Annotated in this window: 43 protein-coding genes and 4 pseudogenes (1 of these 47 cut by a window edge); 17 read left to right on the top strand and 30 right to left on the bottom strand. The window is 36.7% G+C overall.

The window, feature by feature from the left end; translation table 11 throughout:
- The coding region (locus CY0110_RS04515; protein ID WP_008274120.1) for a CHASE2 domain-containing protein at positions 1-970 on the top strand (970 nt) is incomplete at its 5' end.
- Between the two features lie 53 nt (positions 971-1,023).
- Positions 1,024-1,332, top strand: a complete 309-nt coding sequence (locus CY0110_RS04510) for a hypothetical protein (RefSeq protein WP_008274119.1) — start codon at positions 1,024-1,026, stop codon at positions 1,330-1,332.
- Positions 1,333-1,338: 6 nt separating this feature from the next.
- Here CY0110_RS04510 and CY0110_RS04505 read toward each other — a convergent pair whose 3' ends face one another.
- From CY0110_RS04505 to CY0110_RS04480, 6 genes are all read right to left on the bottom strand, one after another.
- Positions 1,339-2,094, bottom strand: a complete 756-nt coding sequence (locus CY0110_RS04505) for a DUF928 domain-containing protein (protein WP_008274118.1) — start codon at positions 2,092-2,094, stop codon at positions 1,339-1,341.
- An 85-nt stretch (positions 2,095-2,179) separates the two neighbouring features.
- A complete protein-coding gene (locus CY0110_RS04500; protein ID WP_008274117.1) occupies positions 2,180-5,053 on the bottom strand; it encodes a CHAT domain-containing protein in 2,874 nt (957 codons plus the stop codon).
- A 49-nt stretch (positions 5,054-5,102) separates the two neighbouring features.
- Positions 5,103-7,787, bottom strand: coding sequence for a filamentous hemagglutinin N-terminal domain-containing protein (locus CY0110_RS04495; RefSeq protein ID WP_008274116.1), 2,685 nt, complete (start codon positions 7,785-7,787; stop codon positions 5,103-5,105).
- Between the two features lie 15 nt (positions 7,788-7,802).
- The gene (locus CY0110_RS04490) at positions 7,803-8,219 is read right to left on the bottom strand and encodes a putative quinol monooxygenase (RefSeq protein ID WP_008274115.1); all 417 of its coding nucleotides are present in this window, start codon (positions 8,217-8,219) and stop codon (positions 7,803-7,805) included.
- Positions 8,185-10,560, bottom strand: a complete 2,376-nt coding sequence (locus CY0110_RS04485; RefSeq protein ID WP_008274114.1) for a carotenoid oxygenase family protein — start codon at positions 10,558-10,560, stop codon at positions 8,185-8,187. The genes CY0110_RS04490 and CY0110_RS04485 overlap by 35 nt, the downstream gene beginning before the upstream one ends.
- Positions 10,561-10,683: 123 nt before the next feature.
- Positions 10,684-12,426, bottom strand: a complete 1,743-nt coding sequence (locus CY0110_RS04480; protein ID WP_008274113.1) for a ShlB/FhaC/HecB family hemolysin secretion/activation protein — start codon at positions 12,424-12,426, stop codon at positions 10,684-10,686.
- 103 nt (positions 12,427-12,529) lie between these two features.
- Between CY0110_RS04480 and CY0110_RS04475 the strand changes: the two genes are divergently transcribed.
- Positions 12,530-12,991 (top strand): hypothetical protein, encoded by a 462-nt coding sequence (locus tag CY0110_RS04475; RefSeq protein ID WP_008274112.1) that lies wholly within the window; start codon positions 12,530-12,532, stop codon positions 12,989-12,991.
- Between the two features lie 47 nt (positions 12,992-13,038).
- Here the strand turns inward: CY0110_RS04475 and CY0110_RS29185 are convergent.
- The 4 genes and pseudogenes from CY0110_RS29185 to pyrR form a co-directional block, all read right to left on the bottom strand.
- Positions 13,039-13,987, bottom strand: a protein-coding gene (locus CY0110_RS29185) for an IS630 family transposase (protein WP_085961785.1) whose coding sequence is annotated in 2 segments (ribosomal slippage) — positions 13,039-13,648 and positions 13,647-13,987 — 951 coding nt in all. Because the reading frame shifts where the segments join, the coding sequence is not laid out codon by codon here.
- Positions 13,988-14,052: 65 nt separating this feature from the next.
- Positions 14,053-14,184, bottom strand: a pseudogene (locus CY0110_RS04460) (helix-turn-helix domain-containing protein); the annotation flags it as partial.
- A gap of 60 nt (positions 14,185-14,244) precedes the next feature.
- Positions 14,245-15,483: a competence/damage-inducible protein A gene (locus CY0110_RS04455; protein ID WP_008274110.1), complete on the bottom strand. Its 1,239-nt coding sequence runs from the start codon at positions 15,481-15,483 to the stop codon at positions 14,245-14,247.
- Between the two features lie 6 nt (positions 15,484-15,489).
- Positions 15,490-16,026, bottom strand: a complete 537-nt coding sequence (gene pyrR, locus CY0110_RS04450) for a bifunctional pyr operon transcriptional regulator/uracil phosphoribosyltransferase PyrR (protein ID WP_008274109.1) — start codon at positions 16,024-16,026, stop codon at positions 15,490-15,492.
- Between the two features lie 209 nt (positions 16,027-16,235).
- Between pyrR and CY0110_RS04445 the strand changes: the two genes are divergently transcribed.
- Complete coding sequence (locus CY0110_RS04445) at positions 16,236-17,318, top strand: class I fructose-bisphosphate aldolase (protein ID WP_008274108.1); 1,083 nt, start codon at positions 16,236-16,238, stop codon at positions 17,316-17,318.
- A 113-nt stretch (positions 17,319-17,431) separates the two neighbouring features.
- Here the strand turns inward: CY0110_RS04445 and CY0110_RS04440 are convergent, their stop codons facing one another.
- The 7 genes from CY0110_RS04440 to CY0110_RS04410 all read right to left on the bottom strand — a co-directional run bounded on the left by CY0110_RS04440 (position 17,432) and on the right by CY0110_RS04410 (position 23,813).
- The gene (locus CY0110_RS04440; RefSeq protein WP_008274107.1) at positions 17,432-18,676 is read right to left on the bottom strand and encodes an HhoA/HhoB/HtrA family serine endopeptidase; all 1,245 of its coding nucleotides are present in this window, start codon (positions 18,674-18,676) and stop codon (positions 17,432-17,434) included.
- Positions 18,677-18,951: 275 nt separating this feature from the next.
- A complete protein-coding gene (locus tag CY0110_RS04435) occupies positions 18,952-19,212 on the bottom strand; it encodes a hypothetical protein (RefSeq protein ID WP_008274106.1) in 261 nt (86 codons plus the stop codon).
- A 123-nt stretch (positions 19,213-19,335) separates the two neighbouring features.
- A complete protein-coding gene (gene rsmD, locus CY0110_RS04430) occupies positions 19,336-19,884 on the bottom strand; it encodes a 16S rRNA (guanine(966)-N(2))-methyltransferase RsmD (protein ID WP_008274105.1) in 549 nt (182 codons plus the stop codon).
- Positions 19,885-19,904: 20 nt separating this feature from the next.
- Positions 19,905-20,318 carry a hypothetical protein gene (locus CY0110_RS04425; RefSeq protein ID WP_008274104.1) on the bottom strand — a complete coding sequence of 138 codons (414 nt, stop codon included), beginning with the start codon at positions 20,316-20,318 and terminating at the stop codon, positions 19,905-19,907.
- A 35-nt stretch (positions 20,319-20,353) separates the two neighbouring features.
- Positions 20,354-23,077 carry a valine--tRNA ligase gene (locus tag CY0110_RS04420; RefSeq protein ID WP_008274103.1) on the bottom strand — a complete coding sequence of 908 codons (2,724 nt, stop codon included), beginning with the start codon at positions 23,075-23,077 and terminating at the stop codon, positions 20,354-20,356.
- Positions 23,078-23,355: 278 nt separating this feature from the next.
- Positions 23,356-23,610: a Txe/YoeB family addiction module toxin gene (locus CY0110_RS04415; protein ID WP_008274102.1), complete on the bottom strand. Its 255-nt coding sequence runs from the start codon at positions 23,608-23,610 to the stop codon at positions 23,356-23,358.
- Complete coding sequence (locus CY0110_RS04410; RefSeq protein WP_008274101.1) at positions 23,607-23,813, bottom strand: type II toxin-antitoxin system Phd/YefM family antitoxin; 207 nt, start codon at positions 23,811-23,813, stop codon at positions 23,607-23,609. The genes CY0110_RS04415 and CY0110_RS04410 overlap by 4 nt, the downstream gene beginning before the upstream one ends.
- A 256-nt stretch (positions 23,814-24,069) precedes the next feature.
- Between CY0110_RS04410 and CY0110_RS30755 the strand changes: the two genes are divergently transcribed.
- Genes CY0110_RS30755 through CY0110_RS04400 form a run of 3 tightly spaced genes read left to right on the top strand, consistent with a single transcriptional unit; the run spans position 24,070 to position 28,136 of the window.
- Positions 24,070-26,568 (top strand): hypothetical protein, encoded by a 2,499-nt coding sequence (locus CY0110_RS30755; RefSeq protein ID WP_008274100.1) that lies wholly within the window; start codon positions 24,070-24,072, stop codon positions 26,566-26,568.
- 36 nt (positions 26,569-26,604) lie between these two features.
- The gene (locus CY0110_RS30750) at positions 26,605-26,994 is read left to right on the top strand and encodes a hypothetical protein (protein ID WP_008274099.1); all 390 of its coding nucleotides are present in this window, start codon (positions 26,605-26,607) and stop codon (positions 26,992-26,994) included.
- Positions 26,994-28,136 carry a hypothetical protein gene (locus CY0110_RS04400; protein ID WP_008274098.1) on the top strand — a complete coding sequence of 381 codons (1,143 nt, stop codon included), beginning with the start codon at positions 26,994-26,996 and terminating at the stop codon, positions 28,134-28,136. Before CY0110_RS30750 ends, CY0110_RS04400 begins: the two co-directional genes overlap by 1 nt.
- Here the strand turns inward: CY0110_RS04400 and CY0110_RS04395 are convergent.
- Positions 28,133-29,583, bottom strand: a pseudogene (locus CY0110_RS04395) (IS66-like element ISCysp3 family transposase). The gene CY0110_RS04400 and the pseudogene CY0110_RS04395 sit on opposite strands and share 4 nt — an antisense overlap.
- A gap of 239 nt (positions 29,584-29,822) precedes the next feature.
- Here CY0110_RS04395 and CY0110_RS04390 point away from each other — a divergent pair.
- Complete coding sequence (locus CY0110_RS04390; RefSeq protein ID WP_008274095.1) at positions 29,823-30,731, top strand: hypothetical protein; 909 nt, start codon at positions 29,823-29,825, stop codon at positions 30,729-30,731.
- 156 nt (positions 30,732-30,887) lie between these two features.
- Here CY0110_RS04390 and CY0110_RS31610 read toward each other — a convergent pair whose 3' ends face one another.
- From CY0110_RS31610 to btpA, 4 genes are all read right to left on the bottom strand, one after another.
- On the bottom strand, positions 30,888-31,004 hold the full coding sequence (locus CY0110_RS31610; protein WP_008274094.1) for a DUF6887 family protein: 117 nt from the start codon (positions 31,002-31,004) through the stop codon (positions 30,888-30,890).
- A 16-nt stretch (positions 31,005-31,020) separates the two neighbouring features.
- Positions 31,021-31,449 carry a beta-carboxysome assembly chaperone CcmS gene (ccmS, locus tag CY0110_RS04385; protein WP_008274093.1) on the bottom strand — a complete coding sequence of 143 codons (429 nt, stop codon included), beginning with the start codon at positions 31,447-31,449 and terminating at the stop codon, positions 31,021-31,023.
- A 122-nt stretch (positions 31,450-31,571) separates the two neighbouring features.
- Positions 31,572-32,555, bottom strand: coding sequence for a vitamin K epoxide reductase family protein (locus CY0110_RS04380; protein WP_008274092.1), 984 nt, complete (start codon positions 32,553-32,555; stop codon positions 31,572-31,574).
- A gap of 48 nt (positions 32,556-32,603) precedes the next feature.
- A complete protein-coding gene (gene btpA / locus CY0110_RS04375) occupies positions 32,604-33,452 on the bottom strand; it encodes a photosystem I biogenesis protein BtpA (RefSeq protein ID WP_008274091.1) in 849 nt (282 codons plus the stop codon).
- Between the two features lie 1,071 nt (positions 33,453-34,523).
- Between btpA and CY0110_RS31715 the strand changes: the two genes are divergently transcribed.
- Both CY0110_RS31715 and CY0110_RS04370 read left to right on the top strand, forming a co-directional pair.
- Positions 34,524-34,706 (top strand): helix-turn-helix domain-containing protein, encoded by a 183-nt coding sequence (locus CY0110_RS31715; RefSeq protein ID WP_071943764.1) that lies wholly within the window; start codon positions 34,524-34,526, stop codon positions 34,704-34,706.
- Positions 34,688-35,017: pseudogene (locus CY0110_RS04370) on the top strand (transposase); the annotation flags it as partial. The gene CY0110_RS31715 and the pseudogene CY0110_RS04370, both read left to right, overlap by 19 nt.
- Positions 35,018-35,072: 55 nt before the next feature.
- Here the strand turns inward: CY0110_RS04370 and CY0110_RS04365 are convergent.
- The 6 genes and pseudogenes from CY0110_RS04365 to CY0110_RS04335 form a co-directional block, all read right to left on the bottom strand.
- Positions 35,073-36,563, bottom strand: a pseudogene (locus CY0110_RS04365) (IS701 family transposase).
- A 154-nt stretch (positions 36,564-36,717) separates the two neighbouring features.
- On the bottom strand, positions 36,718-36,912 hold the full coding sequence (locus CY0110_RS04355) for a hypothetical protein (protein ID WP_035798482.1): 195 nt from the start codon (positions 36,910-36,912) through the stop codon (positions 36,718-36,720).
- A gap of 186 nt (positions 36,913-37,098) precedes the next feature.
- Entirely contained in the window at positions 37,099-37,368 is a 270-nt protein-coding gene (locus tag CY0110_RS04350; RefSeq protein WP_008274086.1) for a hypothetical protein, read from the bottom strand.
- Between the two features lie 127 nt (positions 37,369-37,495).
- Positions 37,496-37,639, bottom strand: a complete 144-nt coding sequence (locus CY0110_RS04345) for a chlorophyll a/b-binding protein (RefSeq protein ID WP_008274085.1) — start codon at positions 37,637-37,639, stop codon at positions 37,496-37,498.
- 312 nt (positions 37,640-37,951) lie between these two features.
- Positions 37,952-39,331, bottom strand: coding sequence for a carotenoid oxygenase family protein (locus CY0110_RS04340; protein ID WP_008274084.1), 1,380 nt, complete (start codon positions 39,329-39,331; stop codon positions 37,952-37,954).
- A 233-nt stretch (positions 39,332-39,564) separates the two neighbouring features.
- A complete protein-coding gene (locus tag CY0110_RS04335; RefSeq protein ID WP_008274083.1) occupies positions 39,565-40,629 on the bottom strand; it encodes an LOG family protein in 1,065 nt (354 codons plus the stop codon).
- A 253-nt stretch (positions 40,630-40,882) separates the two neighbouring features.
- Here CY0110_RS04335 and CY0110_RS04330 point away from each other — a divergent pair, with 253 nt between their 5' ends.
- Complete coding sequence (locus CY0110_RS04330) at positions 40,883-41,098, top strand: hypothetical protein (protein WP_008274082.1); 216 nt, start codon at positions 40,883-40,885, stop codon at positions 41,096-41,098.
- Between the two features lie 100 nt (positions 41,099-41,198).
- Complete coding sequence (locus CY0110_RS04325; protein ID WP_008274081.1) at positions 41,199-41,756, top strand: metal-dependent hydrolase; 558 nt, start codon at positions 41,199-41,201, stop codon at positions 41,754-41,756.
- 5 nt (positions 41,757-41,761) lie between these two features.
- On the opposite strand, the gene CY0110_RS04320 is transcribed toward CY0110_RS04325, so the two are convergent.
- Both CY0110_RS04320 and CY0110_RS04315 read right to left on the bottom strand, forming a co-directional pair.
- Positions 41,762-42,931: a sensor histidine kinase gene (locus tag CY0110_RS04320; protein WP_008274080.1), complete on the bottom strand. Its 1,170-nt coding sequence runs from the start codon at positions 42,929-42,931 to the stop codon at positions 41,762-41,764.
- A complete protein-coding gene (locus CY0110_RS04315; protein WP_198139094.1) occupies positions 42,928-43,506 on the bottom strand; it encodes a methanogen output domain 1-containing protein in 579 nt (192 codons plus the stop codon). Before CY0110_RS04315 ends, CY0110_RS04320 begins: the two co-directional genes overlap by 4 nt.
- A gap of 263 nt (positions 43,507-43,769) precedes the next feature.
- Between CY0110_RS04315 and CY0110_RS04310 the strand changes: the two genes are divergently transcribed.
- The 5 genes from CY0110_RS04310 to CY0110_RS04290 all read left to right on the top strand — a co-directional run.
- Entirely contained in the window at positions 43,770-44,216 is a 447-nt protein-coding gene (locus tag CY0110_RS04310) for a GNAT family N-acetyltransferase (protein WP_008274078.1), read from the top strand.
- A 241-nt stretch (positions 44,217-44,457) separates the two neighbouring features.
- On the top strand, positions 44,458-45,969 hold the full coding sequence (crtD, locus tag CY0110_RS04305; RefSeq protein ID WP_008274077.1) for a C-3',4' desaturase CrtD: 1,512 nt from the start codon (positions 44,458-44,460) through the stop codon (positions 45,967-45,969).
- A 100-nt stretch (positions 45,970-46,069) separates the two neighbouring features.
- Positions 46,070-47,020, top strand: a complete 951-nt coding sequence (locus CY0110_RS04300) for a formylglycine-generating enzyme family protein (protein ID WP_008274076.1) — start codon at positions 46,070-46,072, stop codon at positions 47,018-47,020.
- 337 nt (positions 47,021-47,357) lie between these two features.
- On the top strand, positions 47,358-47,774 hold the full coding sequence (locus tag CY0110_RS04295; RefSeq protein ID WP_035798444.1) for a hypothetical protein: 417 nt from the start codon (positions 47,358-47,360) through the stop codon (positions 47,772-47,774).
- 48 nt (positions 47,775-47,822) lie between these two features.
- A protein-coding gene (locus CY0110_RS04290) for a transglycosylase SLT domain-containing protein (protein ID WP_008274074.1) crosses the window boundary here: on the top strand, positions 47,823-48,069 show its 5' portion. It continues 1,937 nt past the right edge of the window; 247 of the gene's 2,184 nt are visible here — the first part of the coding sequence; the start codon lies at positions 47,823-47,825; its stop codon lies off the right edge, out of view.

Here is a 48,069-nt window from a genome sequence, read left to right as displayed (position 1 = left end):
TGAAAAAATAGTCGATAATCCAGTTTCACCCTCTCCTGTATTAAGTGAACTTGAACAAGTGGGGTTTGCTGATATCGTCATAGATACCGATGGAAGGGTTCGTCGCGGTTTATTGTCTGTTGTTGACTCTGATGGTAACGTGCGATACAGTTTAGGCACAATTTTGGCATTGTATTATCTAAAACAGAGGGGCATTACCCCAGAACCCCTTGAACAAGGTCAAAAAGTTTCCTTGGGAAAAGCTATTTTTAAGCGATTTACAAAAAATGATGGTGGTTATGTTGGTGCTGATTCGGGAGGTTATCAAATTTTACTCAATTATCGAGGACAAGCGCAGAATTTTCTGACTTTTTCCCTCACAGATGTGCTGAACAATAATATATCCCCCAATAGTTTAAGCGATCGCTTGGTGTTTATTGGCACAACTGCCGAAAGCATCAACGATTTACATTACACCCCTTACAATGATAAGCTTTCCTATTCGTCTGAAATGATGCCTGGAATTGTAATTCATGCTAATATTGCTAGTCAAATTCTTAGTTCAGCCTTAGAAGAACGGCCTTTGATTCGTGTTTGGCCTGATCTCATTGAAGGATTAAGTATATATACGATGGCCTTAATTGGGACAAGTATAAGCTGGTGGTTTAAATCAATCAAAAGGGTCTTGTTAAGTTTTCTGCTGGTTAGTAGTTGTGTTTTAATAGGCTCTTACCTGGCTTTTTTGTGGGTTTGGTGGTTACCATTGATACCTTGTTTATTAGCACTTTTTACAGCAACAATTGTCTTAGGTTTTATTAATAATAAGCAACAAGATAAAATAGTTCTCAAACTCACTTTAGATTTATTATTAAAGACATTAAAAGATAAACCAACCATTAGACATATTGCTATTGAATATCTGAAGCAATCAGAAAACAGACAAAATCAAGTTTTGATTGAAAAGCAGTTGTTTAATAAACTCAATAATTGATTGAGAAAACCTAATCTAACTAATGAAAACCATCTTACTTAGGAGTCTAAATCATGAATGACCCATCCACTGTTACTTATTCTACGGCAGAGATCCTCAAGCGCATTGAGGATAAGCTAGATAAGCAGTCAGAAAAGATAGGAGTAATAGAGGTTAAATTAACAGCCGTTGAAACAGAGGTTAAAAACCTCAAAGAAGACGTTAGAGACATCAAAAATGTCCAAAATACTTTAGTAACAGAAGTATCCGACCTAAAAGGGGTTAAGTCTTTTATTATTCCCATTTTTGTTGCTGTTATCACCGCTTTTATTACCGCTTTCTTGACTTTGATAGCTCGATTAATTCCTAATATTTTCCATTAATCCGATCTAGTATCTTTCAAGTCCTGAATTAATTTCTCCTGACTTCAAAAATTTAGTCCAAATATCTCTTATATTTTGATTATTAGGTTGCGATTGCCTCACTTCTATTAAAGTTGTTACAGCATCATACCAAATTCCTTTTTCTCCATACCAAGCGACTTGTTGCAAAGGGGTTCCTAAGTCATTAGGTTCTGTAATGGTAACTCGTTTGATCCAAGAAGCGATCGCGGGATCATTGGGAGTTGGCTGATCACCACAGATTAATACAACTGCCCACTGATAGCTTTTGTCAAGTTCTAAAGGTGGGGAATCTTGAGAAGGTTGAACACTAATCAAACCTGACTTCCCTGTAATAGAAATAAAAGTTTGGGAGTGAAAAATTCGGCCTTCTTCTCTAACACTCAAGACTATTTGCTGGGCAGAAGTTTCTGGTAAATTAATCCAAAATGTGGGACGTTGTGCTGTGGTTAAACCCCAATTAGATGAAGGAACAAGAGGTATTAGAGACGTTTGAGTTAATGGAGCGTTAGACTCATTAGCTGAGAATAGCTCTTGAGAACATTGTCCCTGATTACGAGAACCTGCACCCCTTGTGTGTTCTGGTTTTTTTTCTTCCGGGGGGGGTTTAAATAGTACACCAGTAGATAATCCTTCTGATTCGGTGCCAGAAGGGTTACTGGCGGGTTGGGCAATGACGGGTGTAATGGGTAGAAGCAATAAACTTATCGTGGTTAAGTTTAGTAAATATTGTTGATTTAGCATAATACATAGTATTTATCACGACTTTATAGCATCTAACTTAATTATATGTCAGCTTCTGTTTTAATATTGCCTCGCCCGAAAGGCGTTAAAACCAATTTCCCACCAAAACAAAAGGGGCCCAATAGAAAGGATGTTGATATTCAGAAGAGTGCAATAAGGACAGTTGTGCTTGACGCAGTGCCTCAGCTTTAGTAACGCCAGATTGACTTAAAATTTTATAAAATTGAGATATTAACTCAGAGGTTGATTGATCATCCACATTCCAAAGACTAGCGATGGTACTTCTTGCCCCTGAGCGCACAGCTACCCCTGCTAATCCTAAAACCGCACGTTTATCTCCTGTGGCTGTTTGACAAGCACTTAAAATTAACAGTTCAAGAGGACTTTGTTGTTGGCCTTGTCTTTCTTGTAAGAATTGGTCTAAATCTTTAACATTGATTTGTTTATCCCAAGTTAATAAAAAAGTCTCTTCTACTTGGGAGGAAAACTGCCCGTGAGTGGCTAGGTGAATAATGGGAAAGGAACTTGACTCAAGTGCTTTTTGTAGGCGATCGCTGGTAAACTGCTGATCTAACAATACTTCTGCTGAGACTATCTCAGAAATCTTCTTGAGTTCATCTGCTACCCCAGGTAATGGGGAAAAACCTTGACGAGCCTCTACTAAGCCACCGGCAAGGGTTCTCAAATTGTCTGAAGAAAGAGATTGAGAACTTAACAATTGTAATCCAGGCGTTAAAGCCATATTATACTTTTCTATTAAAAATTGTTGACCATCGTGTAATGCAGCCATAGGAACACCCCGCAATATTCCATCATGGACAAATACTAATGTTTGAGTTTTGTTTTCTGTTAATTCGGTTTCCAAAGGACGAATTAACCAATCATACAATTGCTGATGGGGACGTAAGGGATCTGAGCTAAAAATATAGGGATTTAAGTTAGCAAAAAAGTCTTCAAACACAGCTTCAACATCATCAGAGGTCGCTTTGTTAAAGATTGTTTCATGGTAACTTAAGGGCTTCCCAGGCAGGGATAAAATCAGGGCTAACCGTTTTGGTAGCATAATAGAGTAGATGACAGCAGCTTGGGGGTCTAGTTGGTCAATTTGTTGGGGTTCGGCATCAATACAGGCTTCTCGAAAGAAGTTATTGAGTTCGGCTAATTGTAGAGATTCTATAAGTTCACGGGCTTTTTTTAGGTTACTTTGACTAATTTTTCCTGTATTCGAGGGTGTTAAGAGTTGAGCTACCAGTTCCCGATAAACTGGTTCTACACTATCTCGGAAGTTAAATTGAATGTCTGCATTAGTAACCACTAAATCCTGTCGCAAAGCGTCTAGAATATTCACTGCTACGGTATAAGAGGCGATACTTTTGTTATTTTTTCCTTCAAGTTCATACAATCTTCCCAGTTGCCATTGCCAAAAGTAGGCGATTTCTGGATTATTTCTAGCTGAAAGTTTTTGTAAAGCAGATTCGGTTAACTGTTGACCAACAGAGAGGTGTCCTAATGCTTGATAGGTAGCTCCTAAATAACCCAAAGCGTTGGCTTCACCTTGTTTATCTCCTATGTTTTGAGCTTGCTTAAGTGCTGTTTCTACAATGTGCTTAATATCTAACCAAGAAGGAAGTGGTAATTGTTCAATGGTTTCTATCGGATTGGTAATTGTAACTTGTTCTTTATTACCTATTTTTTCTAACTTCAGATTAATGTTTTTAATGTTAGGATAAGACTGTAAAATGGGAGTAACCAGTTGAGGGTTCTGAGGATTTAAAATAGCTTGTAAACACATCAAGTGTTGTGCTAATTTTAATTGAGCGGATACCAATTTTGAACTTGGGTATAATAAACTTCTATGATTTTCAAAATTATCTATTAGTTGAGTTTGTAGTTTTTTTATAAGGTTCGGGACTTGATTCCATTGTTGTGTTTGTATGAAAAGACTTAATAAATTCAGTTCAGCTTGTATTGTAGTGATTGATAAAGTTCCTGATGTCGCTTGATCATAACAAGCGATCGCCTGTTGATAAAATTCTCTACTTGTTTGATAATTTTTGTTAGAAAGACAAGTGATTGGTTCTGTTAAATTTGTTAGCAACTGTTGTTTCTCTCTCATCATTATTTGATTACCTAACACTCTGCTGGTATTTCCTAAATTGAGAGAGATTGTCGCTAAAGTTTCAGGGTCATTTTTACTTTTTGCGAGTTGCCAACTTTTCAATAAAACCAGTTTCGATTGCTGGATCTTTCCTATGACTCTCAAAACATTACCCAAGCTTTGTAAGCCTATGATTTGTTGGGAAATAGATAAATTACTGGTTAGATTATCTAAAGCTTTTTCTGATAATTTACAATCTTTTCCATCTAAACTTTCTAAACTTAAAGCATCTATCAATGTTTGACAAGCTCTCGGATAAAATCCTAAATTTTGCATCGCTTGAGCTTGGTTAATCTGGCTTTGAATTAAACGATTATCATTGCCAATATTCTTATAAATTTTTGTAGCTAATTGCCAAGTATTGAGAGCCTTAGCTGATTCTCCTAATGCTAATTGTAATTTTCCTTTTATTTCTAAGCTAGCTGCTAATATACGCTGTTGTGTGGGACTCTTTTCAAGAGATTCTAATAAAGAGACACTTTGCTCTATGGTTTGTTTTCCTTCAGTCCATAGACCTAATTGCTGATAAGTCAGAGAAAGATTACTTAAAGCCATATACTGATTAAGTTTATCTCCTTGATTTTTAAAGATATCAACCGTTTGTTTCCAAATAATTGCTGCTTCTTCAAACTTTTTATCTTGATAATATTGTTGAGCTTCTTGTATTAAAGATAAAGGATTATTTTGATTTTTAATAATAGGAGTGGATAAAGAAACTTGAGCAATCAATAAGGGAATTGTAATTGAAATAAAAAACAGTAGCAATAAGAGAATAACTGATTGCCTACGGAATATTTTCATCGAACTCTTTCTAAATAATTTTTGCTTGAGAATCAATCAATAATTATAATCAACTTGAACATTTTTCGTCATTTTCTGGCAAGCGTTGTAACTCACTACCACTAGGATTATAAGAAACAAGAACAATTTCTCCTTTCTCATTGAATACCCATCCTTGCGCCGGAATAATCGACTTTTGTTCTGAAGTCGAAGCCTCGTTATCCTGTGGTATTTCCCCATTGTCTGGCATCATTGTGCTTATGGGAGCCGGTTGTACTAATTCTATTTGGGTAGCTTCACTGTTGAGTTCTGAAGTAGGGCTAGGGGGTAAACCACCCCGTCCAGTCACGACAAATTCACTTTCTGAACCCTGTTTACAGACATTTTGAGCAATGAGGGTGTTAGGGTCTATAACGTTTTCTGGGAGTCTCACTAAACCTCGGTTTGGGTCAAGTTCTCGGTTGAGTAAAATTTCTCCACTTGCTCCTGCTTCTGAACTGGCATCCAGGTCATTGCTACGGTTGCCTGGGGTAGCCAGATTTTCTTCAATTCCGAAAATCCCTTGAGCGTTAATGTCAATGCGACCTCCGTTACCTTGTTCAGCTTTAGCAATGATATCATTACCATTTGCTCCGATGGGAGGAAAGACGAGGAGAAATGAGGTATCAATATCAATATTACCGCCATCAGCTGAACCATTGGCTGTGGCAGAGATCAAACTTTCATTTTCCATGATCAATAGGTCTGAAATGTTAAGTATAATATTTGCGCTTTCTTTTGTTTGACTTGTTGCCGTTTCGGCACTAATAGTGCCTTGATTCAAATAAAGGGAATTAGCATTAATAGTGAGATTACCTGCCTGTTCTATACCTTGCTCAACAGCCTCAACTGAGATGTTTGCGCCCTCCCGAACAACGAGTTGATTGGTAGTAATAATTAAGTTCCCAGCATTTCCAGACCCAAAACTACTCGCACGTAATGAGCTAGATAGGGGGCTATTACTTCGCAAAAATCTAGCTCCACTTACTTCGACTGACTCAGAGGCATTAATGAAGATATTGCCTCCATCCCCTGTACTGAATGTTGCCGCTTGAATGATGCCCCCATCCCGAACAATTAACTTTTTTGTATTTAAAGTAACATCCTTAGCATCTCCAGTGCCTGTAGCCGCTGCGGAAATCAAGCTCGGAGATATGCTTAAATTAGGTGGTATATCGAATTTTGAGGTTCCAGAGACTTCTATCGATTCTGATGCAGTCACAGTTATTGATCCCCCATTTCCAATAAAGAGTGAATCCGTAGTCACTTCGGCACCATTAAGAACACTCAATTTTCTAGTTTCAATTCTCACACTTCCCGCATTCCCTTCACCCACACTAGAAGCTGATATTCTACTGCCGATTGCTATTGATCTAAAAGAGGCATCATCAAATCCAGGAACATCGAAACCAAAAGACAAGAAAAATTTCGGTTCAAAATCAACGGGAATCGCTTGACCAAAAATTTCTACTGATTCTGAGGCTCTAATTAATACATTTCCTCCAATCCCTGAACCAAAGCTAAAGGCAGATATCTCAGCTCCAAGATTAATAAGTGCCTTTCCTGTTTGAATAATTATGTCACCTGCTTGACCCGATGAGAATGAGGAGGTGGAAATGCTAGTTAGCCGAGGAACAATCAGCCCTGCTGCGGCAAAACGAGGATCACTTAGGTCATCAGTTAGAGTATTCCCCAATACTTCTAAGGATTCAGTTGCTCGAATAATTATAGGTCTGCCAAGGTTTGCTCCCAAGGTATTTGATCGGATTAGAGAGCCTTCATTCATTATGACACGCCTTCCCTGGACTTGAATTGCTCCACCACCGTCGCCACTTGCATCAACTATAGCTAACTGAGATAGTTGAATATCTTGGAAGTTATCCACTCCCTCATAGCTTAAATTCAAGATTTGCGTATTTTCAGGGGATTGAAAGATTTTGACTTGATTATGAGGTCCTACTGCTCCTAACTCAATCCTGCCACCGACAGTCTGGACATTCTGTTTTAACCCATCACGACCAACTAAGGTTGCCCCAACCTGTGACAGATCAATTGTGCCTGCTGCCGATGAAAGCTGACCACCTTCTAATCTGACTTCTCCTCCGATTAAAGCCAAGGTTCTTCCCGGTTGCACTTGCAAACCCACTATAGTTTCCACACCATCTTCTTTACGCTGGGTAGCTTGAGAGCGATTTATAATCGTCCCAGGAGTCTCACCAAATCGTAAACCCACAGGGATACTAACTGTTAATAGAGCAGTAGCTTGAGGATCTGTCGCACTGAAAAAGCTACCATTTTCAAATAAGTAGCTTTCAGCAGTAGTGGCTACAAAAGAACCACCTAGATCAAGCTTGGCATTAGCTCCAAAAATAATTCCATTAGGATTTAACAAAAAGAGATTAGCGTTACCATTAGCTTTGATGAGTCCATTAATACTAGAAATTTGGCCTCCCGTAACCCGTATAATGATGTTGTTAATTGTTAAAATATTGTCGAAGAAGGCTGTGTTCCCCGTGGAAACAGAAAACTCACTAAAACTATGAAATAGATTAGTTTGAGCAATTGTTCCTCCAGTAATACGCTTAGTTTTTCCTTCTATATCTACTACAGAGTTTCTCGGAAGAGTTTTGTCATGAACAATTTGAGCTGTAACAACACAACTCGTCACCAGAGAAAGAAATAAAGTTAAAATAAATCGCAGAAGAACTGATTTCATTTGGCAAGCAACTAATCAAGCTTTTGTTTCAGAATATATAGAGAAACGCCTGTCTAGAAACTCAGTTGTTTCAGCAGTATCTGGGAATCCAGGATTATTGGGGTCTTCCCTAAAATACTTGATATTTTCTCGCAAAAAGTCGGTAACTGCTGGACTTTTGAAATGATCACTAAATGCTTGCACACTTGAGTAACTCTCTATAAATACGATTTCTTTTTGCTCATTCAGTGGTATTGGGTTTGGATAAGGACAGATAGGACTACCATTGCTATCGACAGGAAAAGGAGCTTGTAGATTAACTAAATATATCAATACTCCGGGTTGAGATCTAGTCATCTCCGTTAGTTTTTCTAAGGCTTTAATTAGTTCTGGGGGACAGCCATTTTTAAGTGGCCATTTAGATACGACTGTAATGGGATTCATAATATTCATGTTCTTGATTGATTTGCTTTTCAAAGTGTGGGTAGACATCGTTTTCAAATAAAATTTTGACGGCTAAGGAATCTGATTCCTCAACAGATTTCTCGTAATCTTTTCTTACACTATAATCTTCTCTGAGTGGAGCGGATTCTAATTTACTTAACCAAGTTGTGTGGATTGTAACGCCAATATTTAGTTTAGGGTGACTAAGTTTATAACGAGGACCACTGTTGAGGTTTTGGGCATCAAAAATCCATATTTCACTTTTATTCTCTAATAGATTATCTGAGTGAAGAACAATACAAATGATGTATCCATCTTTGGGATCATTAGTTCCTGCACGGGGGACAAATTGAGGTGAATTACCAAAAGAACCAGGAGGAAAATTATAATGATCTTCTATGGTTAATTGAGTGGCAATGGATTGTTGAACTCTTGTAATATGTCCTCGAATTAAATTTGCAGGGTGTCCTTTTTTAATTTGCTCTTTAAATTCTGCAACTGGCATCAGTCTTTTCTGTTCATCATTATCATACATCTCAAAGATGAAGTCGCTTAAAAGTTCTTGCCATGCTCCCCAACAATTCCAATAAATATCAGTGAATTGATTAGGTTGAAATTCTCGCCAAGCATACATGGAAATTGACCAAAGATATTTATAGCTTTCTGCTGTGGAAAGAAATATTGGCTGTTCCTCAACTAAACCTAACCAATCTCTTACAAGATCCCTGAACTTCAATAATCCATTTTCTAAGTTCATCAATAATTGTTGTTGATCCCTCAGTTTTGCCACATTAATGGGATAAACACTTAAACGATTAACGTCCATTGGGCTAACAAACATCCCTTTCCTTGCTCTCAATTCATTTGTGATTTGTGAGTCATCATTATCATAAATGGAGATGTCATCTTCTTTTAAAAATTCGGCTGGATCTGATGATGCGGTATGAGCAATATGAAGTGTTATCCTATCATTTGGATTCTCATACTCAACAAGAAAGTGTGCTGTCTCAGGAAAGATTTTCAACCGCATTGCTTGGACTGTATTCTTATCTTGTTCTAGTTGAACTCTGGGAATTATATAAATTTCTGTATAATCTAATTGAGGATAACTAAAATATTGTTGATGAGTTCTTAAAAAACGACCTAAAGTCTCTGGCAACCAATTTATAAAGGCATCATTTTTTGTATCAAACCCAGCTAATAAATCCTCTAAGGCCAATTTAAAAGCTGAATCCGATACGATAATATAGTCTTTTGATACCCCCATTTGATGTAAACTTTGTTGTATTGTAATCGGATGATTATTTGAATCGACTACTTGCCACTGTTCTATATCTGTTCCTTGTCCTTTCCAGCGATTAAGATACAAGGCATTTTTATAATCCATTCCTAATACTTTGAATAGTCCTTCTATAACTTCTTCTGTAGCTTTAATTGGTAAAAGACCTACTCTTAATATTTTTCCTAAAAACCTTCTTTGTTTGGGATTATCGATAATTTTTTCAATTAATTCTCTAACAGAAAATGCAAAGATTTTTTCTAGTTGTAATAACAATCCTAGGTTCTTTTTTGCATGGACAATAAACATCTCATCTGTATGGGTATCAAATGCTGGATGGGCTGAAGATAAAACAATTGGAAAAATGTGTTTTAATATATCTTGAGCAACATTGGTTAAAGGAGTCCACTGATGATTCCACCCAATCGGCCCCACTAAGCTAAGGGTCGGAGGATCTATTTCATACGGACGACCATTATCCCACGTCACTAATAATCGCTCATCACCATTAGAAAATTTCATGGGTAAAAATGCTGTATTGAGTAAATTACGCGCACCCATTTTTAAGGATAAACGACTAATAAAAAAATTCTCAAATCTTAATAAATCATATTCTTTTGGAAAGTTTTGTTTATACCAATTATCTTCACCATCTTTCTCTAATGCTACATCAGCATAATAATCAGGTGTTTTAACAATCCTACTGGCTAGATATGCTTTCCCTTTTTCATGAAAATCTAACCTATAAATCATGCCCTCACCATTGATGATTGCATTCCAACCCTCTTTGGCTGGTTCCACCACATAGTCAGAATTTGAATGTTTCGGAGAGCCAGAATAACCGACTGCCCCTACGATAAACACATGACCTTCTAAATCGGCAGGAAGCTCACCTTTTTTCCAGCTTTTGTCTGATAAGATATCTTGAGGGAAACCTTCTGATATCTCTTGTTCTGTGTTTCTTTCTTGTACAATTAGTTCTAAGGGGTTTAGATGAAACTCCTCGCGGCTTGTAGACAAAACAGCTTTAGGCGATCGCAACAAGTTGGGATTATGATTCAATTGGGTCATACAATACTCTTCCTTTACTCCAATCACGTCTTAATAATATACAGTCTAGAAGAATCTTGTAGATGGACAGGTTTTCTGATGATCTTTTCTTAACAATTGACCTCAAACTGATATTGAGCGTGGCTAAAAGAAACGATAATTGAGGGTAAAATAAAAAGATTCTTCGGGATCTCGCCCCTCCTGGGATTCAATGTCGGTGATAGGAATCGCCCAATCAAAGCGGGCTGTAAAATCAGTCCCCATTTGCCATTGTAAACCGAGTCCGACTGAAGATAAGGTATTGGGTGACGGGGTAGGAATGGGGTTATCATCGTCATTCCAGGCAACCCCAAAATCAATGAAAGGAACCACTTGTAACAATCCTTCTAACCAATCTATTCGTAAAACGGGAAAACGAGCTTCTGCGGAGAGAAAAACCCCATTATCCGTCTGAAATAAATCCTGTCGATAACCACGCACACTATATAATCCACCCAAATTAAATTGTTCTAGGGGAACGAGAGGGCGTGAGGTTAATTGTAGATTGGAACGCAATATTAACAAGGTATCGGTTGCCAAAGAACGGACATATTGTCCTTGCCCTTGCCATTCAAAAAACTTTCCATCTGGGGGTCCATCATTAATGGTGGCATCAAATAAATCGATCCCAAAACTAAACTGCGATCGCAGTGACAAAACATCTTGAGAACCTCGCCTAGTCCATTCTTGAAATAATCGTAATATCGAAAGCCGAGTTTCTCCGTTATCATTAGCTCCAGGGGATAAAGGAAACCCCACCCCTAAAACACTGGTGTTACTTTCTTGGCGAGAAAACGTTAAACCAAAAGCTAATTCTTGCGTTGGGGTTTGAATAACAGGTTGACGAACACTAACATCAAGATAAAGAGAGTCTCCCTCAATATCAAGACGCTCAAAAGGTTCCTCAATGACTTCAGTATTGGTGATACGACTGGTTAATTTTAAGGTAGCATTTTCGGGAGTAAGGGGAAACGTATAATCAACAGAAACCGCATCACTGCCATCTGTATTGGCGTACTCTACACTAAAACTATCCCCAAACCCTAATAAATTTCCTTGGTTGAGGCGGACACCTCGTTGTAAACTGCCAATACTAGGAACACGGCCATTATCACTAAATAAACCCATAGAAAAAGAATCTGCTTCTTCTACTCTGACTGAGAGTATACTCAATTCAGGGTGTGTTCCCACTGACAAGTCAGCCGAAATCTTCTTAATTAAGGGATTAAGTTGTAACAATTGTAAGGCTTCTAACAGACGATTTTGATTAAGGGGTTTGCTGGTAGCAAGAGCTAATCGACTCCGCACATAATCAGCATTTAATCGTCCTTCAACTGTTACTTTAATTTCCTCTACTTCCCCTTCAATTACCTCAATTTTGACCACGGCACCCTCTGGGGATAAGACTTGTCCAGCCTGAATGACTGCCCCTGAATTAATATATCCTGCATTAACATAGAATTTGGTAACAGCAGCCTCAGCTTGTAACAGTTGAGCAAACGAAAGGGGTTTATCGGTAAATGGCGCAGTCACCGACCCTAATACCTCGTCACTAAAAGCTGAGTTACCTTCAAATTCAAAGCGGGTAACTATTATGCTTTGAGGCAGTCTAGGATCTTCTTGGGGAGAGGGAATCGTTGTCGGAGGAAGCTCAAGGGGTGTAGAAGGCGGTGACTGAGGGATCGGGATAGGATCTGGCAGTTTAGGGGGAAGAATAAACGGTATAGGCTGTGTCTGAGGTTCATTTTGACTAAGGTTTTGAGCCATTCCCTTATTCGTTACTAACCCCTCCCAAAACAGTAAAATCAACAACGTTGCACTTAAATATAGATTCGTGATTTTTGTCATCTGTTTTTAGGGGTAGTTCACCTAATTTCTCTACGAAAAAAAGAATTGTGAATGAATATTTTTGATGCATACTGTATATATACATCTAACAGGAGTAAGTTAAATGGTACAAGAACAAGTCTGCAATCCCAAAGGGGAATATATAGGTCAAGGAGAAGCCTATTGTGAGGAAATTGGGATAATTCGGTATACTGTAAATATGGAGATAGATTTTGGTGATCCACAACAGCTAACAGTTACCATCACGTCCAAAGACAGACCTTTTCCTTTCCCTGAAAATTTTAAGCTGATATTAGCTAAAAAGGAAGGATTCTATTTGCGTAGAGACATGGAGATCAATGGCAAAATAGTCGGACAAGCTGAATGCAATCTTCGTCCTTCCCAAGATATTCAAGATATTCAAGAACTATGCACCCACAAATTTTCAAACATGGAACTGGATTTTGATGGCTCTCTCTATCTATTTAATTTAGGATTTATGAGAACGGGAACGATTAAATATGAAGGGAAGATATGGAAAATATCTGAAAATTATCAGATAATCTCTAATGTTGGAGAGGGTTAAAAATAGAGTTTTTTGGATTATATTTTGTTATATAGCAATTCCCATAGTCATGAGGTACAGTAGCAGCAATGAGTAAACCAGTTACGAATATCTTGTTTGGTAACTTGTAACATAGCTGATGTAATACCTTCTATTAGGTCTTTATAGTTTCTTGCTTTGATTTTTCTCAAAATAGCTTTGACTTTTGACCAGAAATTTTCAATCGGAGAAAATTCAGGAGAATAAGGAGGTAGGTAAATTACATTAGCCCCGACTTTTTCAATAGATTCTTTGACCATTTCTCCCAGATGAATTCTAGCATTATCCATAACAACACAAGCATCTTTCCATAGCTTTGGTACTAATTCTGTGAGGATAAAAGCTTCAAATGTAATTCCGTCTACTGACCCGTAAATATTCTTTGTTGCCAGAACTTTATCTAAGGATAATGCACTAATAATAGAAATATTTTTGCCTCGCTTCTGGGGTTTTTCTCCCCTAGCTCTCGTGCCTTTTAGCGACCTAGCGTATAGTCTCAGCATTGCTAAATTCACTCCTGATTCGTCTATAAAAATTAAATTATTTGTCTTTACATCTCGAATGGTTTCCCAAAACTTCACTCTTTTTTGATGGACTTTTTCATTGTCTTTTTCAGGTGCATATAAAGTTTTTTTTGACACTATAATTCAATCTTTGGCTGATTCTTCCCATTGTGGTTTTTTTGACTTGCACTCCTGTTTCTTTATAGAGTAACTCACATAATTCTTCGAGAGTTGCATCATTATTTTTTTCCATGATTTCCACTAAAATAACCAATTGCTCACTATTAAGCTTAGGAGATGGGCTTCCTCCTTGCGGTAAAGGTCTAATATCTCCAGTTTGTTGATATTGTTTAAGCAATTTTTGAATAAAGCTTTTCGCTACTCCAAAACGCTTAGCTAGATTCCTGATAGAGAGGTTTTCTTTTTTCCACACTTCTATGATTTTTTCTCTAAAGTCTATAGAATAAGGCTTCATTTTTTAGTACATCAGTAATAGATATTACAATCTATAATGTACCTCATGAGTCAGGGAAATGCTATATATTTTTTAATTAATTTTTGAATAAAACTTTTCGATACTCCAAAGTGTTGAGCTAGTTTTCTTATAGAAATTTTCTCTTTTTTCCAAATTTCTATAATCTTATTTCTTAGGTCTATTGAGTAAGGTCTCATTTTTTAAGCGATCGCATAATATAGTTTCTCCCTTAGTGTACCTCATGGGTATGGGAAATGCTATAGTTTTCGTCTCAGTTGATCTAATGCTGTACAACTGCTTAGATAACGAATAATGTCCCGACTGCGATCGCCAAACGTACATTCAACACTCTCAACGTTACCCTCAGGATCAGCAATACCAATATAAACCAACCCCACCGGTTTGATATCTGTTCCTCCACCGGGTCCAGCAATACCCGTAATACTCACTCCCCAATCAGTCCCTAACCGCTTTTTAATCCCTAACGCCATCTGTTGCGCTACAATGTCACTGACTGCCCCGTGATGGTCTAAGGCTTCTGCACTGACTTCTAAAAGGGATATTTTGACACGGTTATCATAAGCAATCACCCCACCCCAAAAATAGTCCGAACTGCCAGCTATTTCAGTGAACATTGCTCCTAAACCGCCACCGGTGCAAGACTCAGCTACTGATACGGTTTGCTGTTTCTGCCGTAATAACGTTCCAACTACTTTAGTTAAAGTGTCATCATCTTGGCCAAAATAATCTTCTCCAGCTATTTTAATAATGTCTTGGGCTACAGGTTCAATCAGCTTTATGGCCTCTGTTTCAGACGCAGTTTTTGCCGAAATGCGTAAGCGAACTTCTCCTAAGGAGGCATAAGGGGCAACAGTGGGATTTGTCAAGTCAAAAAATCGATTAACTTTAGTAGCCAAAGAAGACTCACCAATGCCCCTAAAACGCAGCATTCTGCTAAAAATGATTTCTTTGCCCCAACCCTGACTTTTCAGGTGAGGAACCGCCGTTTCTGACCACATCTGCTTCATTTCAGAAGGGACTCCAGGAAAGGTCATAATGGTTACATTCGGCACTGGTTCCCAGATGATGCCGGGGGCGGTTCCCGTAGGATTGGGTAAAATAGTCGCACCCTTAGGAATTAAGGCTTGTTTACGGTTATTTTCGTTCATTTGCCGTCCCCTCGCCTTAAACTTGTCTTGAATATCCTCAATAATTTCTGCTTTTTCTATAAGGGGACTATTAAAACATTGGGCAAGAGTTTCTGTTGTTAAATCATCCGGAGTAGGCCCTAAACCCCCAGTAAATAGAAGAATAGAAGCCCTTTTACTAGCAATGGTAATCACTTCTCTGAGGCGAGTAGGGTTATCTCCCACCACAGTCTGATAGTAATGGGGAATCCCTAAATTAGCCAATTCTTTGGCCAAAAATTGAACATTAGTATTAACAATGTCCCCTAATAAAAGTTCTGTACCAACGCAAATAATTTCTGCACTCATTCTCTATTAATCTGTCGGGTTCTTTAACAATTCTACGGCATCACGGCCATCAATTTCTTGTAAATAAACTTTGACTTGTTCTTCTGAAGACGTGGGTAATTTTTTTCCCGTGAAATCAGGATGAATGGGTAACTCCCGATGGCCCCTATCAACTAATACTAATAAGCGGATCATTTTCGGTCTTCCATATTCAGTAACAGCGTTTAAAGCTGCACGAATGGTACGACCTTTATAGATAACATCATCCACTAAAATAACGATTTTTCCTGTAAGATCAATAGGAACTTTCGTTTTAGCCGGGGTTCGGGTTTTGATGCGATCTAAATCATCTCGATAAAAGGTAACATCAATTGCCCCTACTGGCACTTTTATATCTTCTAATAGTTCAATTTGTTGAGCTAACATATAAGCCAAAGGAACGCCTCTTGTATGAATTCCCAGTAAAACAATATCAGATAATTTTCCTGATTTTTCAATTACTTGAGATGCTAAACGAGTGATGACTCGTCGTATTTTTTCAGATGAAAGTATTTTTTTTGTCATTCTTTTTCTTCTTTTTTTATGATCTGATAATCTTTAACTACCCATTAAGCTAATGAGGATCTCATACTTATGATAGAGATAGACTGTTTTTTTCTCTCTCTTTTTACATAAAAGAATAATTTTAAAAAGTTACTAATTATTTCATATTTTAAAAACCCTTTGTATTCTTCTTATAATAGATCAGACGAATTAACAAAACAAAGAATTCTATGACAGCCACACTCTTCAAACCCGAAACCATAGAATCTTATTTAGGGGAAGAAGCCGATAGTCTTCTTAATCATCAAGCTAAGATTCCTCAATCTTTATTGCATTTACCCGGAGAAGATTTTGTGGATCGCATTTTTTCTCAAAGCGATCGCAACCCTCAAGTTTTACGCAGTCTGCAACAACTTTATTCTACAGGAAGATTAGCCAACACCGGTTATCTGTCCATTCTACCCGTGGATCAAGGCATTGAACATTCTGGGGCTGCTTCTTTTGCTCCTAACCCTGCTTATTTTGACCCTGAAAATATTATTAAATTAGCCCTAGAAGGGGGTTGTAACGCTGTAGCTACTACCCTAGGGGTATTAGGAATGATGTCTCGTAAATACGCCCATCGTATCCCTTTTTTAGTTAAGTTAAATCATAGTGAACTCTTAACTTATCCCAACAGTGCTGATCAAATTATGTTTGGTCAAGTTGAACAAGCTTGGAACTTGGGCGCGGTAGCAGTTGGGGCTACTATTTATTTTGGGTCTGCTGAATCCAACCGTCAAATTCAAGAAGTCAGTAGAGCCTTCGCAAAAGCCCATGAATTAGGCATGGCCACCGTATTATGGTGTTATTTAAGGAACGGAATTTTTAAACAAGATCAAGATTATCATTTAGCAGCCGATTTAACCGGACAAGCCAACCATATCGGAGTTACTATTGAAGCTGATATTATTAAACAAAAACTTCCCAACTGTAACCGTGGTTATGAAGCAGTCGCTAAAGCCAGTAATGGGAAATATGGGCGAACCGATGAAAAGGTTTACACCGAATTAACCAGCGATCATCCCATCGATTTAACCCGTTATCAAGTCTTAAATTGTTACGCCGGAAGAAGTGGTTTAATTAATTCTGGTGGTGCGTCTGGAAAGAATGATTTTGCTGAAGCAGTTCGTACCGCAGTGATTAATAAACGGGCTGGTGGTTGTGGTTTAATTTCTGGACGGAAAACCTTTCAACGTCCCCTAGAAGAAGGGGTTAAGCTATTTCATCTCATTCAAGATGTTTATTTATCTTCTGAGATTACTGTAGCTTAGGGAACAGGGAATAGGGAACAGGGAGGCAGAGGAAGCAGGAGAGAATAATGTTAATATTATTATTTCATCTTTGCTCACATCCTACACCCTACACCCTACACCCCAAACTACCATTACCCATTAGGTAAAAGCCCAACTTTTACGTTTAAGTTTAACGGTTTGCCATTGCGTTCAACTTCAACAGGAATGGTACTACCGACTTGAATCTGTTCCACTGCTTTTTGAACTTCTGAGGGAGATGTTAGAGGTTGTTGATTGATCGATTGAATCACGTCCCCTGCTTCTAAACCGGCTGCTGCTGCTGGAGAATTAGGAACAACTTTGACAATCAAAATTCCTGAATCTGCATTAATGGTTAACTCTCCAGTTTCTTGTAATTTTTGTTTAATTTCTGGGGTAATTTCTACCATCTGAATTCCCATGTAGGGATGGTCGACCCGACCTTTAGCAATTAATTGATCAGCAATTTCTTGGGCCCGATTAATAGGAATAGAAAAACCGATACCTTGGGCGTTTCGGAAGATAGCAGTATTCACGCCGATGACTTCTCCTCTAGCATTGAGAAGGGGACCACCAGAATTACCAGGGTTAATCGCTGCATCGGTTTGAATAAAATCAACCCGTTTATCTCCGACCCCAACTTGAGAACTTTGTCGTCCTGTGGCACTAATAATGCCTGTGGTGACAGTATTATCTAACCCCAAAGGATTACCAATTGCGATCGCCCATTCTCCGACGTTTAAATTATCAGAATTTCCGGCTTTAACGGTGGGCAAATTATCGGCCTCAATGTCAATGACAGCCACATCAGTAACGGGATCAGTCCCTAACACTGTTCCGGTAAAAGTTCGACCGTCTTTCAACGTAACGGTTACTTCTTGGGTTCCTGCTACTACATGGGCGTTAGTCAGAATTTTTCCATCGTTGCTAAGAATAAATCCTGAACCAGTTCCCCGTTGAATTTCTTCTTGGGGCATATTAGGGATTTGCGACCCGAAAAAGCGACGGAAAAAAGGATCGTTAAACATAGGCGGAACCTCTGTTTTAACGGTACGAGAGGCATCAATTCTCACCACCGCCGGGCCAACTTTTTGAACGACATCTGTGACGAAGTTTTCTGAGGTAATAGGAGGCAAAGAAGCCCATTGTTCAGGAATTTCAGTCTTCGTCGATGGGGCGATGGTCTCCGTATTCTCCTTAAAAAGATTAGGATAACTGTAAGCGATGGTTCCCCCAATGCCTACGCCCATACCTAATAGGATCATGGAAATGTAAGTTAGGGGTTTTTGCAAGATAGAACGGTGAGAATTTGTCATTTTAGAAGATGGATAAGATTGATTTAAACTATGGTTTTTCATGGTTGGTTTTATTTATATTGTCAATAATAGGGAGAAAAAGTCAGTCCGTGTGAGGAGTAAATGATGGGAAAACGGCTTTTGGACTGACATTTTTTACTATAAGGGAGGAATATGACAACCCTATGACAGATAGATGACATTTTTATGTCAACTAATGTATATAATAACTTACTCTTGCCTGCTGAGTATTCCCTGTTGTCTCAAACTCCAAAATAGCAGATTAACAATTCTTTGGCTTATCTTGCCCTATTAGTCATCTTGATCTTTTCTTTAGTTCAATCAACTATTTTGTGTGGTTTCCAAGATGAACTATCAGTTAAATCGACAGGAAACTCAATATCTTGCCCTTCTAAAAAACGAAAAATTAATTCGGCCAACTTTTTTCCTCTTTCAACGGGTTGATCTGCAACTTTTTCCAATTCAGATGGAAAGCTTATTCCTCCCAACCAACCACCATACTCTAGTTTGTATGTATATTCTTTTTCCTCGACTAATAGTTTGACTTCAACTTCTTGAGATTCTTCTAAACGCTTCATATTTTAAAAAATAAAGGTTGAATTTATCTTTCTTTCTGAATTAATTTAGAATTGTCGTATAAAATTTTATAGCTTAAAGTGTAGGGTGGGCAATGCCCACCTTACAAAACTTGAAACGAAATTCTAATTTCTTCTTTCTGAGTAACAATAAAAAGTCAAATTAGTATTACCGTAGTTTTTTTGTCGCACAATTGTCAATCCTTTTATTTCTTTTGCTGACCAAAATTTGGGATTATGTTCTACTGCTATTTCTCCTGTTTCATTTAATAGTTGATAATTAACAATTAATTCTAAAACAGGTTGATAGAGTCCACTTTGATAAGGAGGATCAAAATAAATTAAATCAAACTTTTTCATGTTTAATGTTTTTAAAACTTTTAAAATATCGCCTTTGATTACTTTAAATTCTTGTTCATCATTAGCTATTTTTTGCCAATTTTCATTAATAATTTTACAAGCTTTTCCATACTTTTCAATTCCCATAACAAAAGCTGCCTCACGACATAAAGCTTCTGCACCCATTGAACCATTACCGGCACATAAATCTAACCAACGACACCCCGCAACTTCTCGTTGCCAAATATTAAATAATGCTTCTCGCACTTTAGCTGATGTGGGACGAGTTAACTCTCCTGGTAATGTTTTCAATAATCGATTTCCATAAATTCTCATTCTTACTCACGATTAACTCTTTACTCTTCACAGTTTTTTAACTTTCCTTCTAATTCTTGAAGTTGTTCTTTTTGCGTTTCTAATTCTAATTGACGACGAGTTAGATCAAGACTTTTCGCTGTAATTTCTTGTCGCCATTGTTCAACTTTTTCTTGTTCTTTTTGAACCCATTGAGGGGTAATTGTCCCATTAGTCAAATAGGTTTCAACTAACCCCATAACCCAGTCTTTTGCTTCTTTAACTTCTATAATTTCGTGATCATTTCCTAACTTGACTAATACTAAAACCCTATCCCTAAAACACATGGGGATATTACACGGAATCACTTGATGAGAAATAATATCCCAAAGGTCTTGGGATGTTTGGCGTGCCAGCAACAAAAGTTCCATCTCGCCTGAGTCAGGATTTTTTTTCACTTGGGCTAAGTGCAGCATAGTGGGTTACGGAGTTGGCGCGGTGGTGATCTTTATTATTGCAGACGCTTAAGACGTTCGCGTAAAATTTCGGCTTGTTTTTCGGCTTCTGCTAAAGCATCTCTCGCCCCTTGAACAACCTCTTCAGGGGCTTTATTGACAAAACCTGGGTTATTGAGTCGACCGGAGAGAGATTTGATCTCAGCCTCAATTTTACCTAAATTTTTCTCTAATTTGGCTCGAAGACTACCAATATCAACGACACCAGACAGAGGAATTAGGGCTTGTATGGTTCCGACGACTCCAGCAACAACTTGTTCCGTTTGCTGTTCTAATTGGGGTGTAATGGTTAATTTTTCTACTTTTCCTAAGTCTTGGATATATTTTTGACCCGATTCTAGGATAGATCGTTCTTGTTCGCTTTCACTCTGTAATATTGCGGAAATCTTAACACCTGGTTTAATATCGGCTTCAGCGCGCATATTTCTTAGGGTGCGAATGGTTTCAAATAGGAGGGTAAAGGAGTCTTCTAAATTGGGGTTAATGAGGGTGTTATTGACCTCTGGATAGGCTTGTAGAGTAATAAATTGATCGTTACTTTGGGTGAGGGTTTGCCAAATTTCTTCGGTAATATGGGGCATAAAAGGATGGAGTAGCTTCAATGTGCCATCGAGGACATAAGCTAAGGTTTGTCTAGCAACGTCACGGGAAGGCGTTTCCTCCCAGAGGCGCGTTTTTACCAGTTCGATATACCAGTCACAAAAATCTCCCCAAATGAATTCATATAGCCCTTTGGCTGCTTCTCCTAAGCCATAAGCTTCGATATCCTCTCTGGTTTGTTGAACGGTTTGATGGAAGCGTGAGAGTATCCATTTATCTGACAATTCTAGTTTATCTATCTCAGGTGTGCCTAAACTTTGGGGGGTTTCTCCTTTTAGGTGCATCATTACAAACCGCGCTGCGTTCCATAGTTTGTTGGCGAAGTTTCGAGAGGCTTCAACAGACTCGGATTGGTCGGTTTTGCGATCGTATTGTAAGCTGATATCTTGACCGGCACCAGCGACTTCTCTAATTAGGGTATAACGCAGGGCATCAGTCCCATATTTTTCAATTAAGATTAAAGGGTCAATACCGTTGTTAGCAGACTTAGACATTTTTTTGCCGTTTTCATCCCTAACTAAGCCATGAATATAAACATCTTTAAAGGGCATTTGATCGGTAAAATAGCCAGCCATCATGGTCATTCTGGCCACCCAAAAGAAGATAATATCGAATCCTGTAACGAGGGTACTGGTAGGATAATAGGTGTTTAAATCTTCTGTATTTTCAGGCCAGCCTAAGGTTGAAAATGGCCATAAACCGGAAGAAAACCAAGTATCTAAAACGTCGGGATCTTGTTCTAATTGAATGTCATTTCCATATTCTTTTTTTGCTTTTTCTAAAGCTTCTTCTTCTGAATGCGCCACAATAAAGGGGGTGTTATCGGCAATTTCTCCATTGGTTTCGCTGATGACGTACCATGCTGGAATTTGATGACCCCACCACAATTGACGAGAAATACACCAATCTTTTAATTTAATCAACCAATCCCTATATACTTTTTCCCATCTTTTGGGAACAAAATTGGGAGAATTATTTTCGTCTAAAAATTTTAAGGCTTTTTGGGATAAGGGATCAATTTTGACAAACCATTGGGTGGATAATAAGGGTTCAACAGGAACTTTACCCCTGTCACTATAAGGAACAGTATGATTATACTTTTCAGTTTTGATTAACAACCCATCTTCTTCTAACTTTTGAACTACATTTTTACGGGCAACGTAGCGATCTTGTCCTTCAAAGATTCCTGCGTTTTCATTGAGGGTTCCGTCTTTATTCATAATATTAATAAAAGGTAGCTTATGACGGTTTCCCATTTCAAAATCATTAGGATCGTGTGCCGGGGTAACTTTAACGCATCCTGTTCCAAATTCAGGATCGACTAATTCATCGGTAAAGATTGGAATTTCTCGGCCAACAATAGGTAACTTTATCGTTTTTCCAATCAAATTTTTGTATCTTGCATCGTTAGGATTAACCGCTACTCCTGTATCTCCTAACATAGTTTCTGGTCTGGTAGTAGCTACTTCAACATGACCACTACCATCACTTAATGGATAACGAAAGTGCCATAAATGACCTTCCACCTCTTTACTTTCTACTTCTAAATCTGAAACTGCTGATAAAGATGCAGGACACCAATTAACTAAATAATTACCCCGATAAATTAATCCTGCTTCGTAGAGTTTTACAAAGGCTGTTCTTACGGCTTTTGATAATCCTTCATCTAAGGTAAACCGTTCCCGTGACCAGTCCGCAGACAGTCCTATTCTTTTCATCTGGTTAACAATTTTACCCCCAGATTCTTGCTTCCATTGCCACGCTTTTTCTAAGAATGTTTCTCGTCCAATGTCTTTTCGGGTGATACCTTCTGCTTTTAGCTGTTTATCTAAGATCGTATGAACTGCAATACTTGCATGGTCGGTTCCAGGGAGACAGAGGGTATTATAACCACACATCCGATGATAGCGCACCAATACATCCATGAGACAATCACCAAACGCATGGCCCATGTGAAGGGTTCCCGTAACGTTGGGGGGAGGAATGACAATGCAGTAGGTTTTCCCTTCTTTGCTGTTGTCTGCTTTAAAGACTTGATGGGTGTCCCATGCGTCTTGCCATTTGGACTCTGTGGTTTTGGGGTCGTATTGAGTGGGTAGTTCGGGGATGCTTGCGGTCATGGACAATAAAAAGTGGGTGTGTTAATAGTTATCCTTGTTAAATTGTGCCATATCATCGGGGATATGTTGAATTTAGAATTTAGAATTGAAAAAGTTGATTAATATAAGTGTAATTAGTTTTACTTATGCCATAATTATCAATAGAGTTAAGCTGAGCTGTCAAAAATGGACAATTATCAGTTACAGAGGCTTATAAATTAGTAGAAAACCTACTAAAAAAGACTGATTAAATATTAAGTTTTTTTAGAATTATTGTACTATAATCGCTTGATGTTTGATCAATAATGATATCGACATTGAGCGATCAGAATTTCATTATTTTCTACAGCATAAACTAAACGATGTTCTTGATCAATACGACGTGACCAAAACCCAGACCAATTATATTTTAACGGTTCAGGGTTCCCCAGTCCATCAAAAGGATCACGTTTAATGTCTTCAATTAATTTATTGATACGTTTGATTATTTTTTTATCAGTTTTTTGCCAATATAAATAATCTTCCCAACCTTGTTCTGACCACTTCAAAATCATTCTTCAATTAAGTCTCTTTCTATTCCTTGTCCATTTCTTAGTTGTTCTATTGCTGCATTTAATCTCTCAGCATTTCTGGGACTTTTCAATAAATAAGCGGTTTCTTTTTCTGATTCTATTTCACGCCATATTTCAATAGGAATAATAACAGCAACGGTTTTGCCTTCTTCATTTGATACATACTGAATATTATTTGAGTTCATTAGTTTTTAGGATCTTTATTAACTTCTTATATTATTATAATTCGATTAATGCGACCGCATTATGTTTTATCAATGCTGTCTTATAATGTTAATTTTAGTCACAAGTTAGGAAATCCTAACATTAGCATTACCTAGATGAGCCAATATTGAACTACAATTTAGTACAGTACGAGATTACTTATTTACTAAGTTTACTAAGGTTCATGATTCTCTGGGCAATAATAAACTATTCTCGATGGTAACAGTGTAAAACAAGATGGCAAACTCTGGATCTCATTTACAGGAAGATAGCAACGACTTAGTTAAACTAAATTATAATGATTTTTTGGGCAAAATTATTGAAGTTTTAGATAGTGATAAATCTCAGCAACTTTTTGACCTATCTCCAGATAAGAAGCGTTTATTAATGAATATTGATGAACTTGCTTATCAAGTTTCTTTGTTATCTATTAATGATCCTTTTTGTGATCAACCTTATCAAACAAAATGTGCCTCTATTAATTTTTTTGAAGGAATAGAAACAATATTTAGTGATCAATTACATTTAATTCAAGAAAAGGTTAAAGAATTATTAGAAAATGAGTTGCCAGAAGAAAATGGTAAATCGATATCTATTCAAAACTTTTTAGAGAGTATCGCAACACCTCTAGAAACTTTAAAAGGTGAAGTCAGTAATAATAGTATCAGTTTTAATTATCCTTTTGAAAAACAATATACTAACTTACGAAAACAACAGTTAACTTTAATTGTTGAAAATACTTTTGAAGATCAAGATAAGGAAGATAATGATATTTATAAACTTAAAACATTAATGAAAGAGGAAGCATTAGGAAAGATTAAGAAAGCAGCAAATATTAAATATTTAGAATTTTTATACGAAAAAGTTAAAGATGATGAAGATGCAGTTTATTTTGAAGACTTAATTAGACGATTGAAATTAATAGAAGCTTATATTAATGATGAAACTAAACCCGATGATTATTATACAGTATCTTGCCAAGGTATTGAATTCAATTTCCAACAATTTTTTAATAATTCTTATGCTTTTGATTCCTTACCAATCATTTCACAAATCGAAGGATATTTAGGAGAGATGAATGATAGAGATAAGGATAAACAAGAATTTGTTTTTGGAATGAAACTAAAATTAAATGGACAGGTTCACATATCTGAAGGTGAAAGTTCTTTTGACTATCATACTAGCTTTCTCAACTTAGATAAGAAGGAAAATAAAGCTAAATTAGAAAATGAAATTGAAAAAGACAAATTTATTAGAAAACTTTTAAAAGTTGTATTTTTATATTACTTTGTATTTGCTTCTCGTAGTAATCCTTCCGATGATAATTATGATCCTAAATCAGAATTAAGTTATGATCCAGTGGAAAACTTTGAAGAACAGATGTTACCTATTTTGAAAGGAAATGATGATCAAGCTAAAAAAGAATTATTTTTAGATGTTGACGAAATTTTTAAAAGGTTTCATGTTTCAGAAAAACTTAATAAGTTAAGAAACTTATTGATCAAATCTATTGAAAATCCAAAATTATTTGATACTAAACCATACACTTTTAAGGTGAGTATTAGTCAAGGAATTTTACACAAAGATTTAGATATAATTGAGAATAGCAATACATTATTTAAACCTGAATTAAGTAAAAAAGATGGTTTAAAATATATTTCAGTGAATGATAACACGAAGATTGATACTGAATCATTATGTAGTTTATCGGTTGATATAAAATTTAACGATATTCAATACTTTCGTAGTAATGAAGAACAACAGTTTAGTATGAAGTATGATTTAGAAGGAATTAAAACCATACCTATGATCTTAACACCTCAAGAAGATCAATGTCGTGCAATTTATAAACAACAATTAAAAAATCAAGCTTCTTTAGTTTGCAATTATAATCATCAACGTCTTAAAGATGAAATTTTCAATACAGAAGATAATTCCAAAATATTTTGGTATCAATTAACTTTCTCTTTATTAACTTACCTCAGTTTAAAAGTCTTACTGGATGAATCAAAAAAAGCGAATAAAAGATTATTTATTCCTTTATTACGTCTTCAGTTAACTGATAAAGATGATTCTTCTCCTGAAGAAGTTTTAATGCGTTCTTTTTCTTATGTCTTATCCCATTTATTAAATGAATATCATCGTTTCAGTTGTCAAGGGATTTGTGTTAGAAGAATGAAGTCTTATACAAAGCGTAATTCATTAAGTTCTCTCTATTCTATCCTTCCTAAAACATTTAAGTTTGATAATTATAAACCTCAATTAGATAAACTTGCTATTATTGCTGTATCTAGTTGGGAATGCGATCGCAAGTGGACTAATACCTATCAAAAAAAGAATATGATAGGGGAAGTTATCTGTTTATATTTATATCGTCAACAAGATACTGAAGATTATACAATTCGACTAGATAATCAAGGAACATTTTCCAGTAATTATGATACTGAAGAGATTTATAAATATCCTGATATTTTGATTAACAAAGTTACTAAACTTTATAATCAAGGATATCGTCATTTCTTATATATTGCTAAATCTCCTTACTCCAACTATTTAAACATTACAGGAGAGGATAGAGAACTGTATTTTATGTCTCCTGATGTTATTAATGCGTTAAAAATAAATAAAAATGATATCAATATTTATCCTATTTTCTTCGATAAATATTATGTCGTTAAACTGCAAGAACTTAATGCTGCTTCTCTTTATATACAAGATACAACGGAATTGACATAATTAGTTAATGATAAAGCAGATGCGAGTCAAAGATCAATGGTATTTTTTAATTTATTTAATGGTATCACGGTAGGGAATGATAAAAGTAAGTCATATAATGGAGTCATTTCTTATACTACATTATTGAATATTTATAACGACACTGGACATGAAAAAAGCATTTATCAGGGACTAATTAATAATACCAAATTAAAACAAGATATATTGAATTATCTAGCTTTATTTCATTTTTCTCGTTATGAAGCAGCATCAAAAATGATTAATCTCAAATTAGATCCTTATCAAAACTTAATAGGAGATAACTCTGTTGCTGCATTATCTATGTTAAAACATAGTAATAGAAATATTGATTTTAATTCCCTTGCTTTTCTAACAGAAGTTAGAAGATTTCTAAATAGAGAACCAGATAGGGAGGAACAAGAATAATGTCAAATACAAGTCAACAAATTAAATTAGGGGAAAAGTTAGGTTTTTTGTTTGAAGTTGGGTTTAATATTGGACTTCTTACCTATATCAAACAAAACGAGATTAAACATAACTATGGTGACTTATATTCTAAAGATTTAAAAGAATTGAAGTTTAGCAGAATTATTGATAAATTAGCAATAGAAGAAAAAGTTGTAAGTGACTCAAATCGTAAAATTATTAAAGATTGGGTGTTGTTTTTTCTACAAAAAGCTTTTTTATCAGGACTTAATTTTTTACAGGAGTATTTTACAGCAGTAGGTCTTAAAAAAGAAGATTATAAGAAGTTAAATATTCTCTATTATCAATGTGTCTTTCATGGTGATAATAGTTTAGGAACTTATACAACGAAAGGAGATACGGAAGCATATAAAAATGTTCTTCAACAGTTAATAACTATTGATAATTTTGAGCAATATAAGAAAACAGGAGAATTTTTAAAAGCTGACACTTTGATCTTCCTTCAGTATCAGAAAAGAAAAAGTCAAAAAATTAAAACTATTTTATCCATTGATTATTCTATTTTTGCTATCAGAGAAATTCAAGATTTAGACAATCTGCGTAGTGTTGAAGTATTGAAAAGAATATTATTAAAAGAGATTGCATATTTAAGAAAAAAAAGTGCTTTTGCTAATTTGGGACTAGATAGTAAAACCCCTAAAATTAATTTATCTAATCATCTAAAATATCATTACAAAGCATTTGTTACCAAAGACAAAGAAAGCATGAAAATGATACAAGCTGGAAGTTATGCTTATAGTTTTTATAATTTTCTTCGCTCAAAAAATTTACTAGAAGATGATGAAAGTATCAATTTTAATATTATTGGATATAGCGATCGCGGTATTAGTTCTTTAACGTTAACGAATCAAGAAGAACATCTTAATATCCTTAAAACTTGTCACAACATTTATACTGATAAAATTCAAAAAGAACTACCAACAGCGCGCAAAGATATCTTAAAGGTAATTCAACGTCAAGCAGCAAAAAGTTTTATTGATGGAAGAAACTTTTTTAATAAACTGATGGATGTTTCTAGCAACGGAATACACTCATTTACCCATGAAGAAATAATTGATAATTTTGTAAGGATTCAGGTCTAGAAGTTAGGAATTAGGGAAGGAAACAAACAATTCGGATGACCGACTTTGGCTATTAATGACTTCTCGAAAAAATCAATCACCGAACGTTCTTGACGACGACAAGTTTGAATAACCGTCAATAAGTTAGCTGTTTGTTTAAATCGTTCCATGCTTCTTGAACCCCCACTAACTTTCCGTTTCGTGATGGCTAATCTTAAGGATCTTTCAGCAAGATTATTATCAGGGGGGATCTCTGGATGCTCCAGAAAATACCACCATTGCTCTGCCTTTTGCCGAAGGTTTCGCAAAAGTTTTCCGGCTTCATAACCGGCTTTAGGCTTCCATTCTTCTGTGGCTATCTTTATCTTATCTTTGAATTGTCTTGCCCAAACTTGATAACCATGCCTATTCTTATCGTTTTGCCAAATACGATAATGACGGAAAGCTTCATCAATTAATTTGAGAAAAGTTTGACCGATGGTTTTGTTATATTGACCTGGAGTTTTTATTAATCGCTGAAAGTGACGGCGTAAATGTGCCAAACATTTCTGTTGAGCAACAACAGTATAACCATTGTAAACTCCCAAATCATCACTACTTAAAACACCACCATATTCATGGCCTAACTGATCTTCTAATTCCTTACGCCCCCTAGTATCAGCAGCCCGAAACAGGCAGAAAAGTTGATTGGTAAATACCCACAACCATTCTTTGACTCCCTTCACTGGCCAGGGTGTTTCATCAACATGAATTGGGGGTTGTTCTACTTTGACCCACTTGGATAATTGTTCAACCGACGGATTAATGGCTGTTTCTACTCGTTGATTGGTGGCTACGATGGTCCCCATACCTATCTCAATTGCCCTAACTCCCACAACATCTCTTGTTGCTTTTCATAAGGTAGATGTCCATAATTCCCTAACCATCCCAGAAAAGCTTGTAACTTCACTCCTAAATCTTGTCCTGGGACGGTCTTGGGCGACCAATTCGCTTTGGTCACTTCACCACAATGCCCACAGCGACAATGATGACGATGATATTCTACTACCTCAATGGGTTTATCTACCAGTTGTGCTACCTGCTGAGAATCAACTTTCACTGGTTCTATTAATAATTCTGTTTGACCACAGTGACTACATATTGATGGTTGCAAGATTTGAATTCTGTCAATTCTCCCAAAGCCTTTCCTTGTTTTTCCCTTATGTCCAGGTTGTCCCCCTGGTTTTCTTTTCTTATCCTTATCGTCTTCAGTTGTTTTAGCCTTCTCAGACTTTTTCAATAAGTCTGTTGATGGGGGTTTTGATGAGGTTTGGCTATCTAAATTACGACTGAGCTTTAATTTTTCTATTTCTTTTTGTAGCTGCTCGATAAGTTTCTGTTGAGCCAAGATAATTTGTACCAACCCAGATTTTGACAGTTGGTTTAATTCGTCTGGATTTAACTGTACTCCTGGTTCAGTTTGACTCATACCGTTACTTTAGCGCAGTCAGCCTGTTTGTCAATATTTGCCACCTGAATCCTTACATACAAGTCATTTATAGAGGAAGAGGAAACGATGAGATTGATAGACAGGATAAACAATTAATATTTTACCTCACTGAACAAGCAATCTATGATCAAGAAGAAAAGCAAGAAAAACGGAAATTAGCAATACAAGAAAGTGTTTTGTCATTCATTAATCTTTTGCTAATTTTAAAAACTTCAATTATGACAAGAATTCAAGGTTTTGGAACAATTGGCAATCATCAATTTTTAATGATTCCTGTTAGTGGTAAATCAGTTTCTGCTGCAGGTGATACTTTTAGTAGTAAACTTAGTAATTTAATTAAAAAACTGAAACAACAAGCTAGAAAATCTTATGATAATGAAGAACTTATACAGGTTTCTAATTATTTAGAAAAACTTTTACAAGAATGTGATTTTACTCTAAAAAAAATGTTTAAAGATCCCCAAAAGTCAGGGATATCACCCCTGGATTTACGAACAGAGTTATTCAATCAATTTTTAAAATTAATAGATAATAGTTTTGAAGAGTTACTAAACTATTACCCTATTGAAAAATGTCATATTAATGGTAGTTTATTAGTGGTTCCCATTAAAGGTAAAAAAATTGAAGAAAGATATAAAATTAAAACAGATAAAGGTTCAGAAACCTTAAACTATGAAGAAATCATCTCTAACTTAGAGTATCTTAAAAAGCATCCAAAACTACCAGAAACTATCAAAAGAACTATTGCAGATGTAATTAAATTTGTAAATACCATGTTTGAAAAGAATAATAGTGTGCAAAACTATGAACAAAATAGTCAATACGATGATCAATATTATGCCATTCCTTTATATGCTTTCATTATTCCCGAACTTCTCGAAGAATATTTCCAATGTGACGATGATCAAACAGAAAAATATAGCTTCAAAGATATTTTAACTCTGTATCTTCGTTCTCTTTATCCTGTTTCTAATCTTTTACCCATTGGTTGCCAATACGAACAATTTCCCTTCATGATTTTTCGCAGTTATAGTTTAAACGAACTGAGAAGTAAACTGTTTACCGATAAATATTTATTAAATTCTAACGAAATTAATGTGTTAAGTTTAATTTTAGCTAAAAAGTAGATGGAGAATTCAGAATTTAGAATTAATTTTTTTGATTATTCTTCAGTGTTTTTTGTTGGTAACTTTTCTGTAATTGCTTGTTCCATAATAGCAATGTTTTCTGGTGTGGTAGGAGAGGGATACCAAGGAACATCTTGATTATCTGTTTTCAGGCGATCAGCTAAGGTGTAAAATAGCTTCTGTATCTTTTTTATTAGTTAAAACATAAGCTTTTAAGTCTTCTTTACTCATGGGTTGAAAATCAATCTTCATTTCATCAAATTTAACTATCAATCTTTTTAAATTCCACTTAATACCAATTAATTTCCTTCATAATATTTTCAAGTTCTTCAATTAAACTATCTAAATCTGATTCTTTTTCCTCAAAACAAACTGGAGGAGAAGGCTCAGATTGATAATAAATTAATTTAATTTGACCCTTATTAATAGCCAACATAGCGACTTCTTCTTGTTGATTATAATTATCAAAAATACCTAAAATTTCTTGTATTTTCCCTTCAACTTTACGATTTAAGTCTTCTAAAGATTGACGAGAACAACGAATAAAGTGGGGTTCAGGTTCTAAATCAATACCCAAAACATCTTCTTTCTCTTTCCATTCGTTTTTTAAGCCGTATGCTAAAGCTGCTAAATCGTTTTTATTTTCTGTTACAAAACGGTCTAATTGATATCGCCATTGATTTTCCGCATTATCAGGAACTGATTCACCAAATTGCATCATTATTCTACCTTGAAATTTTTTTCTCTAATCAAAATCAGAACGAAGTCAGGGACTTCTGTGCTGTTGCGCTACAGCGTAGCAAAGAATTTCTGACTTCTGAGTTCTGACTTCTGAATTCATTAACGTCCAGGAATAGTATATTTCCAGTCTGTAGGCCCTGTATAACCCGTCTCTTCAGCTAAGGTTTCAGGAAGTTGGGCCCCTGATAATTTTTCTCCGTTAATCTCCCAAGTGGGATAGGATTCAACTTCAGCAGCCTGACAAGCATCAGGTTGGGGATTTTTCCCACTGGGATCACATTCAATATAAGTGACTTTTTCAAAAGCTTCTTGACCCAAAACTTGTTTTTGATCGTAACAATGGGGACACCAAAAAGCGCCATACATTTTTGCGCCGACGGAGGTTAAATGTTCGGCTAATTCAATTTCTGCGGGGCCCGAGTCTGTGGTTATTTCCCAACCAGAAGGGGGAGTTGGTCGTGTAGTGGCCGTTTCAATAAGAATCCGACCATCGGCGTTAGTAGGTTGTTTAAGAGGTGCATAAATTCCTAGAGTTCCCACTAAAGTAATCATAGCCACAACAATAGGAATAAAGAAAAGTTGACCCACTTCTTCCCATTCTCGGCCAAAAATACTTAAGCCCATTAAACTCAGAGAAAACAAGGCTGAACCGATGCAATAGTAACAAACCGATTGTAATTCTGTGGCTAGAATATACATCAAATAACCACTAAAGACGGCCATGGAAGTTCCTCCGGCTAAGAGGAATAACCAAGTCCATTCATCGAGTTGTTTTCTAAAGCTTTTTTTCTTTTCTGGTTTAATAAATAACGGACCTAAAGAAGCAACGGACATACTGCCATAAGCCAAAAATCCGAACAAACTTAATGGTAAGCCAAACACCGTGGCGTAGGGACTGTCGAGGACACCTTTACAGCCAGTGGCCATGGTAGCTGCATCACTAGCTCCACAAGCCACTTCTCCCCCAGTTAGTTTAGTAATGGTAAGATAGGCAGTTAAAATAGCCCCGGCAATGGCGATCGCCCCAATCATCGGACGAGACCAACGATGAATCCAAGGAACTGAACGTCTACTACGAATCATAATCGTTTTTTAATTTAGCAATCAATTATCCTTGATTTTAGCAAGGGCTTAGGATCTCAACTTTAAAGGTTGCTGAGATTTTGTTTTTTCTTTAGATGTACTGACTTCTTTGGCTGCTTCGACAAACTGGGCGACACGAATGGGATCGACGGGTTCGCTAATTTTGCCATGACGTTTGAGGGAACTAGCGACAATTACCCCATCGGCTGCTGTCATCAGTTTACCAATGTTATCCCAATCGGCACCACTACCAATGAATACGGGGGTTCCTTGAGCTGCTGCTGTTGCCAGTTCTAAATCTTCGAGACTGGGAGGACTACCAGTTGCCCAACCAGAGAGAATAACGCCATCGGCCAATCCGCGTTCAATGGTATCTTGTACGGCTGTGGTGAGGTTGGGTGTTCCTAGAGGTCGAGCGTGTTTAACCAAAACATCGGCTAAAATAGCCACATCAGCATCTAACTGACGACGATAGCGCAGTAATTCATGGGCGTTTCCTTCAATTAATCCCTGATCCGTGGCCATAATGCCTGTTAAGACGTTGACACGGATAAATTGAGCATTAATGGTCGAAGCGATCGCCATTGCTCCTACAGCGTCATTTCTTAGCAAGTTGATGCCCACTGGAACCACCACTAAGTTTTTAATGCGATCAACAATTAATGTCATGGCGCTGATGACCACCGGATCAACCTTTTCTTTGGTGAAAGGGGCATCAAAAAAGTTTTCTACGATAATACCATCAACTCCCCCTGCGGCCAGGGCGGTGGCTTCTTGTTCGGCTCGTTCAATTACTGCGTTTAAACTACCTCCCCAACGGGGTGACGTGGGTAAGGGCAGCAGATGAACGACACCAATAACTGGGTTGGTCGTGTTGAATATTTGAGTCAAGTCCACGCTTATCTACCTAACGGTCGACTACAGTTGATGCCGTCTGAAATTTAGCTCCGATTAGCCATTGTACCTTATCAGGGGGACGGGGGAATAGGGTATTATATTGTAATCAGAAGTCAGGCGTTCTTATAACATTCTAAGAAGCAAATAAAAGCGGTTCTAGCGAACCTAGTATATAATTTTTTCTAAAATACTAAAAACAAGCGAAGTATTAAATCAACAGATAGTTCTCTAAAGTTAAATTACAGCTTCTTTTTTGCTTTAATTTAACTTGAAAAATCTAAAGATATGACTCAATACTTATACAAATGGTATCAAATCTCGAACTCGCGTTAATGACCGAGTTACTCAAACTAGAAAGAATAAAAGTTAAAAATTATCACTTCACTCAAGTGATAGGAATCTTTTTTATTTAGAAAATATTCAAAAAAAAGAAAAGCTTATGGCTTTATAAATTTTGATAATTCTCGCATTATAAGCCTTTTAAATTAGCATTTTGCTAGTTGATTTTACATCCTAAGTTCAGTAAAATCGGAAAAACTTGACTCCTGTTCCTACCAAAGGAAAAAAACTATCCTACTTTATTACCTCAAATATTGAGAAAAGCACCTGGGAGTCTTGCCGTGTTTCGACCCCAAGTGCTTTTCTACTAGCTCTCTCACACCACACATAAATCAATAATTTATTGATTTATACATAGATTAAAACAATCACGTTGAAGAAGCAACAGGTAATGGACAGTTTAATAAGTGTCCCTTGTTATCAGTTATCAGTGACCACTCAGCAATTACCCCTTTTCTGCCAGACTCCGAAAAATGGGGTTCAAACTGTTATTCTCTCGTTGGGTATCGTTGGCTATAATAACGGAAATTCGTCAGAATTTAGGAAAGTGATAGAAAAGGGTTACAGTAGTTTTCGATCTTAGTGTGGGACAAGAAGTTAAGGCTTGAGGCAGGAGACAGGTGTCAAACGTATTTTAATCACTTGCAAAGTGCTGTAATCAGTTATAGCAATACGGGGTTAGGTTAGGACAAAATTAGCTAGAATTAAAGCGCTCACGAAAACAAGAAAAAAATGCCTGCTCCTTATAGCTACGATTTGAGAAAAAAAGCCGTAAATGCTTATTATAGAGGAGAAAAGAAGATAGCTATTTGCCGATTAATGAAAATTAGTCGTAATACTCTCGATTTATGGCTAAAAAGAGAACAAGAAACAGGAGACTTCAAAGCGATCGCCAAGAAATATTTGCTCCATTAACTTTTGAGGGGTCGTGTAATCGAGATTTATTTGAAACATGGCTGGAAAAAAGTTTGATTCCTCAACTTCAACCAGGGGATATAATTATTATTGATAACGCTACTTTCCACCAAGGACAAAGTATTAAAGAAACAGTCGAAAAGGTAGGATGTGAAATTTGGTATCTACCTCCTTATTCTCCCGATTTAAACAAGATAGAACGTTGGTGGTCTGTTCTCAAAACTTGGATGAAACAGAGAGTTAAAGAATTTGAGACTGTTAGAGAATGTGTTGATACAGCTTTCAAAAAATGTCCTAACGTGTATCCGTAAGGCTATATCCCTCTTCTGTCACTTTCCGAGTTTAAGAAATAAGAAATAAGACAATTTATGCAGAGGAGAAAAATGGTTGAAGCTGATTGACAGCATGAATCAAATCATGAAAACCCAAGCGTAAAGATATATTTGGAAACATATCCAACCAAGGAGACAACAACCATAATAAAAGAGTTGGCTGAATGATTAAACGAAGATTATTCAAGACATTCTTCCACCCATCCTTATAATTCCACTGTGGATGTATAGATAGAGAAGCTTGGGAATTAACCGTTTCTTTTTTTGCTTTGTTTTCTAATTGTAAAGATAAAAAAGGCTGAGTATTTAAACTAACCATCAAATAAGAACTCATGATGAGTTCCCACCATCTTTCAATAAGAGAAAATTGAGTAAAACGGTAATCAGTCCAACCTAGTTCTTGTTTACACTGTCGAAAACCATATTCGACCCATGTTCTTAAACCATAAAGGTTCCCTAATTTCTTTTTAATTTGGTTCGTTGTTGCTTTGAGATTAGTCATGACAAAAGAGGTTGAATTCTCTGGCATTGTTTCAGGATCAGTAGTCATTTCCCAGTAAGTACGATGACTTCTTTTACCAAAAATGATTTCTCGGATATACCTGATTTCAGAAGTTTGATTACTAAAGGTTCTCTGAAATTTACACCATTGTCTTGGTGCGCGTTCCCTAGATGAGGAAACCTCATCGGGGTCGCACCGCTTATTGCCTCTAACCTTTTGGCTAGAAGGCATCCAAACTCCGTGATTACTTCTAATAGCAAGAATCCAAGGTAGTTTATATTTATCTAAAGTCCTGACAAATAAGCTACTTTCCCCATATAAACTGCCGACCCAGCTTGAATTGAATTCAAGCTGGAAAGCGGCAGTGCATTCCGCACTATCGGCTAAAACTAACTCAATCTCAAAGCCAAAATCAATTAATTCTGTAATGATTTCTGATGCCAATTCAATTTTTGTTTTATATTGATCATTTTCTTTTAATGTTCCTTTGGGTTTAAAGACTTTAAACATTAGAGGAAACGTAATATTCTCATAAATCCCATAAGCATTAACTGATACAATTCCTCTATCTATTTTTCCTACACTTCCTAGATATTGTCTGCTCACATAATCTGTTTTATTTCCTTCTCTTGGTGCGCGTTCCCTTGCGCCTTACGAAGGCGCGGGGTCGCACCGCTTCTTCCTATCTCCAGTTTCATCAATTATCATAATGATTTTTTCCCCTTTTAATGCTTGTAAGGTTTTCTGTAATCTCCTATGTCTCAATTCAGTTACTTCCCAAGGAGAATAGGCTATAAAGTGATGTAAAGATTGAGGTGAATTTATCCCTACTATCTTAGCAATTTCGGGTAAGGATTTTTTCTTAATTGGTGAGATAATTCCTAAATGTAAATATTTAAAACATTCGTAGCTTCTGACTTCATTAAAAAGAGACTTGTACCCTTCACAATATTCATCAATCACTGATACTGTTGGTTGTGCATCTCTAGCCAAATGTTTGAGAATTTGTAACTCTACATCCATTGTCCCCTCTACTTTTTAGCCGTTTGTCGCTTTTTTATTTTACTTTAATTTTCGGAAAGTGACAGAAGAGGGATATTATTCTTTCAAAATTAAACAATAAAAAACCCCCGTACCGATGACAGGGATATAGCAAGAGGAAACCAAATAAACTTAATTAACGTCCTAAGTTTTGAGAATAGGAAACCAATCCAGCACTTAATACTTGTCCAAAGTTGTTAATGCGATCTTGTTGTCCTACTCGTGTGGGAGCTAAAAATGTGTCAGTTAAGCCGATGGCAGTAAACATAACCGTAGCAGTGAGAATAATATAGTTGCGAAGAATAATAGTGTTGTTAGTGGTATTTAACATTGGTTTGACCTCTCTCTTGGTGCGCTTTCCCTTGCGCCGTTCGACGGCGCGGGGTCGCATCCGCTTTCCTCTTATTACCCTTATCTTATGAGGTCATCAGGGGTGATGTCAGTCCCAAAAGTAAGGCATATTCGGGGTTTTAGCGATTTTAATAAGTGGTATAAAGTGGAAATAAGTAGAAGTTATTTAGTTATTCATGGTAAGCATCCAACTATAAACGACTGTAAGGACTAAAACTAAAGTAACTAAAAGTTCTGTGTTGCTAGATACCCAATGAGAAAAAGTTTCTGTTAAAAATAGCAAAGTTTCTTTTCTTTTACGTCCCAGTTGCTTCATTAATGTTTCTACTTCTCTATCAACTTCCTCAATAGAAAGTTTTCCTTGTTTATAACGGGATTCAATTTCATCAAGTTGTTGCCAATATTCTTTCGTTGCTTCAAACAGATTGGGAAACATAAAATATTATTTCTTAACTCTTCTCTAAGATAATCAATATAGTGGGTTAATAAAAGGTGTAAGAGGGAGCATTTCGCCCCCCCGTTCAGTTTTTCAGTAACTTTAGAAACTGAAAGGGATTTTATGATTACATTAGGCCAATTTGGGATAAAATTCCTTGTCCTGTGACATATTCAGTGATAACGCCAATGACAAATCCTAGCATGGCTAGACGACCATTCCAAGCTTCTGCAAATTCGGTAAAGCCTAGTTTTGTTTCTTGGTTATCCATAAGAGTGACCTCCGTTATTTAGTTGAATGTAAAGTTTCATTACTTAAATAATACAAAAGTTGACAAAGAGGTCGCAAGGGGGAAAACCGTAATTACTTGAATTTATCCCTTTAGATAGACATTTGAAAGAAAGATATAATTCGGGGTAAATCTAAAGAAAATATTAAGAAATTATGAAATTGCGATACATAACTTTACAATAAAACCATCATGATAAAAGCCGTCAGCCACTTCATATATAAGGCTGGTTCATAACAAGTCTCCTCAAGAATTGCAATTCTTGGGGATAATTTTTGCATTAAAAATATTAAGTTATTGAGCTAACCACATCCCATGAAACCCATAGGGAACTCGTTGAGGAATTTGTATTTTTGCTATAGGAGAAGCAGTAAAATCCTGAGCATCAATAATCACTAATTCTGAGGTATTTGACCCTTCATCATGGATAAAAGTAAGTAACCATCCTTCGTCCTCTTTCTCTGCATCGGGGTTAGGAGCAAAAATAGGTTCACTACCATATCTATGACGACCAAAATGATGAATGTCAAAGCCTCCTTTCTCAAAATCATGTTTAATAATGCCATTAAATTTAGGTTCAGAAGAATCTGCCATTTTACCTGAGTAACCATAACAGGTTTTTCGTCCTGTATATTGTTCATTAATACGAGGAAATTCTGAAGGAAGATCACATAATTTTTGTTCTTTTACTTCACCTGTTTTGAGATTAAAATGCCATTCATGAAGATGGGGAATATCTGATTCTTCAGTTTCCTCTGTTGCTTCTCCTAATACGGTTGTGGCATTCATCCGACAAGCTATTAAAACAATTTCGTCTCCTTTTTCATAAGCATTCAACGTATGAAAAATATAACAAGAATTACTTTCAAACCAGCGAATATCTTCATTATTTCCCTGTCTAGGAACAATCCCAAAACGAGAAGGGGTATCATTTTCAAATTTTAAGGGAGATTCTCCTTTTTGCATTCTATCAGGACGAAAAGTGAAAGGAAGATCGAGAAAAATTGTATAGTTTTCTGTAATAGCAAAATCGTGCATCATCACCCCAACAGGTAAGTCAATGGGAACAGTTTTTAATAATTCTCCTTGTGAGGAAACAATACCGTATTGTAAATAGGGAGGTTGAATCATCGAATAACCGAAAAACATCATTTCTCCTGTTACGGGATCAATTTTTGGATGAGCTGTAAAAGGAGACGTTAACTTACCATCAAAATTATAAGAGCCTAGGGTATCTAATTCAGGAACCATTAAAGCATGAGGTTCACCCCCTTCCCAAAGTGCCAGAAGACGGTCAGCATGGTACACTAAAGCCGTGTTAGCGGTGTTTTTCAAAGGACCATAAGGGTTATCCATTTGCGGCGGTTCTAGCATCCCTGTCCAGAGAGGTTTATTAGCTTCTTTTTCTAAGCAATAACCACGGGTTTGAACAAAACGGTTACGGTAGGAGACTTTGCCATCTTCAATATGTACGCCATGAATCATCCCATCCCCATCAAACCAATGATACTCACCGATGGGGCTAAATTGAGGGTTAGGGCCATTTCTGAGGAACATTCCCCTTAAATTTTTGGGAATTTCCCCAGTAACTGTTAAATTATGAGCAGTAATTTCTCGACTAACGGGGGCAAAGTTTCCTGAAAGATAAGGATTGATTTTGATAGTGGCAGTCATATTTAACTTTTGATTATTCTCTATTTGTTAATATAACTAATCTTCTAGACGATTTATGAAATTACTAAATGTTTAGTCATAAAGTCCGTTGAGGTTAGGGAACATAGACATTTTTGAATTAGGAATGCAACTAAAGGTTTTGAATTTTACTTTTAATAGTTTGAGGGAAGTATCATTAGATTCAGAAGATTTTTAGTTCAAATGTACATGGTAAGTTATAATTATAAAATTAACTACTTCCATTCTGGATGGGGTTCTATGGGTAAACAAGTCCCAAACTTATTAATTTGATTGATCATTTGATAAAGTCGTCCAGAATTTTGCCGATTGAAGTGTAAGGTTAAACGAGGAAGATTAGTCGTTTTTTCATCATTTTCTTGTGGTAATACCTGACTTTTTTTAATCTTTCCTGTAACTAAAATATCAGCATATTCTTCATTTAGTATTTCAACTTGTTCATCAGTTAATTCAGAATTCAGTCGTAACACTAATAAATTATCTATATAACGACTAGAATGATACACACAATAAAATTCACGAATGGCATTACAAGCAGTAGCTAAACTATCAGTAATCGTATAAAGACTAGAATCTTCTGCACTAATTAAACCCCGTGACAATAAATTATTATAATTATATTCATGCCAAGTTTTCCAATAGTCTCCGCCAGGTTCATCAATTAAGACTAAAGGACAAGGTCCATATTTTCCAGTTTGACATAATGTTAAGGTTTCAAAGGCTTCGTCTTGGGTTCCAAACCCCCCAGGAAATAAAGCTACTGCATCGCTTTCTCTTAAGAAGAAAAGTTTACGAGTAAAAAAGTATTTAAACTTAATTAACTTATCATCTCCAGCAATAAAAGGGTTAGTCCCTTGTTCAAAGGGTAAATCAATATTTAAGCCAAAAGAATGCTCTCTACCGGCCCCTTCGTTTCCTGCTTCCATAATACCCCCTCCAGCCCCTGTGAGTACCATAAAGCCAAACTGAGTAATATAACGGGCAAATTCTACGGCGAGGCGATATTCTGAACTTTGAGGGGATAAACGGGCTGACCCGAAAATGGTAACCTTACGAGTGTGACGATAGGGATAAAATACCTGAAAGCCTTTTTCTAAGTCTTCTAAGGCAGTAGTTAGAATTTTCCAGTCTAAACGATCAACTTCTTCATCAGCAATGCGTAATAAGACTCCTAATGCCCTTTCTATTAATTTACCATGTTCGTGGTCTGCTAAATTGGTGATGAGTTTTTCTATGTCTGAGGAAAGAGAAATTTGTTGGTTATTGGCAGATATGGTCATAATTAGGATAATAAAGTCAAAATGAGAAGATTATCGATACATGAAAATTCTGGAAAAATTAGATTATTTCATAGAATTGTGTTGGAAACTACTTCTATTTTACCTAAGTTGCGATCAAATTAGAAACCTGATAATATTTTAATTACGATATAAATTGTCGATAACCTAAACTGAACCTTCAAAATAATCACAACGAATTATTTTTGCTACATTACTATTAAGCCTTTATTCTTCCTTGATTTATGAAAAAATCATGTTAATTTCTTTTGTAAAGCGTTTTACCATAGGTGGATTGGTTGGTTTAGTATTAGGAGGTTTATATTGGTATAATAGTAGGCTGTTTGGTCATTCAATTCCTTTTACTTTAGGGATCGGAGGTTGTTTATTTATAACTATTTTTTGTGGTTTAATAATCGCAAAATGGGGTTATAAAGCATTAGAATCTTTATTAAATAGTTTTTATGAATAGTTAGGATAAAATGAGTCTTTTTTAGTTAAGAGATTTAGTTTAATATTAGCTTTAAAAAGACAAGTTTATTTGAAAAACAAAAAATACTGAAATTTTGAAAATGGCATCTCCTATCGGTCATAGTTTAGCAGGTTATTTGGGCTTTTTCTTAGTTCGTAAAAATTCTCATTTTTTGAAATATTACTCATCAAAGCAATTATTAATAACTGCTATTTTGATTGCTAATTTACCTGACATTGATTTTCTATTAGGTTATTTATTTTATCAAGACTTTAATGCTATTCATCGTCAGTTTACCCATAGCTTTTTTGTAGGTTTTATTGTTTGTCTTGTTATTTTTTATTGTCTAAGATTTTATAAAAAAATACCCTATTCCTTTTTGGTTTGGTTATGGGGACTTTATTTTAGTCACATTTTATTAGATATGTTAGCCTATGATCGCTATCTCCCTGCGGGTGTACAATGTTTTCTACCCTTTAGTTCTGATTATTTTGCTTTTCCTATTTCTATTTTGGGCGGACTAAGTTTTACAGGAGGAATTATTCAATTAAATAATTTTCTTACTATTTTACAAGAAATTGTAATTATTCCCTTATTATTTTTTGTTATTTTTTTTGTTGCCAAAAGTATTTATAAAAATGTACAAATTCATAATTAACATCACTAACTAGGGAGTTTTACCGTAAAGGTTGCGCCTTGACCTTCTCCTGGACTTTCAGCCTGTACTGTTCCACCATGCAGTTCGACCAATTGGCGGACGATAGCTAAGCCTAAACCCAGACCACCAAAGGAACGGGTCATAGAAGTATTTGCTTGACGAAAGCGTTCAAAGACATAAGGTAAAAATTCTGCACTGATACCTTGACCTGTGTCAGCCACAACAATTTCCACATGAGAGTTAATCTGTTGTAGAGCAATTTGTACGCATCCATGTTTCGGGGTGAATTTGACTGCATTACTGAGTAAATTCCAGACAATCTGCTGTAACCGCTCGGAGTCTCCTAAAACAGGGCTTGCTGCTGGATCAAGCACCGCTTGCAGTCGGATGTTTTTCGCATCAGCAGCAGGTTTAAGTGTATCGATTGCTGCTTCAATTACTGGTAATAGCTCAATAGCACGAACATGAAGGCGCATCCTACCTGTAACAATTTGGGAAACATCGAGGAGATCCTCAATTAAATGGGCTTGAGATTTAGCATTGCGTTCGATTATTTCCAAAGCCCGACGTATTTCGGCTTCATCTAAATTTTTGCTTTGCAGAATCCCAGACCAACCCAGGATGGCATTGAGGGGAGTCCGAAGTTCATGGGAAATGGTTGACAGAAATTCATCTTTCAATCGATTCATATTCTCAGCTTCGGCTCTTGCTTTTTGTTCTTGCACCAGAAGTTTAGCTCGCTCCTCTTCGGCTCGCTGACGCAGTCGGATTTCTTTTGCCAATTCATCAATTTTCTTGTTAAGCAAAGTGAATCGGGTACTGGCAGATTCCCGTTTTTTTAATCGTAACAGAATGAGTGTAGGGAATTCGGGTGAGGAAGGACAAATGGCCGCCCCTTCGCAGCGACATACGCAAGTTTCTCCGTTCTTGGTACTCCAGGCTAATGATCCGAGTACCATTTCTCGACTGCTTGAACAATTGCGTAGATACTGTTTGACCCGATCCGGAGAATTGGTTACCAAGTCAAAGAGCATTTTTCCTTGTACTATCTGAGGGGATAGCCCCAATAAGTTGGAGAAGGAGGGGTTGACTGCCAGTATTTGACCTTTTCGCGCTATCAGAAGCATTGGCTCTGGCAAAACTTTGGCAAATTCTAGGAACTGTTCGGGACTCACCAATCCTCTTCTCCCTTAAAATATTTTCTTCCTTGACTGGCTTCTGCCTCTGCATTTGGTTGCAAATAAACCACCACTCGGCAACCTGACGCACCCATCGCAATGGTCTCTTTTAGTTCTACCTTGGCGTAACCAAGATTGTCCGCTGCAATGGAACCAAAAACATTTGAGGTCATCATGCACATGGCAGGGCGATCAATCACTTTGTCGCCAAAGGGACAAGCATTATTCCCTAAAACAATTTTGTCGTCGGTTTGTTCAATAATATAAAAGTCGCCCTGGATTCGCTTTTTTAAATCGACTAAAACCTCAGCGACTTGCTCTGGAGTTAGCTGGGATACCTTTAATGCTGTTTTATAGTCTTGGTCTATTTGTTTTCCCATGTTTTGACCCACGACACTAATAAACCCTGACGCTTCTTCTAAACCGACGACATCCTGTAATGTACCGGCTAATTCTTGAATTAAGGTCCGCAAAAATATATCTCGCTCCAAAGGTATTGTCAGATTCTTCACGGGCATTTTAGACTCAAGAGGACTATTCATGGCAATCGGTGGTGAAAGAACTTCAGTCAAAATTTTCTCAAACCATAACTATAATGCTATTTGGGGAGCTATACAATACTAACTAAAGATTGACTTAACTCACAAGCAAGTAGTCGTTAAAGATGGGAAATAAACCGCGATCGCTAAGGAACCCTTTTTGTTTGCTCCTTTTGTTTCCTTTTTCCTTTCCGACTTCTATCATACCCCTTTTTTTATCGATAACTATTATTTTGACATAAATTTTTGTTGTCTATTTACTATCATTCTATGTCTTGTCAGGAATATTAAAATATATGAGCAAACCCACGATTCAAATTATTAATTATCAAGAGAACCTAGAAGCTATTAAAACAATTAGAGTCAATGTGTTTCAACAAGAACAAGGGGTTGACCCTGACTTAGAATTTGATGGCTATGATAATAATTGTCTTCATTTTTTAGCTTATTTAGATGGGCAATCAGTGGGAACAGCAAGAATTAGATATCTAGATGAAAGTACAGCGAAAATTGAACGATTAGCTGTATTATCTCACGCAAGAGGTCAAGGCATTGGTACAGCATTAATGAAACAAGCGATCGCTTTTATTACAGAACAAAAAAAATACGGAAAAATTATTATCCATGCTCAAGTTTATATTCAAAAATTATATGAAAAACTAGGCTTTGAGCCTATAGGCGATCGCTTTACAGAAGGAAATATTCTTCATATTAAAATGGTTAAATTTATCAGTGAACAGTGATCAGTCATCAGTAAGCTATTCATCATTTAAAGTGCTAGTTGAGACTGCATGGGAGCAGGGAGAGGGGAGCGTGGTAGAAAAGTTTGAGCGTTTGTACTAAAAACTTGAATATCTGGTTTAAATGCACAACAGCTTAATCAAGATACCAAGGAGATAAAACCAGCCTGCGTAAAGCAAAAAGTGCAGTAAATTATTGAATATAATTAAAACAATGAAATTTTTATAAATAAACGTTTAATTAATGTCTAAAAAAGTTATTGTTATAGGAGCAGGAATCGGTGGATTAACCGCAGGGGCATTACTCGCTCGTCGAGGGTATAATGTCACCATATACGAACAAGCTTATGTTCCTGGGGGTTGTGCCTCAACCTTTAAACGTCGGGGGTTTACCTTTGATGTAGGAGCAACTCAAGTGGCAGGGTTAGAACCTGGAGGCATTCATCACCGCATTTTTGAAGAATTAAAGATAGACTTACCTTCCGTAACCCCTTGTGATCCCGCTTGCGCCGTTTTTTTACCAGGAGAAACCCAACCTATTAATGTTTGGCGTGATCCCGAAAAATGGCAACAGGAACGACAAAAACAGTTCCCCGGAAGCGAACCCTTTTGGCAGTTATTAGCTAAACTATTTCAAGCAAGTTGGAAATTTCAAGGCCGAGATCCCGTTTTACCTCCTCGTAACCTTTGGGATGTCTGGCAACTCACCACTGCTTTACGGTTAGATACCTTGATCACGGTTCCTTTTACCTTCATGACTGTCGGGGATGCCTTGCGTTTGTATGGATTATATAACGATCGCAGATTGAAAACCTTTCTCGATTTACAATTAAAGCTTTATTCTCAAGTTAATGCCGACGAAACGGCCTTACTCTATGCAGCTACAGCATTAGGCGTATCCCAGGAACCCCAAGGATTATATCATTTACAAGGAAGTATGCAAATATTAAGCGATCGCTTAGTTGAAGGGTTAGAAAAACATGGGGGAAAACTATTCACGGGCTATTATGTTGAGAGAATAGAAACCCTTGAGAATAATAAATCTCAAATCATTATCCGTCAGCGTAAAACAGAGAAAACCTTCACAAAAACCGCCGATCATATTGTTGCTAATGTTCCTGTACAAAATTTAGTTAAAATGATTGATAGCCCTAGTCAACCTGGGTTAAATTTATATCAGCAACGGGTTGAAAAACTCCCCGAAGCATCAGGAGCATTTGTGATTTATTTAGGGGTCAAAGATGAAGCTATTCCCAAAAATTGTCCTCCTCATCTACAATTTTTATATGATTATGATGAGGTAATTGGGGAAAATAATTCCTTGTTTGTATCTGTTAGTAAACCTAAAGATGGTAGGTCTCCAGAAGGTCAAAGAACCATTATTGCTTCAAGTTTTACTGACACTCAAATATGGAACAATATTAGTGAAGAGAAATATCAACAATTAAAACAAGAATATACCATTGAAGCGATCGCCCGTTTAAGCAATTATTTTCAGCTTAATTCCGATACCATTATTCATCAAGAAGCGGCCACCCCTCGCACGTTTGCGTATTATACGGCCAGGGATAAAGGTATTGTCGGGGGTATTGGTCAACGGGTGTCTACCTTTGGACCGTTTGGTATTGCAACCCGTACCCCGATCAAAAATCTCTGGTTAGTGGGAGACTCCACCCACCCCGGAGAAGGAACCGCAGGGGTTAGTTATTCAGCATTAACCGCAGTTAGACAAATTGAAAATAAGAACTTTATTTAATTTACCTATTTTTGAACAATCTCTCAACAAAGGTCGAGATACTTTCTTTATTTATAGTAGTTAATAAGGAAAAACACGAGCAAACTTACCAGGAATTTTAGTGGAGAAAATTAATTTACCCAATTTCTATCATGTAACTTCCTCACAAAAGTGGACTTTTGAAACCCCCACTGTAAACCGTCGTGGCGAAATCATTACAACCACCACCTACACTGCTTCTTACTTCACTGAATATTTGACGGATAACATTATACTCGAAATGGTAGCGATCCCTGGTGGCACTTTTACAATGGGTTCCCCTGAAAATGAAAAAGGTAGTTATGATGATGAACGGCCTCAACATAATGTCACCATTTCCCCCTTCTTCATGGGCAAATATCCCATTACTCAGGCACAATGGAAAGCGATCGCTTCTCGAACTGATTTAAAAGTTTACATTGATGTAAACGAAGATCCCTCAAACTTCAAAGGGGATGATCGGCCTGTTGAACAAGTTAACTGGTACGAAGCCGTCGAATTCTGTCAACGCCTCTCTAAGCTTACACGAAAGGATTATCAGTTACCCTCCGAAGCTCAATGGGAATACGTTTGTCGTGCTGTTACAGAACCTCTAGACCTCGAAAACAATAAATCGTATCCACCCTTTTACTTTGGAGAAACCATCACAGTAGAACTAGCTAATTATAATGCTTCTAACACTTATACAGATGAACCCAAGAGCGAATCTAGAGGACAAACCACCGCCGTTGGTCAGTTTCCTGCCAATGCTTTTGGATTGTACGATATGCACGGAAACGTCTGGGAATGGTGTGCAGATGACTGGCATGATAATTATGAAGATGCACTTGCTAATGGCAGTGCTTGGATGGAATCTGAAACCTCATATTTAGCTAAAAAAAAGAAAAATAATTCAAATTCCGTCTTGAGGGGCGGTTCTTGGGGCGATGATCCTGATGACTGCCGTTCAGCGCTCCGCTTCAACGACCTTCGGTGCAATAACCACAACGACGATCTCGGTTTTCGGGTAGTATGTGTGTTCGGGAGTGGATGAAGTTTCTCACTTCGTTCCGGCGCTATCGCACAGAAGTTTGAAGTCAGAACTCAGAAGTATAATTCACTATTCCCTGTTAAAAATATAGACTCAATGAACTAAATAGATTATCCGACCTTGATAAAATTAGAACGATGAATTAACACAGAGATAAAGAAGTTAGAAGTCAGAAGTTCCTCGCTTCGCTCCGGCTCTATCGAACAGAAGTTGTTTTTGTGACGAGGATTTAAGCCTTCTCTCAAAAACTTTTCGCTTTAAAAAGCCAGATTTTAGACCCTATTACTTCGATAACCTCAATTATTTTTGTGATTAATCTTGAATGTTAGGAGATAATGCTATGAAACTGAATCCTAGTCTTATTTTGATATCGTTAGCAACCACAGGACTGAGTTTATTAGTCCCAGTCAAAGCTAACGCTCAACTACAAAATATTGGTCCGAATATTTCTGTTCCTCCCAGACAATGTATTGCTGGTGCAGTAGACTGTGATGCAGAAATTCACCGCGAAAATATGCGTCATAATCGTCAATTGTATTTTCAGACCCCTGAAAAGATTTTGCAGCATTTCCACCGAGAACGCACCGAAAGAGCTTGTTTAGAGCGTACTATTACCACTCCTCCTCCAGCCATTAATAACAACTGTGGTCAGTATCTTGAACAAATTGAAACCCTCAACCAACAAGATGCTCTCATCGATCAACGACTCCTGCAACAGCAAGAAATTGATCGATTATATCCCAATGTACCTAGATAACACCTAGCGGTATAATGTATCTTTAAAATTGTTGTGTGCGGGAATGAAATGCTTAAGCCACTTAAAGATAAACGTCCGCTTGTTATTGCTTCTAGTATCTTATTAGTCGGTGCTATCAGCACAGTTGTTGTCACCCCAAGAGTTATAGAATGGCTCGAACAAAGACAACAGGCTAAAATTGAAACTGCTCTCAAAGAAGACATTAACAAACCTTCGGTGGTCTTCACATTAGCAGAAATTCCTGCCCAACAACGCAGAGAACAACTACAAGCGATCGCTTCTTCTGAAACCCTCT

This window comes from Crocosphaera chwakensis CCY0110, from assembly GCF_000169335.1.
GTDB classification, from domain to species: domain Bacteria; phylum Cyanobacteriota; class Cyanobacteriia; order Cyanobacteriales; family Microcystaceae; genus Crocosphaera; species Crocosphaera chwakensis.
Note: the sequence above shows the minus strand (reverse complement) of the source record. Positions and strands in the feature narration are given on the sequence as shown.

Excerpts from the sequence above, each read along its gene's own strand:
- CY0110_RS04295 (WP_035798444.1), top strand. The coding sequence starts at position 47,358 with ATGAAACTGAATCCTAGTCTTATTTTGATATCGTTAGCAACCACAGGA.
- CY0110_RS04350 (WP_008274086.1), bottom strand. The coding sequence starts at position 37,368 with ATGTTTCCCAATCTGTTTGAAGCAACGAAAGAATATTGGCAACAACTT.
- CY0110_RS04510 (WP_008274119.1), top strand. The coding sequence starts at position 1,024 with ATGAATGACCCATCCACTGTTACTTATTCTACGGCAGAGATCCTCAAG.
- CY0110_RS04345 (WP_008274085.1), bottom strand. The coding sequence starts at position 37,639 with ATGGATAACCAAGAAACAAAACTAGGCTTTACCGAATTTGCAGAAGCT.
- CY0110_RS31715 (WP_071943764.1), top strand. The coding sequence starts at position 34,524 with ATGCCTGCTCCTTATAGCTACGATTTGAGAAAAAAAGCCGTAAATGCT.
- CY0110_RS04445 (WP_008274108.1), top strand. The coding sequence starts at position 16,236 with ATGACAGCCACACTCTTCAAACCCGAAACCATAGAATCTTATTTAGGG.
- CY0110_RS04335 (WP_008274083.1), bottom strand. The coding sequence starts at position 40,629 with ATGACCATATCTGCCAATAACCAACAAATTTCTCTTTCCTCAGACATA.
- CY0110_RS04440 (WP_008274107.1), bottom strand. The coding sequence starts at position 18,676 with ATGAAAAACCATAGTTTAAATCAATCTTATCCATCTTCTAAAATGACA.
- CY0110_RS04355 (WP_035798482.1), bottom strand. The coding sequence starts at position 36,912 with ATGTTAAATACCACTAACAACACTATTATTCTTCGCAACTATATTATT.
- CY0110_RS04485 (WP_008274114.1), bottom strand. The coding sequence starts at position 10,560 with ATGACCCAATTGAATCATAATCCCAACTTGTTGCGATCGCCTAAAGCT.
- CY0110_RS04310 (WP_008274078.1), top strand. The coding sequence starts at position 43,770 with ATGAGCAAACCCACGATTCAAATTATTAATTATCAAGAGAACCTAGAA.
- crtD (WP_008274077.1), top strand. The coding sequence starts at position 44,458 with ATGTCTAAAAAAGTTATTGTTATAGGAGCAGGAATCGGTGGATTAACC.
- CY0110_RS04390 (WP_008274095.1), top strand. The coding sequence starts at position 29,823 with ATGACAAGAATTCAAGGTTTTGGAACAATTGGCAATCATCAATTTTTA.
- CY0110_RS04475 (WP_008274112.1), top strand. The coding sequence starts at position 12,530 with ATGGTACAAGAACAAGTCTGCAATCCCAAAGGGGAATATATAGGTCAA.
- CY0110_RS04505 (WP_008274118.1), bottom strand. The coding sequence starts at position 2,094 with ATGCTAAATCAACAATATTTACTAAACTTAACCACGATAAGTTTATTG.
- CY0110_RS04330 (WP_008274082.1), top strand. The coding sequence starts at position 40,883 with ATGTTAATTTCTTTTGTAAAGCGTTTTACCATAGGTGGATTGGTTGGT.
- CY0110_RS30755 (WP_008274100.1), top strand. The coding sequence starts at position 24,070 with ATGGCAAACTCTGGATCTCATTTACAGGAAGATAGCAACGACTTAGTT.
- CY0110_RS04435 (WP_008274106.1), bottom strand. The coding sequence starts at position 19,212 with ATGAAGCGTTTAGAAGAATCTCAAGAAGTTGAAGTCAAACTATTAGTC.
- CY0110_RS04480 (WP_008274113.1), bottom strand. The coding sequence starts at position 12,426 with ATGACAAAAATCACGAATCTATATTTAAGTGCAACGTTGTTGATTTTA.
- ccmS (WP_008274093.1), bottom strand. The coding sequence starts at position 31,449 with ATGCAATTTGGTGAATCAGTTCCTGATAATGCGGAAAATCAATGGCGA.
- CY0110_RS04490 (WP_008274115.1), bottom strand. The coding sequence starts at position 8,219 with ATGAATATTATGAATCCCATTACAGTCGTATCTAAATGGCCACTTAAA.
- CY0110_RS04410 (WP_008274101.1), bottom strand. The coding sequence starts at position 23,813 with ATGAACTCAAATAATATTCAGTATGTATCAAATGAAGAAGGCAAAACC.
- CY0110_RS04495 (WP_008274116.1), bottom strand. The coding sequence starts at position 7,787 with ATGAAATCAGTTCTTCTGCGATTTATTTTAACTTTATTTCTTTCTCTG.
- CY0110_RS04500 (WP_008274117.1), bottom strand. The coding sequence starts at position 5,053 with ATGAAAATATTCCGTAGGCAATCAGTTATTCTCTTATTGCTACTGTTT.
- CY0110_RS04380 (WP_008274092.1), bottom strand. The coding sequence starts at position 32,555 with ATGATTCGTAGTAGACGTTCAGTTCCTTGGATTCATCGTTGGTCTCGT.
- CY0110_RS30750 (WP_008274099.1), top strand. The coding sequence starts at position 26,605 with ATGGTATTTTTTAATTTATTTAATGGTATCACGGTAGGGAATGATAAA.
- pyrR (WP_008274109.1), bottom strand. The coding sequence starts at position 16,026 with ATGACAAAAAAAATACTTTCATCTGAAAAAATACGACGAGTCATCACT.
- rsmD (WP_008274105.1), bottom strand. The coding sequence starts at position 19,884 with ATGAGAATTTATGGAAATCGATTATTGAAAACATTACCAGGAGAGTTA.
- CY0110_RS04400 (WP_008274098.1), top strand. The coding sequence starts at position 26,994 with ATGTCAAATACAAGTCAACAAATTAAATTAGGGGAAAAGTTAGGTTTT.
- CY0110_RS04325 (WP_008274081.1), top strand. The coding sequence starts at position 41,199 with ATGGCATCTCCTATCGGTCATAGTTTAGCAGGTTATTTGGGCTTTTTC.
- CY0110_RS04420 (WP_008274103.1), bottom strand. The coding sequence starts at position 23,077 with ATGACCGCAAGCATCCCCGAACTACCCACTCAATACGACCCCAAAACC.
- CY0110_RS04415 (WP_008274102.1), bottom strand. The coding sequence starts at position 23,610 with ATGATTTTGAAGTGGTCAGAACAAGGTTGGGAAGATTATTTATATTGG.
- CY0110_RS04425 (WP_008274104.1), bottom strand. The coding sequence starts at position 20,318 with ATGCTGCACTTAGCCCAAGTGAAAAAAAATCCTGACTCAGGCGAGATG.
- CY0110_RS04455 (WP_008274110.1), bottom strand. The coding sequence starts at position 15,483 with ATGAGTGCAGAAATTATTTGCGTTGGTACAGAACTTTTATTAGGGGAC.
- CY0110_RS04340 (WP_008274084.1), bottom strand. The coding sequence starts at position 39,331 with ATGACTGCCACTATCAAAATCAATCCTTATCTTTCAGGAAACTTTGCC.